The sequence below is a fragment of the Agromyces mangrovi genome, assembly GCF_030296695.1.
Classification (GTDB): domain Bacteria; phylum Actinomycetota; class Actinomycetes; order Actinomycetales; family Microbacteriaceae; genus Agromyces; species Agromyces mangrovi.
In genome coordinates, this window is record NZ_AP027737.1 from 1643159 (window position 1) to 1700829 (window position 57671).

At 69.9% G+C, this 57671-nt stretch carries 47 protein-coding genes, 3 tRNA genes and 3 pseudogenes (2 of these 53 running past the window's edge); 22 read left to right on the forward strand and 31 right to left on the reverse strand.

What is annotated here, in order from left to right:
• A pseudogene (locus QUE38_RS07815) lies at positions 1 to 156 on the forward strand (D-alanine--D-alanine ligase family protein) (it extends 806 nt beyond the left edge of the window).
• 6 nt (positions 157 to 162) lie between these two features.
• On the opposite strand, the gene QUE38_RS07820 reads toward QUE38_RS07815, so the two are convergent.
• The 9 genes and pseudogenes from QUE38_RS07820 to rpmH all read right to left on the reverse strand — a co-directional run bounded on the left by QUE38_RS07820 (position 163) and on the right by rpmH (position 8793).
• On the reverse strand, positions 163 to 1164 hold the full coding sequence (locus QUE38_RS07820; protein WP_286311346.1) for a ParB/RepB/Spo0J family partition protein: 1002 nt from the start codon (positions 1162 to 1164) through the stop codon (positions 163 to 165).
• A complete protein-coding gene (locus QUE38_RS07825; RefSeq protein WP_286311718.1) occupies positions 1165 to 2073 on the reverse strand; it encodes a ParA family protein in 909 nt (302 codons plus the stop codon).
• Between the two features lie 2970 nt (positions 2074 to 5043).
• Complete coding sequence (locus QUE38_RS07830; protein WP_286311348.1) at positions 5044 to 5763, reverse strand: tyrosine-protein phosphatase; 720 nt, start codon at positions 5761 to 5763, stop codon at positions 5044 to 5046.
• A 130-nt stretch (positions 5764 to 5893) separates the two neighbouring features.
• A pseudogene (gene rsmG, locus QUE38_RS07835) lies at positions 5894 to 6516 on the reverse strand (16S rRNA (guanine(527)-N(7))-methyltransferase RsmG).
• 18 nt (positions 6517 to 6534) lie between these two features.
• The gene (locus QUE38_RS07840) at positions 6535 to 7023 is read right to left on the reverse strand and encodes a Jag family protein (RefSeq protein ID WP_286311351.1); all 489 of its coding nucleotides are present in this window, start codon (positions 7021 to 7023) and stop codon (positions 6535 to 6537) included.
• Positions 7024 to 7027: 4 nt separating this feature from the next.
• Positions 7028 to 7993, reverse strand: coding sequence for a membrane protein insertase YidC (gene yidC / locus QUE38_RS07845; RefSeq protein ID WP_286311353.1), 966 nt, complete (start codon positions 7991 to 7993; stop codon positions 7028 to 7030).
• Between the two features lie 9 nt (positions 7994 to 8002).
• Positions 8003 to 8311: a membrane protein insertion efficiency factor YidD gene (yidD, locus tag QUE38_RS07850; protein WP_286311354.1), complete on the reverse strand. Its 309-nt coding sequence runs from the start codon at positions 8309 to 8311 to the stop codon at positions 8003 to 8005.
• Entirely contained in the window at positions 8311 to 8649 is a 339-nt protein-coding gene (rnpA, locus tag QUE38_RS07855) for a ribonuclease P protein component (RefSeq protein WP_350227607.1), read from the reverse strand. The genes yidD and rnpA overlap by 1 nt, the downstream gene beginning before the upstream one ends.
• Positions 8650 to 8655: 6 nt before the next feature.
• On the reverse strand, positions 8656 to 8793 hold the full coding sequence (gene rpmH / locus QUE38_RS07860) for a 50S ribosomal protein L34 (protein WP_281883616.1): 138 nt from the start codon (positions 8791 to 8793) through the stop codon (positions 8656 to 8658).
• Positions 8794 to 9210: 417 nt separating this feature from the next.
• Here rpmH and dnaA point away from each other — a divergent pair, with 417 nt between their 5' ends.
• The 10 genes from dnaA to QUE38_RS07910 all read left to right on the forward strand — a co-directional run bounded on the left by dnaA (position 9211) and on the right by QUE38_RS07910 (position 20405).
• Positions 9211 to 10680, forward strand: coding sequence for a chromosomal replication initiator protein DnaA (gene dnaA, locus QUE38_RS07865; RefSeq protein WP_286311356.1), 1470 nt, complete (start codon positions 9211 to 9213; stop codon positions 10678 to 10680).
• A gap of 467 nt (positions 10681 to 11147) precedes the next feature.
• Entirely contained in the window at positions 11148 to 12299 is a 1152-nt protein-coding gene (gene dnaN / locus QUE38_RS07870) for a DNA polymerase III subunit beta (RefSeq protein WP_286311357.1), read from the forward strand.
• Between the two features lie 60 nt (positions 12300 to 12359).
• Positions 12360 to 13250 (forward strand): phosphogluconate dehydrogenase (NAD(+)-dependent, decarboxylating), encoded by an 891-nt coding sequence (gnd, locus tag QUE38_RS07875; RefSeq protein WP_286311358.1) that lies wholly within the window; start codon positions 12360 to 12362, stop codon positions 13248 to 13250.
• A gap of 12 nt (positions 13251 to 13262) precedes the next feature.
• Positions 13263 to 14492: a DNA replication/repair protein RecF gene (recF, locus tag QUE38_RS07880; RefSeq protein WP_286311359.1), complete on the forward strand. Its 1230-nt coding sequence runs from the start codon at positions 13263 to 13265 to the stop codon at positions 14490 to 14492.
• Positions 14485 to 14997, forward strand: a complete 513-nt coding sequence (locus QUE38_RS07885) for a DciA family protein (protein WP_286311361.1) — start codon at positions 14485 to 14487, stop codon at positions 14995 to 14997. The genes recF and QUE38_RS07885 overlap by 8 nt, the downstream gene beginning before the upstream one ends.
• 123 nt (positions 14998 to 15120) lie before the next feature.
• The gene (gyrB, locus tag QUE38_RS07890; protein WP_286311363.1) at positions 15121 to 17121 is read left to right on the forward strand and encodes a DNA topoisomerase (ATP-hydrolyzing) subunit B; all 2001 of its coding nucleotides are present in this window, start codon (positions 15121 to 15123) and stop codon (positions 17119 to 17121) included.
• A gap of 32 nt (positions 17122 to 17153) precedes the next feature.
• The gene (gene gyrA, locus QUE38_RS07895; protein WP_286311365.1) at positions 17154 to 19766 is read left to right on the forward strand and encodes a DNA gyrase subunit A; all 2613 of its coding nucleotides are present in this window, start codon (positions 17154 to 17156) and stop codon (positions 19764 to 19766) included.
• Complete coding sequence (locus QUE38_RS07900) at positions 19759 to 20163, forward strand: DUF3566 domain-containing protein (protein ID WP_286311367.1); 405 nt, start codon at positions 19759 to 19761, stop codon at positions 20161 to 20163. The genes gyrA and QUE38_RS07900 overlap by 8 nt, the downstream gene beginning before the upstream one ends.
• Positions 20164 to 20215: 52 nt before the next feature.
• Positions 20216 to 20289, forward strand: a tRNA-Ile gene (locus tag QUE38_RS07905).
• Between the two features lie 43 nt (positions 20290 to 20332).
• A tRNA-Ala gene (locus QUE38_RS07910) sits at positions 20333 to 20405 on the forward strand.
• Between the two features lie 35 nt (positions 20406 to 20440).
• Here QUE38_RS07910 and QUE38_RS07915 read toward each other — a convergent pair.
• A complete protein-coding gene (locus tag QUE38_RS07915) occupies positions 20441 to 21148 on the reverse strand; it encodes a hypothetical protein (protein WP_286311369.1) in 708 nt (235 codons plus the stop codon).
• Positions 21149 to 21309: 161 nt separating this feature from the next.
• Here QUE38_RS07915 and QUE38_RS07920 point away from each other — a divergent pair, with 161 nt between their 5' ends.
• Complete coding sequence (locus QUE38_RS07920) at positions 21310 to 21759, forward strand: NUDIX hydrolase (RefSeq protein WP_286311372.1); 450 nt, start codon at positions 21310 to 21312, stop codon at positions 21757 to 21759.
• Between the two features lie 89 nt (positions 21760 to 21848).
• On the opposite strand, the gene QUE38_RS07925 is transcribed toward QUE38_RS07920, so the two are convergent.
• Together QUE38_RS07925 and QUE38_RS07930 are read right to left on the reverse strand one after the other, a co-directional pair.
• The gene (locus QUE38_RS07925; protein WP_286311374.1) at positions 21849 to 22088 is read right to left on the reverse strand and encodes a hypothetical protein; all 240 of its coding nucleotides are present in this window, start codon (positions 22086 to 22088) and stop codon (positions 21849 to 21851) included.
• A gap of 562 nt (positions 22089 to 22650) precedes the next feature.
• Complete coding sequence (locus QUE38_RS07930; RefSeq protein ID WP_286311376.1) at positions 22651 to 23175, reverse strand: hypothetical protein; 525 nt, start codon at positions 23173 to 23175, stop codon at positions 22651 to 22653.
• Between the two features lie 124 nt (positions 23176 to 23299).
• Here QUE38_RS07930 and QUE38_RS07935 point away from each other — a divergent pair, with 124 nt between their 5' ends.
• Positions 23300 to 23839 (forward strand): peptidylprolyl isomerase, encoded by a 540-nt coding sequence (locus tag QUE38_RS07935; RefSeq protein WP_286311378.1) that lies wholly within the window; start codon positions 23300 to 23302, stop codon positions 23837 to 23839.
• Positions 23840 to 23983: 144 nt separating this feature from the next.
• Positions 23984 to 24685 (forward strand): rhomboid family intramembrane serine protease, encoded by a 702-nt coding sequence (locus QUE38_RS07940; protein ID WP_286311380.1) that lies wholly within the window; start codon positions 23984 to 23986, stop codon positions 24683 to 24685.
• A 169-nt stretch (positions 24686 to 24854) separates the two neighbouring features.
• Here QUE38_RS07940 and QUE38_RS07945 read toward each other — a convergent pair whose 3' ends face one another.
• Positions 24855 to 25094 carry a cell division protein CrgA gene (locus QUE38_RS07945; protein ID WP_286311382.1) on the reverse strand — a complete coding sequence of 80 codons (240 nt, stop codon included), beginning with the start codon at positions 25092 to 25094 and terminating at the stop codon, positions 24855 to 24857.
• A 60-nt stretch (positions 25095 to 25154) separates the two neighbouring features.
• Between QUE38_RS07945 and QUE38_RS07950 the strand changes: the two genes are divergently transcribed.
• On the forward strand, positions 25155 to 25793 hold the full coding sequence (locus QUE38_RS07950) for an anthranilate synthase component II (protein ID WP_286311384.1): 639 nt from the start codon (positions 25155 to 25157) through the stop codon (positions 25791 to 25793).
• Here QUE38_RS07950 and pknB read toward each other — a convergent pair.
• From pknB to QUE38_RS07995, 10 genes are all read right to left on the reverse strand, one after another.
• Entirely contained in the window at positions 25687 to 27597 is a 1911-nt protein-coding gene (pknB, locus tag QUE38_RS07955) for a Stk1 family PASTA domain-containing Ser/Thr kinase (RefSeq protein ID WP_350227608.1), read from the reverse strand. The two genes, QUE38_RS07950 and pknB, sit on opposite strands and share 107 nt — an antisense overlap.
• Positions 27598 to 27618: 21 nt before the next feature.
• A complete protein-coding gene (locus tag QUE38_RS07960; RefSeq protein ID WP_286311386.1) occupies positions 27619 to 29316 on the reverse strand; it encodes a protein kinase domain-containing protein in 1698 nt (565 codons plus the stop codon).
• A complete protein-coding gene (locus tag QUE38_RS07965; protein WP_286311388.1) occupies positions 29313 to 30767 on the reverse strand; it encodes a peptidoglycan D,D-transpeptidase FtsI family protein in 1455 nt (484 codons plus the stop codon). The genes QUE38_RS07960 and QUE38_RS07965 overlap by 4 nt, the downstream gene beginning before the upstream one ends.
• Entirely contained in the window at positions 30764 to 32110 is a 1347-nt protein-coding gene (locus QUE38_RS07970; RefSeq protein WP_286311390.1) for an FtsW/RodA/SpoVE family cell cycle protein, read from the reverse strand. The genes QUE38_RS07965 and QUE38_RS07970 overlap by 4 nt, the downstream gene beginning before the upstream one ends.
• 54 nt (positions 32111 to 32164) lie before the next feature.
• Positions 32165 to 32836, reverse strand: a complete 672-nt coding sequence (locus QUE38_RS17515) for a PP2C family protein-serine/threonine phosphatase (RefSeq protein ID WP_350227609.1) — start codon at positions 32834 to 32836, stop codon at positions 32165 to 32167.
• On the reverse strand, positions 32734 to 33393 hold the full coding sequence (locus QUE38_RS17520; protein ID WP_350227610.1) for a PP2C family protein-serine/threonine phosphatase: 660 nt from the start codon (positions 33391 to 33393) through the stop codon (positions 32734 to 32736). The genes QUE38_RS17515 and QUE38_RS17520 overlap by 103 nt, the downstream gene beginning before the upstream one ends.
• A gap of 4 nt (positions 33394 to 33397) precedes the next feature.
• Complete coding sequence (locus QUE38_RS07980; RefSeq protein WP_286311392.1) at positions 33398 to 33925, reverse strand: FHA domain-containing protein FhaB/FipA; 528 nt, start codon at positions 33923 to 33925, stop codon at positions 33398 to 33400.
• Positions 33922 to 34662: an FhaA domain-containing protein gene (locus QUE38_RS07985; RefSeq protein ID WP_286311394.1), complete on the reverse strand. Its 741-nt coding sequence runs from the start codon at positions 34660 to 34662 to the stop codon at positions 33922 to 33924. The genes QUE38_RS07980 and QUE38_RS07985 overlap by 4 nt, the downstream gene beginning before the upstream one ends.
• A gap of 63 nt (positions 34663 to 34725) precedes the next feature.
• The gene (locus QUE38_RS07990; protein ID WP_286311396.1) at positions 34726 to 37236 is read right to left on the reverse strand and encodes a glycoside hydrolase family 65 protein; all 2511 of its coding nucleotides are present in this window, start codon (positions 37234 to 37236) and stop codon (positions 34726 to 34728) included.
• A complete protein-coding gene (locus tag QUE38_RS07995; protein WP_286311398.1) occupies positions 37233 to 38006 on the reverse strand; it encodes an HAD family hydrolase in 774 nt (257 codons plus the stop codon). Before QUE38_RS07995 ends, QUE38_RS07990 begins: the two co-directional genes overlap by 4 nt.
• A gap of 185 nt (positions 38007 to 38191) precedes the next feature.
• Between QUE38_RS07995 and QUE38_RS08000 the strand changes: the two genes are divergently transcribed.
• Positions 38192 to 38277: transfer RNA gene (locus QUE38_RS08000), tRNA-Leu, on the forward strand.
• Between the two features lie 132 nt (positions 38278 to 38409).
• On the opposite strand, the gene QUE38_RS08005 is transcribed toward QUE38_RS08000, so the two are convergent.
• The gene (locus QUE38_RS08005) at positions 38410 to 39798 is read right to left on the reverse strand and encodes a hypothetical protein (RefSeq protein ID WP_286311403.1); all 1389 of its coding nucleotides are present in this window, start codon (positions 39796 to 39798) and stop codon (positions 38410 to 38412) included.
• Positions 39799 to 39916: 118 nt separating this feature from the next.
• Between QUE38_RS08005 and QUE38_RS17525 the strand changes: the two are divergent.
• Positions 39917 to 40045, forward strand: a pseudogene (locus QUE38_RS17525) (TetR family transcriptional regulator); the annotation flags it as partial.
• 516 nt (positions 40046 to 40561) lie between these two features.
• On the opposite strand, the gene QUE38_RS08010 reads toward QUE38_RS17525, so the two are convergent.
• The 3 genes from QUE38_RS08010 to QUE38_RS08020 form a co-directional block, all read right to left on the reverse strand.
• Positions 40562 to 44047: an alpha-L-rhamnosidase gene (locus QUE38_RS08010; RefSeq protein ID WP_286311404.1), complete on the reverse strand. Its 3486-nt coding sequence runs from the start codon at positions 44045 to 44047 to the stop codon at positions 40562 to 40564.
• A gap of 393 nt (positions 44048 to 44440) precedes the next feature.
• Positions 44441 to 45133: a response regulator gene (locus QUE38_RS08015; protein ID WP_286311406.1), complete on the reverse strand. Its 693-nt coding sequence runs from the start codon at positions 45131 to 45133 to the stop codon at positions 44441 to 44443.
• Entirely contained in the window at positions 45130 to 45999 is an 870-nt protein-coding gene (locus QUE38_RS08020; protein ID WP_286311408.1) for a sensor histidine kinase, read from the reverse strand. The genes QUE38_RS08015 and QUE38_RS08020 overlap by 4 nt, the downstream gene beginning before the upstream one ends.
• Before the next feature lie 441 nt (positions 46000 to 46440).
• Between QUE38_RS08020 and QUE38_RS08025 the strand changes: the two genes are divergently transcribed.
• Entirely contained in the window at positions 46441 to 46833 is a 393-nt protein-coding gene (locus QUE38_RS08025) for a hypothetical protein (protein WP_286311411.1), read from the forward strand.
• Between the two features lie 529 nt (positions 46834 to 47362).
• On the opposite strand, the gene QUE38_RS08030 is transcribed toward QUE38_RS08025, so the two are convergent.
• Positions 47363 to 48217: a hypothetical protein gene (locus QUE38_RS08030; RefSeq protein ID WP_286311412.1), complete on the reverse strand. Its 855-nt coding sequence runs from the start codon at positions 48215 to 48217 to the stop codon at positions 47363 to 47365.
• Positions 48218 to 48456: 239 nt separating this feature from the next.
• Between QUE38_RS08030 and QUE38_RS08035 the strand changes: the two genes are divergently transcribed.
• Complete coding sequence (locus tag QUE38_RS08035; RefSeq protein WP_286311413.1) at positions 48457 to 49119, forward strand: DnaJ family domain-containing protein; 663 nt, start codon at positions 48457 to 48459, stop codon at positions 49117 to 49119.
• 18 nt (positions 49120 to 49137) lie between these two features.
• On the opposite strand, the gene QUE38_RS08040 is transcribed toward QUE38_RS08035, so the two are convergent.
• Together QUE38_RS08040 and QUE38_RS08045 are read right to left on the reverse strand one after the other, a co-directional pair.
• Positions 49138 to 49791: an HAD-IA family hydrolase gene (locus QUE38_RS08040; protein WP_286311416.1), complete on the reverse strand. Its 654-nt coding sequence runs from the start codon at positions 49789 to 49791 to the stop codon at positions 49138 to 49140.
• The gene (locus tag QUE38_RS08045; RefSeq protein ID WP_286311418.1) at positions 49788 to 52385 is read right to left on the reverse strand and encodes an MMPL family transporter; all 2598 of its coding nucleotides are present in this window, start codon (positions 52383 to 52385) and stop codon (positions 49788 to 49790) included. The genes QUE38_RS08040 and QUE38_RS08045 overlap by 4 nt, the downstream gene beginning before the upstream one ends.
• 79 nt (positions 52386 to 52464) lie before the next feature.
• Here QUE38_RS08045 and QUE38_RS08050 point away from each other — a divergent pair, with 79 nt between their 5' ends.
• A complete protein-coding gene (locus tag QUE38_RS08050) occupies positions 52465 to 53049 on the forward strand; it encodes a TetR/AcrR family transcriptional regulator (RefSeq protein WP_286311420.1) in 585 nt (194 codons plus the stop codon).
• On the opposite strand, the gene QUE38_RS08055 is transcribed toward QUE38_RS08050, so the two are convergent.
• Complete coding sequence (locus QUE38_RS08055) at positions 53036 to 53596, reverse strand: TetR/AcrR family transcriptional regulator (protein ID WP_286311422.1); 561 nt, start codon at positions 53594 to 53596, stop codon at positions 53036 to 53038. The two genes, QUE38_RS08050 and QUE38_RS08055, sit on opposite strands and share 14 nt — an antisense overlap.
• Positions 53597 to 53761: 165 nt before the next feature.
• Between QUE38_RS08055 and QUE38_RS08060 the strand changes: the two genes are divergently transcribed.
• Together QUE38_RS08060 and QUE38_RS08065 are read left to right on the forward strand one after the other, a co-directional pair.
• Positions 53762 to 56182, forward strand: a complete 2421-nt coding sequence (locus tag QUE38_RS08060) for a glycoside hydrolase family 2 TIM barrel-domain containing protein (RefSeq protein ID WP_286311423.1) — start codon at positions 53762 to 53764, stop codon at positions 56180 to 56182.
• 10 nt (positions 56183 to 56192) lie between these two features.
• On the forward strand, positions 56193 to 57671 hold the 5' portion of the coding sequence (locus QUE38_RS08065; RefSeq protein ID WP_286311425.1) for a hypothetical protein. It continues 609 nt past the right edge of the window; only the first 1479 of its 2088 coding nucleotides appear in the window; its start codon is at positions 56193 to 56195; the stop codon falls past the right edge of the window.

The window sequence follows — 57671 nt, forward strand, 5'->3', positions numbered from 1 at the left end:
GACGATGCGGGAACGCCGTGGTTCCTCGAGGCGAACGTGCTTCCCGGACTCACCGAGACGTCGCTGCTGCCGCAGGCGATCGAAGCCGCGGGGCTTCGTCCCGGCAACGTCTACGCCGACCTGGCGCGGACCGCCATGGGCGACGGCACCGACTGACGCCGGTCAGTTCCCCGCGCTGAATCCGTCTTCGTCACCCAGTTCCGCAAGTATGCGGTTCAGGTCATGTATCGTCGCGAAATCGATGCTGATCTGCCCTTTTCGTGACCCCAACGAGACCTTCACGCGGGTGTTCAGGCGGTCACCGAGCCGGCCGGCGACCTCGTCGAGGTAGTGCTGACGGCGGCCTGCCGCGGGCTTCACCCGTGCCGGCTTCGGGCTCGCGGATGCCGCCGCCTCCGCCGCACGCACCGAGAGGTCCTCGTTGACGATCTTCTCGGCGAGCCGTTGCATGCCCTCGGCGTCGCCCACCGAGAGGATCGCGCGGGCGTGTCCCGCCGAGAGCACTCCCGACGCCACGCGCACCTGCACCTGCTCGGGCAGCTTCAGCAGCCGCAGCGTGTTCGAGATCTGCGGGCGAGAGCGCCCGATGCGGCTCGCGAGTTCCTCCTGGGTGATGCCGAAGTCTGCGAGCAGCTGCTGGTAGGCGGATGCCTCCTCGAGCGGGTTCAGCTGCGAGCGGTGGAGGTTCTCGAGCAGCGCGTCCCGCAGCATCGCGTCGTTCGCGGTGTCCTTGACGACGGCCGGGATCGTGTCGAGTCCCGCCTCCTTGGTGGCGCGGAGACGACGCTCGCCCATGACGAGCTCGTAGGTGCCGGGCGTCTCGGGGTGCGGGCGCACCACGATCGGCTGGAGGACGCCGAACTCGCGCACGCTGTGGACGAGCTCTGCGAGGTCGTCGGGATCGAAGACGCTCCGCGGCTGGTTCGCGTTGGGGACGATGGACGCCGGGTCGAGCTGCAGGAGCCGAGCGCCGGGAACCGAGACGAGTCCGTCGGCGGCGTGATCGGAGTTGGTCGACCCGTCGCCGTCGCGCCGAGTGGCCGTCGAGACCGTCGTCTCGCCGGGGAAGAAGACGTCGACGGGCCGGTGCTCGCGGGGCGCGTCGTCTCCGGTCGGGATGAGGGCCCCGATTCCCCTGCCGAGTCCCGTTCGCTTCGTCGCCACTTACTTCGCTCCTTCGGTCAGCGGTGCACCGCGCAACGCCATCTCCGCCGCGGCTTCGCGGTACGACAGCGAGCCCGTGGACGCGTAGTCGTACGCGATGACGCTCTGCCCGTAGCTGGGCGCCTCCGAGACGCGGACCGACCGCGGGATGATCGTGTTGAGCACTTGGGTGGGGAAGTGGTCGCGCACGTCCTGCGCGACCTGCTGCGCCAGGTTGGTGCGCGAGTCGAACATCGTCAGGAGGATGGTCGAGACCCGCAGCGCCGGGTTCAGGTGGCGCTCGATCAGCTCGATGTTGCGGAGCAGCTGCGACAGTCCCTCGAGTGCGTAGTACTCGCACTGGATGGGGATGAGCACCTCGCGCGCGGCGACGAAGGCGTTGATCGTCAGCAGGCCGAGCGAGGGCGGGCAGTCGATGAAGACGTAGTCGAACGCGCGGTCCGCCTGCTCGAGGTAGGCGTCGAGCGCCCGGCGCAGGCGCTGCTCTCGCGCGACGAGGGAGACGAGTTCGATCTCAGCGCCGGCGAGATCGATCGTCGCGGGTACGCACTGGAGGTTCTCGTGCTCCGTGGTGGGCTGCACCACCTCCGAGAGCGAGGCATCGTTGACGAGCGCGTCGTACACGCTCGCCGTGCCGGGCCGGTGCTCGACGCCGAGCGCGGTCGATGCGTTGCCCTGGGGGTCGAGGTCGATGACGAGCACTCGAGCGCCGGTGCGCGCCAGGGCAGCAGCGAGGTTGACCGTTGTCGTGGTCTTCCCGACGCCGCCCTTCTGGTTCGAGATGGTGATGACGCGCGTGTGTTCGGGCTTCGGAAGCACCTGGGACTCCAATGCGGCGCGGCGCCGCGTCTCCTCCGCGAGTTGCTCGGCCAGAGGCGCACCCGCGGCCGTTCCACGTGAAACGGTCATCGACGGTTCGGCTCGCAGTGCGCCGGTGCGCTCCCGCAGGTCGTTCGTGCTGATCTCGGCTCCGGTCTCGGGCGGTCGGGCAGGGTGGTTGTCGTGCAGCGTGGGCAGCGGATCCTCGTGGAGGGCGGCTGCGGTGGCTGCGTCCCAGTCGATCACGCGGCGCACGGGCGCCTCCATCGACGGGGGAGTGGCGTCTGCGGCAGGGTGCGCTGCGCCAGCATCCGATGCTACCGGTTCCGAAGCGGCTTCCGACGCGCTCGGGGGCTCGCTGTCGGAGGTGGCCGACGCGGTTGTGGCGTCAGTGGCGTTCGACCGAGCGGAGTCGCCATCGCCGGTCTCCGCGGTCGCGTCGGAATCGGTCGAGCCAACGGGCCTGGGCGCTTCGGCCGTTGCCGTCTCCGTGTCGTCGGTCGGGTGCTCGCTCTCGGACGCAGTGTGCTCGACCGGGGTGGCTGCAGCGGATGGTGCCTCGGGTACTGACGGTTCGGTCGTCGACTCACGCGCGGGTGCCGGTGCAGGCGCTGGGGCGTACCGCGCGTAGTCCTCCTGATCGGCAGACGCGTCGCGAGTGGCCTGCGCCGGAGCCATCTGGGCGACGGCGATCGCGCCGGGAGCCAGGTGCAGATCCGGAGATGCCGCGGCCTGCGACTCTCCCTGGTGCGAATCCGCGGAGAACGACGGGGTGGGCGAGGGTGCACCGGGGACGCCTGCGGTCGTGTCGGTCGCCGGGTTGGCAGTCACGGGCGGAGTCGTGACCTGCGGTGCGGGCGGCGGTGGCACGTTCGGCGGGGCAGCATCCGCCGTCCGAGACCCGGTGTCCGGTTCGGAAGGCGTACTCTGCTTCCTTCGGAACCAACCCCGACCGGATCCCTGCGCCATTCCCACTCCTACCCCGTCTGCGGAGAGCCACGGTCGAACCGTTGCTCGGCACTCCAGAGTAACCGGGGACCCTCACGTCCGACGATCGATTTCGGTCGTCTCGCGAACTCCTGCGTGATTCCTCCTGTGGAGGCGTGCACATCCACGACACTCGAGTCGTTTCACGTGAAACATCGGCTCCTCTCCTGGTCGGGACGACGGCCGCTGGGCGGGCGGCGGAACGCGAAGCACTGTGGTTCTCCTCGCCCCCCAAGCGACCCCGGCCCACGCGCGGAACCCAAAGCTTCGGCCGCCGTGGTGACTGCCCAGCGGCGCTCCTCGCGACCTCGGCCTGCCAACGTGAATCATCGATTCCTCTCCCATATCGGGGCGGCGCCCGCCCAGGGGTCCAACCCGAAGCAGCGTGGTCCAGTCGCCCCAGGTGACACCCCCCACGCGCAGAGCGTGCGGAACCGGCCGTCCGTGGCGGGCGCCCAGCGGCGCGGGTCGAAGGCGTCCTTGCTCCCGGGTGTTCCAGTTGGGGAGCCGCACTCCGTTTCGGTGTCCCGGGACCGTCGTGCCGCGCGGAAGCACCGATGTTTCATGTGGAACATCGACGTCGCGCGCGATCCTGGCGTTCAAGCTGCCCGTGCGATCCACCACGCGACCGGGCGGACCGTGCCGCGCCTCCACACGAACGCGCCGCCGTCGCACCGTGTCGTCGATCCCGGGCGACGACCGCGCCGAGCAGCGCGCACGCCCGGGCGCGGGGAGCGACCTTCGCGAGCGTGCGCAGCTTTTGGGATTTGGTGAGGTGCTCTGCGATTGACAGCGTCCGGGTGGCCTGTGACGCGCGACGGTCGGCGTCGCCACGCAACGCGTTCACGGAAGCGATCACCACCGCGTGCGTGGAGCCCTTCGGCCACTCCCGACTCCGACGGTGCATCGGCCGAGCTCCTCAGGGGCCTCGGTTCGGCTGCCTCGGTTCGGCCACATCGGTGCAGCTCGGGTGAACACAGGCTGGGCGTCGCCGTCGGGCCAGCTGGGGCGACCACCGAGGGCCTGGCCGACAGTCGGTCAGTCGGGCCCACGCCGGCTCGAGGGATCATGCGAGCCCATACGTCCTCTATGCAGGCGCCGAGACCTGCGTGCGAGGTGAGTTCCGCACCGAGCCGAGCTCGCAACCACTGACGACGTGATCCTGTGCAGGTACCGTACGTCCGCGTCGGACACGGCGGCAGCGCGGACGTACGTTGCCTGGCGGGCACGACGCTGTCGCCTGCGAGGACCGATCGGTCGATCGGGCGAGCAACGAGCCGGGCGCGTCATTGGCGCAGGCTCGACGACGGGGCAGCTTTCGACGCGGAACACCCGTTCGGCGAGCCGCTCGGAACGCTCAGGCCGATCATCGATGTCCCCTCACGGCGTGGCGCACCCGACCTCACTCCGACCATGACGGTCCGGCACACGTGCTGGCAATGGACGAAGGAACAGCACATCAAGAATTTGCGCCTGGCCCGACGGCTGGGGGGTTCCGCCCCACCGTTTCACGTGAAACAGTGACGCCCCGCTCGTGTGGCGCACCCCCGGGGAAGCCCAGTCACGGCTCGCTGGCACGAATCCTCACCACCTCTTCCCGCCCCGGTACGCAGCGCGCACGGACGTGGCGGCGAACCGCGTCGAGTCGCACGGGTGCGCCCACCATGTGGCGAACGATCCGCGGCGGCCACCTGCGACGCCACCGCGACCGCTGGCAAAACCGCGACCGCCCCGTCGGCTCAGCGTGGCGCAACCTGGCGGACACCACGATGGAGTGAGCGCAGTTGACGGCACCGTCGTCTCGCGGGTGCACCACGGCTTCCGCACCGCTTCTCGCACGTCGGCCGCATCCGCACGAGGGACTGTCGATGCACGGTGCAATGGGGTCTTCTCGACCTGGCGGCCGCAACTCGACTGCACAGAGCCCGCCACTCCGTGAATCCTCACGATGCCGCCGGCACCGTGGACACATGCAACCCGGCTCAGCGAACCGCGCCCCTTACGGAGCGGCGCTCATGAGTGAGCGCATCGCTCCGCCTGCATTGGTTGCGCAGGCATGCGTCGACGGAATCGTCACGGGAGGAGCAGGCGTCGAAGCCGCGAACGAGCATCGTCGTCCACTCCCAACGCGGCCAGGAGCGACGGTGCGTCCTCGGCGGTCGCTCGCACGATGTCGGTTTTCCCGACCAACCAGTCCTCGAGCTCGGAGCGCGACCGCCTGGGCCCGGAGCCGTGCGCGCGGAGCGAGGTGTCCTCAGACATGACGACGACCGACTCGACGTAGTCGTCGACCACCGCGTCCGGCTCGACGCCCGCGTTGCCGAGGAGGAGGGCGGAGATCATGCCAGTGCGGTCCCGGCCGGCGCTGCAGTGCACGAGCACGCCCGGCCCGGCGGAGGCGATGGACTCGAGCGCGGCCCGCACGAGGAGCGCCTGCAGTTCCCAGTTGTGCGCCCAGTACTCCGGCGAGTCGAGGATCGGCAGGCAGCGACGGCGGAACTCCGCGTCGGACTGGTCCTCGGTCGGACGCTGGAGTGACTCGATGCCCGCCGTGATCGATTCAGGCAGATCGGGGTCCCCGTCCCGAGGCCCCGCCTCCTGTTCACTCCGCAGGTCGACGATCGCTCGGATGCCCCACGACCGGGCGTCGTCCCATCCCCGTGCGGTCAGGCGCTCACGGCGTGGACCCCGTGCCACACGCCGCAGTGCGGTGAGGCCGGTCAGCGAGGCGGACGTCGGCAGCCCGCCGAGGTCACGGCAGTTGGGATACCCATCCCAGCGGAGCACACGCATCCCGCAAATCTACGGGCCATGACGCATGGGGCTCGCGAGCAGTCATCCGAGGTGCGACCCGGGAGCCATCCCAGTGCTCGACGATGTTCCACGTGAGACATCGAGCGACTCGGTTCGATCGGCGCGAGCCTCAGCTTCGGCGTGCGCGCACCACGCGAGTGGGCTCGGAAACCACGCCCTCGCCGAGCACGAGTACCTCGACATCGGAGAGCCCGTACTTCCGGATCGGCTTGGCCGCCGCGTCGATCTCCTTCGCCGCGTTCGCGCCCTTCATCAGCACCAACTCGCCGCCGGAGCGCAGCAGGGGAGCGGTGACAGGGATCAACGTGCGCAGCGCGCTCACCGCACGCGCGGTCACCTGGTCGAGGGTTCCGTCGAGCTTCGCTTCCTCGGCACGGGCTCGGACGACCTCGACGTTCCGAAGCTCGAGCGCGTCCACCTGATCGTTGAGCCACGCCACGCGACGCTCCATCGGTTCGATCAGCACGAACTCGACGTCCGGGCGCGTCAACGCGAGCACCAAGCCGGGAAGCCCGGCTCCACTGCCGACGTCGCCGACCCGGCCGGGTCGCAGCAGCGGCGCGACGAGACCGCTGTTCACGATGTGGCGCGACCACAGGCGGGGAGTTCGAGCGGTCCGATCAGGCCGAGCTCCTCACCGCGATCGGCGAGGTTGCGGGTGAAGGCACGCACCGCATCGAGGCGGTCGCCGAAGACGACCGCAGCATCGGCGGGCTCGATCTCGAGGCTCATCGTTTCACGTGAAACGGGTCAGCCGCGGGTGATGACGGTGTGGCGGTCCTTGCCCTCGCCGCTCGACTCCGAGTGGAAGCCGCGCTCGGCGACCAGGTCGTGCACGATCTTCCGCTCGTACGACGACATGGGCGGGAGCGATGCGTCGGGGGAACCCGCCTCGATGCGCTCGACCGCACGAGAGACCAGGCGGGAGAGCTCGGCCTTCCGCTGGTCGCGGGACCCGCCGATGTCGAGGATCATGCGCGAGAACGCGCCGGTCTTCGACTGCACGGCGAGCCGTACGAGTTCCTGCAGGGCCGAGACGACCTCCGGCTTGGAGAGCACCGAGAGGTTGGACCCCTCGGTCGCCGTCACCGACACCATCGCGCGCTGATCGGTGACATCGATGTCGATGTCACCGTCGATGTCGCAGATGTCGAGGAGTTCCTCGATGTAGTCGGCCGCGATCTCGCCCTCATCCGCGAATGCGTCCGCGGTCGGCTGCTCGTGCTGAACGTCGGTCATGGTCCTACTTCCGGTTTCCGGGCTTCTTCTTGGCGCGCGCCTTGCTGATCGGCTGCTGGCGCTGCGTGGGCTTGGGTGCCTCGACCTCGGGCGCCGGGCCCGACTCCTCGTTCGCCGCGGGCAGCTTGCCTCGCCGCGCCAGTCGCGCTTCGCGGGCCTTCGCCGCCTCGCTGCCGGGCGTCGGCATGTTGCGGATGACGATGAACTGCTGGCCCATGGTCCAGAAGTTCGAGGTCAGCCAGTAGAACATCACACCGATGGGGAACGCGACACCCGACACCGCGAACACGAGGGGGAGCAGGTAGAGCAGGATGCGCTGCTGACGGAACATCGGGCTCGCCTTGGTCTCCGGCGACATGTTCTTGGAGACGATCTGGAGCTGCGTGATGAACTGCGAGGCCGTCATCAGGATGATCATGACCACCGCGATGACCATGGTCTGCCACGGACCGCCCGCGTTCACGGCCTCGATGAACGTCGAGCTGAGCGGGGCGCCGAGCAGCTCGGCCTGGTTGAGCGAGTCGGCGAGGTCCTGGTTCAGCAGGCCCACGCCCGCGGCGTCATTGCGCGCGGCGTCGTTCAGCACCGAGAAGAGGCCGAAGAAGATCGGCATCTGGAGCAGCAACGGCAGGCACGACGAGAGTGGGTTCGTACCCGTGCGCTTGTAGAGCTCCATCGTCTCGCGCGACATGGCCTCACGAGAGAACTGGTCCTTCTTGCCCTTGTACTTGTCCTGGATCTTCTTCAGGTGCGGCGCCACCTCGAGCATCCGCCGCTGGTTCTTGATCTGCCGGACGAACACCGGAATCAGTGCAGCACGTACGACGACCACCAGGCCGACGATCGAGAGCACCCAGGTGAGACCCGCGTCCCCGTCCATGCCGAAGAACGTGAACAGGCTGTGGAACCCGACCAGGATGAGCTCGATGACCCATTTGATGGGCCAGAGAATGGTGCTGATGATGTCCATGGGGGTGGATCAGTCCTTTCCAGGGGCGGCGACGACGAAACCGAATCGGGTGGTGTGGAAGCGCTGGCGCCGGGAGGCGGGCACATCGTCGATGCCGCCCTCCGCCCAGGGATGACAGCGTGCGAGACGACGGATGGTCAGGGCCGAGCCCACGACCGCGCCGTGTTCCTGCACCGCACCGAGCGAGTACGCGGAACACGAGGGGTAATACCTGCACACGTCGCCGTAGAGGGGCGAGATCACCGCGCGGTAGGCACGGAGCAGCAGGACGAGGATGTTGCGGGGGAGGAGGAGGACCCAGAGCAGGACTGCGCGCATCAACGCCTCCCTGTCTCGCCGACGGCGGCGGCCACGTCGCCGCGCAAGGCCGGCCAATCGGCGTCGGCTGCGGAGGGCAGTGCGCGGAACACGACATCGACTCCGAGCACGCCGGCATCAACGAGTTCACGGCTGGCGGCCTTCAGACGACGCCGGACCAGGTTCCGCCGAACGGCGGAGCCGACCTTCTTCGACACGATGAATCCGAACCGCGGCTGAGCATTGCCCGGGGTGCGCCGGACGTAGCTCACCGTGTGCGCCCCCACGCGCTTCGCACCCCTCCGCACCACGGACCGGTAGTCGTCGGCGCTCGTGATGCGGTGGGCGGGAGCGAGCACTGGTGCTTACGCGGAGAGTTCGGTACGACCCTTGCGGCGGCGCGCCGAGATGATCGAGCGGCCGGCGCGGGTGCGCATGCGCAGGCGGAAGCCGTGCACCTTGGCGCGGCGGCGGTTGTTGGGCTGGAAAGTGCGCTTGCTCATTCTGTGCTCCGATTGGGTGATTCGTGTCCGCAGTCACGACCCGAGGGCGTGACCGGGAAAGCAGTGGCGGCCCCTCGAGGCCTCGCGGTCAACTGATTAAAACTACGGCCTCGCAGAGCGCTGGTCAAACCAGAACGCACTGCGAACCGTCGATTATCGCCGATCACTCAGGTTACGCCATGGTGCGACACGCCGAGCCCGTCGCCGACACCGGAAATCGCATTTGTCGAGGGGAGTCCGATTGGGTACCGTAAACAACCAAGTTATCCCCAGCCTCGGACGCATGACCGCGGGAATCGCGCCGGATCTGCCCACAGGCTGTGGATGGAACTGTGAGTTGTCCACCTCGCTTCGTTCAGCATGTCGACCGGGGATCGACGAACGACGCCCGAGGCCACCGACCGATTGCGGGGAACCATGACCGAGCAGCCCATATCCGACACGTGGGCCACGGTCATGGACCGACTCGAAGCGGACGAAGCGGTCACGCCGATGCTCCAGGGCTTTCTCAACCTCGTCGAGCCGAAGGGCATCGCGGCCGGCACGTTCTACCTCGAGGTGCCGAACGACTTCACCGCGAGCATGCTCAACCAGCGGATGCGGGTCTCGCTGCTCACGGCGATGGGCGCGATCGAGACGCCGTCGGTCACGTCCTTCTACGTCGTGGTGAACCCCGAGCTGGAGCAGGACACCCCGATCACGCCGCAGCCCGTGCTGGCGGGAGCGCACCAGGCGGGCGTCGAGGCCCGTGACGTGGGCCCGACCGCCGCAGCGCCCGCCGACGGCAACGTCGTCGAACTCCCCGCGTCGCCGCAATCGGTGTTCGACACGGCCGCAGAGCGACCGCGGGATGCACGCCTCAACCCGAAGTACAGCTTCGACAACTTCGTCATCGGCCAGTCCAACCGCTTCGCCCACGCGGCGGCGGTCGCCGTCGCCGAGGCCCCCGCGAAGGCGTACAACCCGCTCTTCGTGTACGGCGAGTCGGGCCTCGGCAAGACGCACCTCCTGCACGCGATCGGCCACTACGCCCTGAGCCTGTACCCGGGCATCCGCGTGCGGTACGTGTCGAGCGAGGAGTTCACGAACGACTTCATCAACTCGATCGCGAACAACCGCGGCTCGCTGTTCCAGCAGCGCTACCGCAACATCGACATCCTGCTGATCGACGACATCCAGTTCCTCCAGGGCAAGGCGGAGACGCAGGAGGCGTTCTTCCACACGTTCAACACCCTGCACGACCACAACAAGCAGGTCGTGATCACCAGCGACGTGCCGCCGAAGCACCTCACCGGCTTCGAGGACCGCATGCGCAGCCGGTTCGAGTGGGGCCTCATCACCGACGTGCAGGCGCCAGACCTCGAGACCCGCATCGCGATCCTCCGCAAGAAGGCGCAGTCGGAGCGACTCCAGGTGCCCGACGAGATCCTGGAGTACATGGCGTCGAAGGTGTCGAGCAACATCCGCGAGCTCGAGGGCACACTCATCCGCGTCACGGCCTTCGCGAGCCTGAACCGCACCCCGGTCGACCTGCCGCTCGTGCAGACCGTGCTGAAGGACCTGATCACCGACGACGAGGACAACGTCATCGCGCCGGTCGACATCATCACGAACACCGCGGACTACTTCAAGCTCACGGTCGACGACCTGTACGGCTCGAGCCGGTCGCAGGCCGTGGCGACGGCACGGCAGATCGCGATGTACCTCTGCCGCGAGCTCACCAATCTCTCCCTGCCCAAGATCGGCCAGCTGTTCGGCAACCGCGACCACACCACCGTGATGTACGCGAACAAGAAGATCAGCGAGCTCATGAAGGAGCGTCGTTCGATCTACAACCAGGTCACCGAGCTGACCGCGCGCATCAAGCAGAACAGCCGCTACCGCTGACCCTGCGGGCCGCATGCGTACGGCCTCCTGCTCTGCTCCCGCCCGATCGGCCGCGCCGTGACGACGCCGGCGCCGGTTCGACCTCGCTTCCACGCGCACTCTGCACATGTGGATAACCTGTGGAAACCCGCCGACGGCACACCACCGGGCTGTGGACGGATCCATCACGCCTGTGGAATGAGATCGGATGCCCCTGAGCGCCGCGAGCCCCGGAATCACGCGTCTCTCACAGTCCGCCCACAAATGACACGAATGTAGTTCCGCGGAAACGAGGGCCTCCCACACGGTTATCCACAGTTTCCACACCGGTTAACGCTGTTAAGAACTCCTCTTCTCTCCGTCCACCTCCGACAACGATCGGTGCACAGGGCCGTGGAGAAGCCGATGCACCGTCGCCTCCAACGCCGCCCACGCCTCTCCCACTAGCATTGGAGCCACCAGCGAACCGACCACCGACGGGAGAGCGCGTGAAGTTCCAGGTCAACCGAGACGTCTTCAGCGAAGCCGTCTCGTTCGCGGTGAAGCTGTTGCCGCAGCGCACTACCCTCCCGATCCTCAGTGGCGTGCTCATCGAGGCCGGCGACGACGGCCTCGTCCTGTCGTCCTTCGACTACGAGGTCTCCTCGAAGACCGAGATCGCGGCCGACGTCGAGGAGGCGGGGACGGTGCTCGTCTCCGGACGACTCCTCGCGGAGATCGCCAGCCGGCTGCCGAACGCCCCCGTGCGATTCAGCACCGAGGAGGGACGCATCACGGTCAGCTGCGGTTCGGCCAGCTTCACCCTGCTGTCGATGCCGGTCGAGGAGTATCCGAGCATCCCCGAGGTCGGCGACCAGTCGGGACTCGTCCCGGCGGAGGAGTTCGCCGCAGCCGTCGCGCAGGTCGCGGTCGCCGCGTCGCGCGACGACGTGACGCCCGTGATCACCGGCGTGCAGCTCGAGGTCGCCGAGACGAGCCTCGGCCTGGTCGCGACCGACCGCTATCGCGTGGCCGTTCGCCAGGTGGAATGGGACGGCGGGTCCGTGGCGACCGGAGGCGAGTCGCTCACCGCGCTCGTACCGGCGCGCACCCTGCAGGAGGTCGGCAAGACCTTCGGCCACTCCGGCAACATCTCGGTCTCGATCACCAGCCGGGACGATCGCGAGCTCATCGCCTTCACCGCAGACAAGAAGACCGTCACTTCCTTGCTGATCAAGGGCAATTTCCCGCCCGTCCGTCGGCTCTTCCCCGACGACGTGCAGAACTACGCCGTGATGAACACGGCGGACCTCATCGAGGCGACCCGACGCGTCGCCCTCGTGCTCGAGCGCGAGGCAGCGCTGCGCTACACCTTCGGCGCCGACGGTCTCACCCTCGAGGCGATCGGCAGCGAGCAGGCGCAGGCGAGCGAGACCATCGACGCCGTGCTGACGGGCGACCCGACGGTCGTCTCGCTGAAGCCGCAGTTCCTGCTCGACGGCCTGGGCGCGGTGCACTCGGAGTTCGTCCGCATCGCCTTCACCAAGACCGACAACCCCAACAAGCCCGGGCCCGTGCTGATCACGAGCCAGACCTCCCGCGAACAGGCGGGATCCGACAGCTACCGGTACCTCCTGCAGCCGAACCTGCTGCTGCGCTGATCCGACCCGCGCGGTCGGCGAGGGGGTCACGGCGGCGTGACCAGCGATCAGGGGAACGACATGCACATCGGAATCATCGGCCTGGGCAAGATGGGCGCGAACATGCGTGAGCGCCTCCGCGAGCACGACATCGAGGTGACGGGGTTCGACACGAACCCCGACCTCTCCGACGTCGAGAGCCTGCACGACCTGGTCGAGGCGTTGCCGGCGCCGCGACTCGTCTGGGTCATGGTGCCGTCGGGTCGCATCACCGACGGCGTGGTCGCCGACCTCTCGGAGTTCCTCGACGAGGGCGACCTCGTGATCAACGGCGGCAACTCGCGGTACACCGACGACCTGCGCTACGGTCAGCGCCTCGACGTCCACGGCATCCGGTTCGTCGACGCCGGCGTCTCGGGCGGAGTCTGGGGCGACCGCTACGGGTACGGCCTCATGGTCGGCGGTGCCGACGCCGACGTCGAGCGTGCGATGCCGGTGTTCGACGCGTTGCGCCCCGAGGGTCCGCGCGAGGAGGGCTTCTCGCACGTGGGGCCCATCGGCGCCGGGCACTACGCGAAGATGGTGCACAACGGCGTCGAGTACGCGCTCATGCAGGCGTACGCCGAGGGGTACGAGCTGCTGGCGAAGCGCAGCGACCTCGTCACCGACGTCGAGGCGACCTTCGCCGGCTGGCAGCGCGGCACCGTGGTGCGGTCCTGGCTGCTCGAGTTGCTCGTACGTGCGCTCCAGGAGGACCCGGAGCTCGACGACATCCGCGGCTACGTCAACGACTCAGGCGAGGGCAGGTGGACCGTCGAGGAGGCGATCGACCAGGCCGTCCCCGTGCCGACGATCAGCGCGGCCATCTTCGCGAGGTTCGTCTCGCGCCAGCAGGACTCCCCGGCCATGCGCGCCGTGGCCTCACTCCGCAACCAGTTCGGCGGCCACGCCGTCACGCCGGCCGGGGAGTAGCACCGCCGACGCATGCACATCTCCCGACTCTCGCTCACCGACTACCGCAACTACGGCCATGCCGAGCTCCTGCTGGAGCCCGGCGCGACCGTGTTCGCGGGGCGCAACGGGCACGGCAAGACCAACCTGGTCGAGGCGATCGGCTACCTCTCGACGCTCGGTTCGCACCGGGTGTCGAGCGAGCACGCGCTGATCCGCGCGGGCGCCGACTCGGCGATCATCCGCGCGCTGCTCGCCCACGCTGGTCGCGAGGTGCTGGTCGAGGTGCAGCTCAACCGCGGTGCCGCGAACAAGGCGCAGGTCAATCGCAACGGAGTGCGCACGCGAGAGCTGCCGCGCTACACGCACTCGGTGCTGTTCGCGCCGGAGGACCTCGCGATCGTGCGGGGCGACCCCGGCGTGCGGCGCAGGTTCCTCGACGACCTGCTGGTGCAGCGGATGCCTCGCATCGCCGGCGTCCTCGCCGACTACGACCGCGTGCTGCGCCAGCGCAACTCGCTCCTCAAGTCGGCGCGCTCGAGCGGCCTGCGCAACGCGCAGCTGCCGACCCTGGAGATCTGGGACGAACGGCTCGTGGAGCTGGGCACCGAGGTCATCGACCGCCGAGCGGAACTCGTGGCCGACCTCGCCGAACCGGTGCGTTCCGCGTACCGCGGAATCGTCGACGACGACCACGCGCCGCGCCTCGAGCCCCGCCTCTCCATCGACGGGGCAGGCGAGGACGTCGAGCGGAGCGGCGCCGAATCCGCGCCCGGTGCGCCGCCCGACCGCGCCGTGCCCGTCGCATCCGATACCGCTGCCCGCTTCCGCGAGGCGCTCGCCGGGCTCCGCCCGAAGGAGCTCGAGCGCGGCGTCACGCTGGCGGGGCCGCACCGCGACGACGTGCTGCTCGAGCTGAACGGGCTGCCCGCGAAGGGGTACGCGTCGCACGGCGAATCCTGGTCGTTCGCGCTCGCGCTCAAGATCGCCTCGGCCGAGCTGCTGCGCGCCGACTCGACGACGGGCGATCCCGTGCTGATCCTCGACGACGTGTTCGCCGAGCTCGACCGCGGCCGGCGCGACCGCCTGGCCGCCTCCATCGGCGACTTCGAGCAGGTGCTGATCACGGCGGCCGTCATCGAGGACGTCCCCGAGTCGCTGGCGGGTCGCGTGGTCGGCATCGAGCGCGGCACGATCGTCGGCGGTTCGGAGGAGGATGGAGCCGAAGTCGGGTCCCGCAGCGAGGAGGTCGAGAATGCCTGAGCCGAGCGCTCGCATGCCGGCCGACGCCACGAGCGAGGCGATCCGCGTCTACCAGCACTTCCGCGAGGTCTTCGGCGGTGCGCCGACCGGATCCCGCCGACGCCGGCGCGACGAGCCCGCGCGCGGAGCGAGCGCGCCGTTCGGCATCGGTCGCGAGCCGCGCCCCCTCGGCGACACCCTCGACACCCTCACCGCGGAGCTCGGCTGGAGCTCGCCGCTCGCGCAGCAGGAGCTGCTGTCGTCGTGGTCGGAGGTGGCCGGCGAGGAGACCGCCCGGCACTCCGAGCCCGTGGGCCTGGAGCACGGTGTGCTGACCGTCCGGTGCGATTCGACGGCGTGGGCGACGCAGCTGCGCATGATGCGCACGACGATCGCCGCGCGCATCGTCGACCGGTATCCGGAGGCGGGCGTCGAGTCGATCCGATTCCAAGGCCCGGACGCCCCATCCTGGAAAAAGGGGCCCAGATCGGTTCCAGGGCGGGGTCCGCGCGATACCTACGGCTGACCAGACAAATTCGGTCACCGGTCTGTGGAAAGGCCCGCAGACGGCCACGTCGCGCCTCGGCGGCTGCCGAAGATTGATAGGCTGGAGTGTCGCCAGGACGACGGTCAGGAGCCCGATTCACACATGACAGCCGAACCGACGAAGGCCCAGCAGCTGCCGGAATACGGCGCAGACGCGATTCAGGTTCTCGAGGGCCTCGAAGCGGTTCGGAAGCGTCCCGGAATGTACATCGGGTCGACCGGTCCGCGCGGCCTCCACCACCTCGTCTACGAGATCGTCGACAACTCGGTCGACGAGGCGCTCGCGGGCTTCTGCGACGCGATCGAGGTCACCATCCTGGAGGACGGCGGGGTTCGGGTCGTCGACAACGGCCGCGGCATCCCCGTCGACCTGCACAAGACGGAGGGGCGCTCGACCGTCGAGGTCGTGCTGACGGTGCTGCACGCCGGCGGCAAGTTCGGCGGCGGCGGGTACGCGGTCTCCGGCGGCCTGCACGGCGTGGGTTCCTCGGTGGTCAACGCACTCTCGAGCCGACTCGACGTCGAGGTGCGCCGGCAGGGCTCCATCTGGACCCAGTCGTACACGACGGGTGTGCCGGATGCCCCGCTCGCGCAGGGCGACGCGAGCGACGAGACCGGCACCGCCATCACGTTCTGGCCGAGCGCCGAGATCTTCGAGACCGTCGAGTTCGACTACGAGACGCTCCGCACCCGCTTCCAGCAGATGGCGTTCCTGAACAAGGGGCTGCGCATCACGCTGACCGACCGCCGAGCCGAGCTGCAGGTCACCGAGGAGGAGGCCGACGACGTCGCAGAGCCGGCGCGCACCGACACCTTCCTCTACGAGCGCGGGCTCGTCGACTACGTCGAGTACCTGAACCACGCGAAGAAGTCCGACCTCGTCAACGACGAGATCATCTCGTTCGAGTCGGAGGACACCGACCGGCACATCGCGCTCGAGGTCGCGATGCAGTGGACCACCGCGTACAACGAGTCCGTCCACACCTACGCGAACACGATCAACACGCACGAGGGCGGCACCCACGAGGAGGGCTTCCGCGCGGCGCTGACGACGCTCGTCAACCGCTACGCCCGCGAGAAGGGCATCCTCAAGGAGAAGGACGACAACCTCTCCGGCGAGGACGTGCGCGAGGGACTCACCGCCGTCATCTCGGTGAAGCTCTCGGAGCCGCAGTTCGAGGGCCAGACCAAGACGAAGCTCGGCAACACCGAGGCGAAGTCGTTCGTGCAGCGGGTGACGGCCGAGCAGCTCGGCGACTGGTTCGACCGCAATCCGAATCAGGCACGCGACATCATCCGCAAGGCGATCCAGGCGGCGACCGCGCGCATGGCCGCCCGCAAGGCCCGCGAGGCGACCCGCCGCAAGGGCCTCTTGGAGTCGGGCGGCATGCCAGGCAAGCTGAAGGACTGCTCGTCGAAGGATGCCACGGTCTCCGAGATCTTCATCGTCGAGGGCGACTCGGCGGGCGGCTCGGCCGTGCAGGGGCGCAACCCCGAGACGCAGGCGATCCTGCCACTGCGCGGCAAGATCCTGAACGTCGAGAAGGCCCGCCTCGACCGGGCGCTCGCGAACAACGAGGTGCAGGCGATGATCACGGCGTTCGGCGCCGGCATCGGCGAGGACTTCGACCCCGAGAAGGTCAGGTACCACAAGATCGTGCTCATGGCCGACGCCGACGTCGACGGCCAGCACATCACGACCCTGCTGCTCACGCTGCTGTTCCGGTACATGCGCCCGCTCATCGACCTCGGCTACGTGTACCTCGCCCAGCCGCCGCTGTACCGACTCAAGTGGACGAACGCCGACCACGAGTACGTCTACAGCGACCGCGAGCGCGACGCCCTGCTCGCCGACGGCACGGCCGCCGGCAAGCGGATCCCGAAGGAGAACGGCATCCAGCGCTACAAGGGCCTCGGCGAGATGAACCACCAGGAGCTCTGGGACACCACGATGAACCCCGAGACCCGCACCCTGCTGCAGGTCACGATGGACGACGCGGCCGCCGCGGACGAGATCTTCTCCACGCTCATGGGCGAGGACGTCGAGTCGCGCCGGAGCTTCATCCAGAAGAACGCGAAGGACGTGCGCTTCCTCGACATCTGATCGAGCGCGACGACGAGGACTGAACGGCACACATGGCAGACGTCACCACTCCCGAGGAGAACGCGGGGCACGACCCGCACGGCCGCATCGACCAGGTCGACCTGCAGCTCGAGATGCAGCGGTCGTACCTCGACTACGCGATGAGCGTGATCGTCGGGCGAGCGCTGCCCGAGGTGCGCGACGGGCTGAAGCCCGTGCACCGGCGCGTGATCTACGCGATGTACGACGGCGGCTACCGCCCCGACAAGGCGTTCTCGAAGTGCTCGCGCGTGGTCGGCGACGTGATGGGCCAGTTCCACCCGCACGGCGACACGGCGATCTACGACGCGCTCGTCCGACTCGTCCAGCCGTGGTCGATGCGCTACCCGCTCGCGCTCGGCCAGGGCAACTTCGGCTCGCCCGGCAACGACGGCGCCGCCGCCCCGCGGTACACCGAGACCAAGATGCATCCGATCGCGCTCGAGATGGTGCGCGACATCGACGAGGACACCGTCGACTTCCAGGACAACTACGACGGCCACACGCAGGAGCCGTCGATCCTGCCGAGCCGCTTCCCGAACCTGCTGGTCAACGGCTCCGTCGGCATCGCGGTCGGCATGGCCACGAACATCCCGCCGCACAACCTCCGCGAGGTCGCGTCGGGTGCGCAGTGGTACCTCGAGCACCCGGATGCCTCGCGCGAGGAGCTCCAGGAGGCGCTGATCCAGCGCATCAAGGGGCCGGACTTCCCGACCGGGGCGCAGATCCTCGGCGTGAAGGGCATCCACGACGCGTACCGCACGGGCCGCGGCTCGATCACCATGCGCGCGGTCGTCTCGGTCGAGGAGCTGCAGGGCCGCACCTGCCTCGTGGTCACCGAGCTGCCGTACCAGGTGAACCCCGACAACCTGGCGATCAAGATCGCCGACCTCGTCAAGGAGGGGAAGATCGGCGGCATCGCCGACATCCGCGACGAGACCTCGGGCCGCACCGGCCAGCGACTCGTGATCGTGCTGAAGCGCGACGCGGTCGCGAAGGTCGTGCTGAACAACCTGTACAAGCACACCCAGTTGCAGGAGAACTTCGGCGCGAACATGCTCGCGATCGTCGACGGCGTGCCCCGCACCCTCTCGATCGACGGCTTCATCGCGCACTGGGTCGACCACCAGGTCGACGTGATCGTGCGCCGCACGAAGTTCCGCCTCGCGAAGGCCGAGGCCGACGCGCACATCCAGCGCGGCTACGTGAAGGCGCTCGACATGCTCGACGAGGTGATCGCGCTCATCCGCCGCTCACCCGACGTCGACACTGCGCGCACCGGCCTCATGGAGCTGCTCGACGTCGACCAGCTGCAGGCCGACGCCATCCTCACGATGCAGCTGCGCCGTCTCGCGGCGCTCGAGCGCCAGAAGATCATCGACCGCCTCGAGGAACTCGAGCGCGAGATCGCCGAGTACCTCGCGATCCTCGCCGACGAGTCCCGCCAGCGGGCGATCGTCAGCGACGAGCTCGCGACCATCGTCGACAAGTACGGCGACGAGCGCCGCACGCACATCATGCCCGGCTTCGACGGCGACATGAGCGTGGAGGACCTCATCCCCGAGGAGGAGATGGTCGTCACCGTCACCCGCGGCGGATACGTCAAGCGCACGCGCAGCGACAACTACCGCTCGCAGCATCGCGGCGGCAAGGGCGTGAAGGGCGCGCAGCTGCGCGCCGACGACGTGGTCGAGCACTTCTTCGTGACGACCACGCACCACTGGCTGCTGTTCTTCACGAACATGGGCCGGGTCTACCGCGCGAAGGCGTACGAGATCCTCGAGGCCGGCCGCGACGCGAAGGGCCAGCACGTCGCGAACCTGCTCGAGATGCAGCCCGACGAGCAGATCGCCGAGATCCTCGACATCCGCGACTACGAGGTGGCCAGGCACCTCGTGCTCGCCACGCGAGACGGCCTCGTCAAGAAGACTGAGCTGACGCAGTACGACACCAACCGCTCGCGCGGCATCATCGCCATCAACCTGCGCGAGGGCGACGAACTCGTCTCCGCCATGCTGGTCGACGAGGGCGACGAGCTGCTGCTCGTGTCGCGCAAGGGCATGTCGCTGCGCTTCGCCGCCACCGACGAGGCGCTCCGGCCGATGGGCCGTTCGACCTCGGGCGTCAAGGGCATCGCGTTCCGCGAGGGCGACGAGCTGCTCGAGGCATCCGTCGTGCCCCACACCGAGGGCCAGTCCGTCGTGGTCGAGGGCGATGGGCCGGATGCCGCGAAGGGGCGCCGTTCCCCGAGCGACACCTACGTGTTCGTCGTCACCGAGGGCGGCTGGGCGAAGCGCACGCCGGTCGAGGAGTACCGCATCCAGGGGCGGAGCGGACTGGGCATCAAGGTGGCCAAGCTGAACGGCGACCGCGGCGATCTGGTGGGCTCGCTCATCGTCGCCGAGGGCGACGAGGTCCTTGTGGTCCTTGCCAGCGGCAAGGTGGTACGCTCTGACGTCGCGGAGGTCCCGGCCAAGGGTCGGGACACGATGGGCGTGGTGTTCGCGAAGTTCGCGGACGACGATCGCATCATCGCGATCGCACGGAACACCGAGCGGAACCTCACCGAGCACGATGGGGAGGGCGTCGAGGGTTCGCCGGGAAAGGGAGAAGCAGCAGATGAGTAGCGTCGCGGACAAGCTCGCGAAGAAGTCCTCGCGTCGGACGCCGGCCAAGCAGGTGCGCCTGCGGCTGGTCTACATCGACTTCTGGTCGGCGCTGAAGCTGTCCTTCCTGGTCGCCGTGTGCATCGCGGTCATCAACATCGTCGCCACGTTCCTCGTCTGGACGGTGCTGAACTCGACCGATATCTTCACCATGGTCAACGACCTCGTGCAGGACATCGCCGGCACCGCGGGCGATCTCACCGCATTCCTGTCGCTCGGCAACATCATGGGATTCGCCATCATCGTGTCGCTGCTGAACCTCGTCGTGACGACCGCGCTGGGCGCGATCATCGCGGTGCTGTACAACCTCAGCGTCAAGGTGACCGGCGGCATCCTCGTTGGGTTCACGAACAACTGACTCGATTCGTGAATCCGACTCCGGTCGGGTAGTCTGTCACTCGGCCATTTTCGGGGCTATAGCTCAGGCGGTTAGAGCGCTTCGCTGATAACGAAGAGGTCCGAGGTTCAAGTCCTCGTAGCCCCACTCCACAATTGCACACCGGGTGCCGCACCTCGCGGCACCGCAGGGGGCCTTAGCTCAGTTGGTAGAGCGCCTGCTTTGCAAGCAGGATGTCAGGAGTTCGATTCTCCTAGGCTCCACAGTTCAGCCTCTGCAGCACCCGCCGGAGTGAAGATCAGAAGAGCTGCGTCCACGTGATGTCGTTGTCGACGACGGTGTTTCCTGCGCCCGGGGCCACCGGCTGTGTTCCGCTCGACGTTCCTGAGTTGTTCGCGGAGAGCCACGCTCCACCGATCGTGACGACATTGTTCACGGCATAGGCCGTGCCGGCCTGCCATGGTGTGGTGGTGCCCTGGGTCAGCATGCACTGCTTCTCGGAGGCCGAGAAGGCCGCACTCGACTGGACCGGGCTCGTCGCGTTCACCGTCGCCAAGGTCGTCTCGAAGCTGACGCCGCCGTCGATCGTGTAGGTCAGCGCGAGAGTGGCGCTCGGGTTGCTGACGGCGTTCTGCGTGAGGAGCGCGACCCGCGGGTAGGTGGTGTTCGCGGCCAGTCCGAACGGATTGTTGGAGCCGACGCAGGTCGCGAGGTTGACCGCGCGGACCGGGCCGAGGTTCTCGCCGTTTAGCGTCGCCTGGGTGACGTTGACGACGACGGGGACGTTCGAGACGTTCACCAAGCTCAGCAGGAATGCATGGCCACGGTACGTGGCGTTCGCGTTGCCCGGCAGGGTGCAGCCGAGACCGCTGACGGTGATCAACGATGGGCTGGCCGCCATGGCCGGGACCGTGGCGGCGACCGCGATCGCGGGTACGGACCACGCCATGGCCCTGGTGACGGTTCGCCGACTCAGGGTCTCGTCGCCGGACGGGAGGTTGCGCATGCTGATCGGCCTCTCTGCGATCGAACTTCGTCGGACCACCAGGTACCGCGTCGCCCGGACGGGAGACGCGAGACGCGAGACGCCGGCTACTCGCGAACATACCTCACATTCGCCGGCTCTCGCGAGGCTGCATCGGTGGGCCACAGGCTAGCCTGTTGAGCGTGGACATCCGCATCGCGGCCTACGGCGTCATCATCCGCGACGGTCAGGTGCTGCTCGCGCACTGGAACGAACACGGCAGGTCCGGCTGGACGCTCCCCGGCGGAGGCATCGAGGGGGACGAGCATCCGCACGACGCGGCCCGCCGCGAGATCTTCGAGGAGACGGGCTACCGCGCGAGGATCGACCGGCTGCTCGGCATCGACCGCATGATGATCGACGCGTCCCGACGACACAGCGACACGGCCGCCGACCTCTACGCGCTGCGCGTCGTCTACCGCGCGACCGTGACCGGTGGCACCCTCACCAACGAGGTCGACGGATCGAGCGACGAGGCGCGCTGGTTCCCGCTCGACGACGTACCCGAGCTGCACCGCGTGAGCCTGGTCGACGTCGGGTTGCGCCTCGACGCGGCCGAGCCGCCGGAGGGGATGCTCGGCACCGGGGCCTGACACGCCACGACGGCCCCTCGGTCGGGAGGGGCCGTCGTGTGCGGATGCGACGAAGTGCCTGCGGGTGCTGCCCGCGATGAGCGCGGGCGTCACAGGTACGGCCTCGAGGTGATCGCGGCCGACAGCGCCTGCAGTTCGCGTTGCTCGCGTTCGCGTGCGTTGCGGAAGGCCAGTCGGTGCGCGTCGCGGTCGATGCCGCGCCGGTGCTCGCGTCGCCGGCTCCAGGCCAGCAGTGCGATGCCGATGCTGCGAGCGATGCGCTCCGCGGCATCCTGCGGGCTGCGCAGGCTGCGTCGCGGTGGGTGGGCGGTGAGGATCTGGCTGTTCATGATCGTTCCTTGCGTGGGGTGGTGCGGTGCGGTGGTCGGAGTGCACTCCGTCGACGGCGGTCACCGCGTCGAGCGCCGACCGCGGGTTGCGTCGGGCGCGGCCGACGGTCGTCGGAGACGCCGAAGGCGGAGCATCCCGATACGGGCAGGCGCGTCACCGACGTCGAGACGACGAGCGGGTGGCGGCGTGCTCCGGAACGGGAGCGATGCGTCGGCGAAGGGAAGCCCGACGAGGGGCCGGCGACGCGGGGCGGTGGAGCCTAGTGGGAGCGGACGACGAAGGAGGTCGCCATGTTCCCGGGAATCTTCCCGAGGACGCGCTCGTATGCTCCGATGCGGTACGTGTGCGTGCAAATCATGCTGATCACTCCTTCCTGTGCTCGAGAACCACTTCTGACGGAATCACACGCTAGCGCCGCGGAGGATTCGCGCGCAAGAGGGAATCACGTGAATTCCGGGTGCACACCGAGGGCGACGTGCGCTGCGCGCACGACGACGGGCCCGAGCACGCGGTTCGCGTCGCTCGGGCCCGGGGCGCCGGTCGGTGCCGGCGCCGTGCGTCTCAGGCTTCCTTGTCGGGGCCCGGCGTCGGCTCGTCCTCGGCGACCCACAGTTCGTCGTCGGCGCGGAACGTCTGCCAGACGGCGTACGCGATCGCACCGGCGGCGACCACGGCCGCACCGATGGCGATGTAGCCGCCGACGCCCGGACCGCTCGACTTGGGCTCCTCGTACTTCGGGTTCACCCGCGCGAGGGCGGCGCGCACGCGCTTGTCCTTCGCGACGTCGCCGATCGACATGATCGTGCCGAGCGCGCTGCCCAGCACAGGCACCATGGTGCGCTCGATCGACTTGCCGGTGTCGGTCGCGAACTTGCCGACCGCATCGACCCGCGGCCCCACGTAGGTGTCGTATCCCTGGCGCACACGCGGCGTGACCTCCTCACGGGTGAGGTGGCCGAGCTGCCGGCTGGCCTCGCGCGCGACGGTGTTCGCGCGCTCCAGTACCGCCTGCTGCTCTCCCCACAGCTGCTCCGCACTTCCGCGGAGCCGCTTGAGTTCCTTCCGGCGCTTGCGTGACAGGCTCATGTCGACCCTCCATCGTCTGCTGCAGCGAACTCCTCCATCTTGCCACCAGATCGGCCCGGATCAGGGAGTGAGTGTCGAATCGGGCATACGGGTTGACAGATTGGCCTGTGCGAGAATCGTGGACATGCCACAACACACCGCAGTCGCGACGATCACGACCAACCACGGACCCATCCAGGTCGAGCTCTACGGCAACCACGCACCGAAGACGGTGGACAACTTCGTCGGCCTCGCGACCGGCGCCAAGGAGTGGACGCACCCGGCCACGGGCCAGAAGACCACCGACCCGCTGTACGACGGCGTCGTGTTCCACCGCATCATCCCCGGCTTCATGATCCAGGGCGGCGACCCGCTCGGCCAGGGCGTCGGCGGCCCCGGCTACCAGTTCGACGACGAGATCCACCCCGAGCTCGACTTCACCGAGCCGTACGTGCTGGCCATGGCCAACGCCGGCAAGCAGATGGGGCGCGGCACGAACGGCTCGCAGTTCTTCATCACCGTCGGCCCGACCACCTGGCTGCAGGGCAAGCACACCATCTTCGGCAAGGTGACGGATGCCGCGAGCCAGGGTGTCGTCGACAAGCTCGCCGCCGTCCCCACCGACGGTCGCGACCGCCCGCTCGAGGACGTCGTGATCGAGACCATCTCCGTCGAAGCGGTCTGATCCGACGTGACCGACGCCGACCCGGGGAGCCGCTGCTACCGGCACCCCGATCGCGTGAGCTATGTGCTGTGCCAGCGCTGCGGGCGAACCATCTGCGGTGAGTGCCAGACGCAGGGCGCGGTCGGGGTGACCTGTCCCGAGTGCATGCGGGACCAGCGTCAGCAGGCGCCCCGGGTGCGTTCGCGGGTGCTCAAGCGCGCCAGCTCGGGCGCGCCGGTGGTGACGTATACCCTCATCGGCATCACGGTCGCGGTGTTCGTGCTGCAGCTCATCCCGGGGCTGGGCATCACGAATCGGCTGTACTTCACGCCGCTCGCGATGAGCGAGATCGCGTTCGAGCCGTGGCGCATGATCACGACCATGTTCGTGCACTCGACCGGCCTGATCTTCCACGTGCTGCTGAACATGTACACGCTGTGGATCTTCGGCCAGTTGCTCGAGGGACTGCTCGGCCGCGGGCGCTTCCTCGCGCTCTACTTCATCTCGGGGTTCGCGGGTTCGGTCGGCGTGATCTGGCTGTCGAATCCGAACACGGCCGTCGTCGGGGCATCCGGCGCCATCTTCGGCCTGATGGGCGCGTTCCTCGTCATCCAGCGACGGCTCGGCGGGCAGGCCACGCAGCTGCTGATCCTGGTCGGCATCAACCTCGTGATCGGGTTCGTTCCCGGGTTCAACATCGCCTGGCAGGCGCACCTCGGCGGACTCGTCGGCGGCGCGCTGGTCGGCCTGATCTTCGTGGAGACGCGCGAACGCTCGCGGCGCGGCCTGCAGATCGGCTTGCTGGTCGCACTGTCGGCGCTGCTCGTACTGCTCAGCCTGCGGTACTTCTTCTTCCCGCTGATCTGAGCTTCAGACCATCCGGCCCGAGAGTTATCCACAGGGTTCTCCACATCTGGGGAGAGTTACAGGGGTGTAATTGTCGCCCTTAAGGGGGACGCGGCCGAGTCGACCGCACAAGAGCGGGGCGGATGCCCGTCGCATCCGCCCCGCTCTTCGAGTTCGTGTCTCGCGGCCGCTATCGCCAGCGCGTCGTCATGAGGAAGCCGATGAACGCGATGCCGAACCCGACGAGGATGTTCCACGAGCCGAGGTCGGGCACCGGCCACTGACCCTGGCTCACGTAGAAGACGATGATCCACGCGAGGCCGACGAGCATGAAGCCGAACATGACCGGCTTGAACCACACCGGGTTCGGGGTCTCGTCGGAGTTGGTCTGCTCGACGCGCTCGGGCTTCGAGGAGTTCGCACGTGCCATGCGCCCGATTCTACCGTGCACGCGCGTTCGGCCGGAATCGATTGGGGGTAGGGTGATCCGGTGACGCGAGTGCTGGTGATCGACAACTACGACAGCTTCGTCTACACGCTGAACGGCTACCTGCAGGAGCTCGGCGCGGAGACGGTCGTGGTGCGCAACGACGACATCCCCGTGGCGGACCTCGCCGCGCGCATGGGCGAGTTCGACGCCGTGCTGGTGTCGCCCGGTCCGGGCAAGCCCGCCGATGCCGGCGTCTCCATCCCGGCGGTCGAGGTGGCGCTCGGCACGGGCCAGCCGCTGCTCGGCGTCTGCCTCGGGCACCAGGCCATCGCCGAGGCGTTCGGCGGCGTGGTCACGAACGCCGAAGAGCTGATGCACGGCAAGACCTCGTCGATCGTGCACGACGACAGCCCGTTCTACGACGGCGTGCCGCAGCGGTTCACCGCGACGCGCTACCACTCGCTCGCCGTGGTCGACGGCACGATCCCCGACGACCTGGTCGTCACCTCGCGCACCGAGGGCGGCGTGATCATGGGACTCCGCCACGCGAGCGCCCCGATCTTCGGCGTGCAGTTCCACCCCGAGTCGGTGCTCACCGAGGGCGGCTACCGCATGCTCGGCAACTGGCTCGAGTCGGTCGGCCTCGTGGGCGCGGCCGAGCGCGCGGTGGGCATGAGTCCGCACATGAAGTCGGCCTGAGCCGGGCGCACGTCGCGTGACGGCGAGCGGATGCCCCGGGGCATCCGCTCGATCGATCAGCCGTCGTCGCCGTCGTTCCCGTTGCCGCCGCCGTCGTTCGACGCGCCCGCGCAGTAGCGGAGCGTGACGTCGGACTTCTGCGGCACGTCCCCCGGGGCAGCGACTGCTGCACCACGGGGTCGTTCGGCTGGGCCGGGCACGAGCTGTCGGGCTGCGGCACCGGGTTCAGCTGGAGCGTGCTGCCGCGCAGCAACGAGCTCGCGGTCGACAGCGGCTGGCCCGTGAGGTCGGGGAGCGTGACGAGCCCGCTCGAGACGCGGAAGTTGACCGTCGAGCCCACCGTGACCGAGCTGCCGCCCGCCGGGTCGGTCGCGAGCACGATGTCTGCCGCGACGGTGGGGGAGTTCTCTCGCGTCTCGCTCCCGGCGGTGAGGCCGCGGCTCTCGAGCGACTCCTTCGCCTGGTCGAGCGACTGGTTGCGCAGGTCGGGCACGTCGACCACCTCGCGGCCGGTCGACACGTAGACGCGCACGACCACCTGTCCGGGCTCGACGATGGTGCCGGCTGCGGGATCGGAGCGGATGACCTGGCCCTCGGGGACGGCGTCGCTGGTCTCGGTGAGTTGCGTCGCCTGCAGGTCGAGGTCCTGCAGCACGCCCGTCGCCTCCTCGTACGACATGCCCTGGAGTGCGGGGATCTCTCGCGCGCTCGAGGGGATGTCGTCGGTGGGAGTCAGGTTGAACGCCCAGTACATGACCGCGAGCACGGTGACGACGACGGCCACGACGCCGGCCCAGATCCACAGTGCCGGCGGGCGGCGCTGGGTGCGGTCCATCGTCTCGTCCTCGGTGAGCTGGCGGAGGGCCAGTTCCGAGCTGGAGAGCGAGGTCGAAGGTGCACCGAACAGCAGCTCGGTCTCGTCGGGCTGGCGATGCACCGGCACGCGGCCGGACGCGGCCACGTCGACATCGGAGCGGAAGTCGGCAGCGGTCTGGTACCGCTGCGTGCGATCCTTGCCGAGTGCGTGCAGCACGACCGTGTCGAACGCCGGGGAGACCCGCGGGTTGATGACGCTCGGCTTGACCGGCCGCTCGCTGACGTGCTGGTACGCGACCGCCACCGGAGTCTCGCCGCGGAACGGCGGACGACCCGTGAGCATCTCGAACAGCACCACGCCCGTCGAGTAGAGGTCGGTGCGGGCATCCACCGTCTCGCCCTTCGCCTGCTCGGGCGAGAAGTACGAGGCGGTGCCGAGGATGGCGGTGGTCTGGGCCACCGTCGTCGAGGAGTCGGAGATCGCCCGGGCGATGCCGAAGTCCATCACCTTCACCTGGCCGGCGGAGGTGATCATGATGTTGCCGGGCTTGATGTCGCGGTGCACGACGCCCGCGCGGTGCGAGTACTCGAGCGCCGTGAGCACTCCGTCGATGATGCGCGCGGCCTCGGTCGGCTCGAGCGGACCCTCGCGGATGATGTCGCGCAGCAGGCGGCCCTCGACCCGCTCCATCACGATGAACGGCAGCTGCACCTCGTGGCCGGAGCCGTCGAGCACGGTCTCCTCGCCGGCGTCGAAGACGCGCACGATGGTCGGGTGGGCCATGCGCGCAGCCGACTGCGCCTCCTGCCGGAAGCGGGTGCGGAACGCCGGATCGGTGGCGAGCGACGACTTCAGCAGCTTGATGGCGACGCTGCGGCCCAGGCGGGTGTCGGTACCGGCGTGCACGTCGGACATGCCGCCGCGACCGATGAGTTCGCCGACGCGGTAGCGACCGGCCAGGAGCCGGCCGTTATCGGTCACGTGCACTCGTCTCTCCTCCGCGTCCGATCAGGGGGCGGGCGTCGAGGTCGCGGCCTGCACCGTCACCTGCGCGGGCGGCGAGAACGGCGAGTCGAGCGGACCGCAGAAGTACCGGTACGTGACCTCGAAGTCGCTGGTGCCGGCCCGAACCGTGGCCGACGTGGTGCTCGCACCGACGACCGCGTTGTTCGGGATCGAGGCGTCGCCCGTGACCGCCACCTCGTAGCCGGTCAGCGTCTGGCCGGCGGGGCAGTTCTGCCCGGGCCAGCTGACCTGCACGTCCGTGTTCGGCGCGGTGGTGGCCGGGTTCACCGTCGGCGCGGACGACGGTGCCGACGGCGCGACCGGGTCGGCGTAGTAGGTGATCGTGATCTGCGCACCCTGCTCGACGGGACCGGTGGGGTTCACCGCGTAGACGGTGCCCGCGTCGGCCGGGTCGGTCGCCGCGTTGCCCTCGACCGCGTTGACCGACATGCCGAGTGCCTCGAGGCCCGCGCGGGCGTTGTCGACCGACAGGCCGAGGTAGTCGTCCTGGTTGATCTGCACCGTGGAGTCGGTGGGCGTCGGCGTGGGGGTGTCGGTGGTCGGCGGCGGCGAGCTCGGCGGTGCGCTGGTCGACGTGCTGGGCGGCGCCTGCGCCGAGCCGTTGTTCAGGGCGAGCGCGATGATCGTGCCGATGAGCACGATCGCGAGGATCGCGATGAGCACGATCAGCGGCCACGTCCACGGGCTGCGCTTCTTCTCCTCCTCGACCGGTTCCTCCTCGCCGTCGGTCGGCGTGCCGCCCGAGGCCATGAGCACGGTCGTCGCGGCGGTGTCGCCGCTGCGCGGCATCATCATCGTGGCTGCTGCGGCGGCGCCGGCGGCACCGAGGATGGCGGGCACCGACGCGGCGGCGCCCTGCACGTCGCCGCGACGCAGTGCGGTCGCTGCGCGCGAGAGGTGGGCGGCCGACTGTGGGCGGTCGGCCGGGTTCTTCGCGATGCATGCGTAGACGAGGTTGCGGACCGGCTCGGAGACCGTCGCGGGCAGGTCCGGCGGCGTCTCGTTGATCTGCGCCATGGCGATGGCCACCTGCGACTCGCCCGTGAACGGGCGGCGGCCGGCGAGGGCCTCGTAGGCGACGATGCCGAGCGAGTAGATGTCGGTGGTGGGCGACGCCGGGTGACCGGAGGCCTGCTCGGGCGAGAGGTACTGCACCGTGCCCATGACCTGGCCGGTCGCGGTGAGCGGCACCTGGTCGGCGATGCGGGCGATGCCGAAGTCGGTGATCTTGACGCGCCCGTCGGGCGTGATGAGGAGGTTGCCGGGCTTGATGTCGCGGTGCACGAGGCCGGCGGCGTGCGCAGCGTGCAGTGCCGATGCGGTCTGCGCGACGATGTCGAGCACCTTGTCGGTGGAGAGGACGTGCTCGCGCTCGAGAATCGTGGACAGCGCCTCGCCGGGCACGAGCTCCATCACGAGGAAGGCGCTGCCCTCCTCCTCGCCGTAGTCGAAGACGTTCGCGATGCCCTCGTGGTTGACGAGCGCCGCGTGCCGCGCCTCCGCGCGGAACCGCTCGAGGAATCCGGGATCGCCGAGGTACTCGTCCTTCAGGATCTTGATCGCGACCTGACGGCCGATCACGAGGTCGGTCGCCTGCCAGACCTCGCCCATGCCGCCGATGGCGATCCTGGACTGGAGTTCGTAGCGCCCACCAAAGGTGAGCCCAGCGCTCGGTCTCATTCGTTCAGCACCGCCTCTAGTACCTGCTTCGCGATGGGTGCGGCGATGAGGTTGCCGTACCCACTCTGTCCCAATCCCCCTCCGTCTTCTACCAGCACCGTGATCGCATACTGAGGGTTGTCAGCAGGGGCGAATCCGGTGAACCAGAGGGTGTACGGGTCGTCCGTGCCGTTCTGGGCTGTGCCCGTCTTCCCCGCCACGCTGACGCCGTCTATTCTTGCATTACTCGCCGCGCCGCTCTCGACGCCGGAGATCATGATGTCAGTAAGTTGGCGCGCGGTCTGCTGGCTGACCGCACGGCCGAGTTCCATCCGCTCGAACGACTCGAGCGGGCTCAGGTCGGGCGCGATGACCGCGTCGACGACGTTCGGCCGCATCACGATGCCGCCGTTCGCGATGCCCGCCGAGACCATGGCCATCTGCAGCGGCGTCGCACGCACCTCGTACTGGCCGAATGCGCTGAGCGCGGTCTGCGCGTCGTCGAGGCCGCGCGGGTAGACGCTCGCCTCCGACTCCATCGGGATGGCGTGGGTCACGTTGAACCCGAACTTCTCGGCCTGCTCGCGGATGGCGGTGTCGCCCAGCTCGATGCCGAGCTCCGCGAACGGGATGTTGCAGGAGAGCCGGATGGCGTCGGCGATCGTGACCTCGTCGCCGCCGCCGCAACGGCCGCCGCCGGCGTTGGTGACGACCGACGTCGACCCCGGCAGCGTGAACGATCCCGGGTTCGGAAGAGTGGACTCGGGCGTATACTCGCCCGACTCGAAGGCGGCCGCCGCGACCACCAGCTTGAAGACCGAGCCCGGCGGGTTCATGTCGCCGCCGATCGCGCGGTTGAACAGCGGGTCCTGCGGGTCGGCGAGCAGCGCGTCGAAGGTCTGCTGCACCTCCGCGCCGTTGTGCACGACCATCGAGTTCGGGTCGAACGACGGCTTCGAGACCATCGCGATGATCTTGCCGGTCGCGGGCTCGGTGACGATGACCGCGCCCTGCAGGTCGCCGAGCGCATCCCACGCGGCCTGCTGGGCGACCGGGTCGATCGTGACGTCGACGGATGCCCCCTGCGGGTCCTGCCCCGTGATCAGGCGGTTCACCGAGTCGAAGAACTGCGAGCTCGACTGCCCGCTCAGGAACTCGTTCATCGCGCGTTCGATGCCGGTGGCCTCGCCGTTGACCGGGATGTAGCCCGTCACCGGCGCGTAGAGCGGGCCCTCGGTGTAGACGCGCTGGAACTTGTAGTTGTCGCCCGACGGCTCCGAGTAGGCGATCGGCGCGCCGTCGACGAGGATCGGCCCGCGCTCGACCGAGTACGACTCGTACAGCGTGCGGGAGTTGCGCGGATCGGCGTTCAACGCGTCGGCCGCGAAGTACTGGATCACGGTCGTGGACACGAGCAGCGTGCCGACCATGAGCAGGGTCAGGATCGAGACCCGCTTGAGTTCCCGGTTCATCCGTCGATCACCAGCCTCGGATGGTTGCGCACCGTGTCGGAGAGCCGCAGCAGCAGCGCGACGATGATCCAGTTCGCCACGAGCGACGAACCGCCGGCCGCGAGGAACGGCGTGGTCAGGCCGGTGAGCGGGATCACCCGCGTCACGCCGCCGACCACGATGAAGACCTGGAGGGCGACGACGAACGCGAGGCCGACGCCGAGCAGCTTGCCGAAGTCGTCCTGCCCGGCGAAGCCGATGCGGAAGCCGCGCGCGACGAGCAGCGCGTACAGCATGAAGATGGCGAACAGGCCCGCGAGCCCCAGCTCCTCGCCGAGGCTGGCGATGATGTAGTCGCTCTGCGGCACGGGCGTGATGTCGGGCCGGCCCTGGCCGAGCCCGGTGCCGATGAGGCCGCCGTTGGCCAGCCCGAACAGGCCCTGCACGAGCTGGAAGCTGCCGCCGACCGAGTCGTAGATGTCCTGGTCGAACGCGTTCAGCCAGTTGTCGAAGCGCGCGTTGACGTAGCCGAGCGTCTGGCTCGCCACGATCGCGCCGGCGAAGAACAGGCCGAGGCCGAGGAGCACCCAGGACAGGCGGCTGGTGGCGACGTAGAGCATCACGAGGAAGAGGCCGAAGTACAGCAGTGCGGTACCGAGGTCGCGCTGGAAGACGATGACCGACATCGACAGCGCCCAGACCACGAGCAGCGGCCCGAGGTCGCGGGCGCGCGGGAACCGCATGCCGAGGAACTTCGTGCCCACCATCGAGAGGCTGTCGCGGTTGCGCACCAGGTACCCGGCGAAGAACACGGCCAGCGCGATCTTCGCGATCTCACCGGGCTGGAAGGTCGCGATGTCGCCGATGCCGATCCACACGCGGGCGCCGTTGATCTCGCGGCCGAGGCCGGGCACCAGCGGCAGCAGCAGGAGCAGCACCGCCACGAGGCCCGAGAGGTAGGTGTACTTGAACAGCACGCGGTGGTTGCGCACGATCAGGATGACCGCGATCGCGGCGACGATCGCGATGGCCGACCACGCGATCTGGCGCACCGCGGCGCTGTCCCACCCCGCGTCGCCGAATGCGATGTCGATGCGGTAGATCTCGGCGATGCCGATGCCGTTGAGCACCGTGGCGATCGGCAGCAGGAAGGGGTCGGCGTCGCGCGCCACGAAGCGCATGGCCACGTGCAGGCCGATCACGAGCACCGAGAGTCCGACGCCGAGCAGGATGAGCTGCGTGTCGACCGCGCCCAGCGCGCCCAGCTGCACGAGCACGATCGCGCCCGCGTTGATGCCGCACGCGACCAGCAGCAGCGCGAGCTCGATGTTCCGCAGTTTCTGCGGGAGGTGGATGCGTCGCACGCCCGACGTCGGCGGGCCGCCGGTCGGGGGACCGCTGCGGTGGTGCCTGCCCGGTTACTCAAGGGACTCCTCCAGCCGGTCGACGACGGCCTCGGCGTCCTGGAGCGAGCCGGTGCTGATGGTCTCCTCGACGCGCTGCTGGTCGTACAACCGCAGCTCCGCGACGTCGATGTCCGCCTCGCGGTACAGCTCGCTGAGCACGATCGGCCCGACGTTCTGCTGGATGCCCTGGTAGATGGCCACCCGACCGTTCGACTCGCCCACGAAGTAGCGCGTCTGCGTCCACTGGTAGGCGAGCACCGCGAGGCCGGCGACTGCGGCGACGATGAGCAGCACGCCGACCGTCCAGGTGACGATGCGGCGCCGGCGCCGGCGCGCGTCCTCCTCGATGATCTCGTCGTAGTACTCCGCCGAGTCCGGCTCGAAGTGCGTCTCCTGCACCGGGTGCACGCGGAACGGGGTGAGCAGGAGCGAGCGCTGGCGCGCCGGCTCGGGCGTGCCGAAGGCGGGCGGTGCGGCGGCCGAGCCGACGATCTGCGGCGGGGTCGAGGGCGCGGCGGGCTCGCCGATGTCGAGCACCACGACCGTGACGTTGTCGGGGGCGCCGCCGTCGAGCGACGCCTTCACGAGCCGGTCGGCGACGGGCTTCGCGCCGGCCTCCGAGAGGAGCGCCTTGCGGATGTCCTCGAACGACACGACGCCGGACAGGCCGTCGGAGCAGAGCATCCAGCGATCGCCCGGCCGGGTGTCGAGCGTGAGGGTGTCGATCTCGGGGAGGACTCGACGTCGCCGAGCACGCGCATCAGCACCGAGCGGCGCGGATGCACCATCGCCTCCTCCTCCGTGATGCGACCCGCGTCGACGAGTCGCTGCACGAAGGTGTGGTCGGTGGAGATCTGGCTGAGCTCGCCGCCGCGGAGCAGGTAGATGCGCGAGTCGCCGATGTGGGAGATGGCGACCTGGTCGCCGTGCAGCAGCACGGCGCTCACGGTCGTGCCCATGCCGGTGAGCTCCGAGTGCTCGGCGACGGTCTCGGCGAGGCGCTGGTTCGCGCCGATCAGGCTGTCGTGGAGCGCCGCCGACGCGTCCTGCACCGACGGGTAGAGCTGGTCGGCGTCGCGGATGTACCGGGTCGCGATCGCACTGGCGACGTCGCCGCCCGCGTGCCCGCCCATGCCGTCGGCGACGACGAACAGGTGGCGGCCCGCATAGCCGGAGTCCTGGTTGTTCGACCGGACCCTCCCGACGTGCGAGACCGCGGCACTGCCCTTGACCGTCGCCATAGGGCTACCGTCGCAGCTCGAACGTGGTCGCGCCCACCTTCACGGTGGCTCCGAGCGGCACCGCAGCGGGCACGGTCACGCGGGAGCCGTTCAGGAAGGTCCCGTTCGTGGAGTCGAGGTCCTGGATCATCCACTGGTTGCTCCAGAGCATGAGCCGGGCGTGGTGGTTCGAGGTGTAGTCGTCGCGGATGATGATCGACGAGTCGCTGGAGCGGCCGATCGTGATCTCGTCTCGGCCGAGCGGGAACTCGCTGCCCGCCTTCGCGCCCGAGGTGATGACGAGCCGGCCGGCGTTGTCGGTGGTCGCGATGTCGCCGGCTCCGGCGGCGGCCGCAGCGGCGGGCGGCCGGGGCGCCTCGGTGCCGCGCGGCGGGGTCGGGGGAGTCGACTGCCCCGTGGCATCCGCCGTCTGCATCTTGCGCACGCGCTGGCCGAACAGGTCGCTGCGCAGGGCCCACACGATGGAGAACACGAAGATCCACATCAGTGCGAGGAACGACAGCTGGAGGACCAGGAGGGTGAGTTCGCTCATTCAGCGGGCCCCCAGAACCCGTTCATGTCGTGGCGCCTGGTGGGAGGGGCCCCGCCGCCGCCCGTGGCCGGGGCGGCCTGGGCGAGCACGCGGAAGACGATGCGCGATCGACCGACCGTGATGACCGAGTCGGGCTCGAGGATCGCCTCGCGCACCGGGTCGCCGTTCAGCTGCGTGCCGTTGGTCGAGCCGAGGTCGCGCACGCGCGCGCGACGGCCGTCCCACTGCACCTCGACGTGCTTGCGGCTCGCGCCCGAGTCGTCGAGCGTGATGTCGGCCTCGCTGCCGCGGCCGATGACGGTGCGGCCCTTGATGATCGGATGCCGCCTGCCGCCGATGTCGAGCACGGGGGTCCAGGCGATGTCGCCCTTGACGTTGCTCGAGTCGACCTGCACCATGCCCTCCGACAGGCCCTCGTCGGGCTCGAGGGAGATCTGGATGCCGCCGGCGAACTGGAAGCCCTGGCTGGCCGCGTGCTGCTGCACCACGTCGGTGAGTTCGTCGACGAGTGCGGGGCCGAGCGTGGACATGCGCTGCAGGTCGGCACGCGACATCCGCACCCGGAAGGTGTTCGGCACGAGCACGCGGTCGCGCGACACGACTGCGGCCTTCGTGTCGAGCTCGCGCTTCAGGGCGGCCGTGATCTCGACCGGCTGCAGCCCCGAGCGGAAGGTCTTCGCGAATGCGCCGTTGACGGCGCGTTCGAGACCCTTCTCGAAGTTGTCCAGTAGGCCCACAGGTCTCCCGATCCGCTTGTTTCCTCAGTGCATGTTAGCCGCAGCGCCTGCGCGCGCCATTCGTCAGTCGAAGCCCGTTGTGGACTCGGACTCCTCGAGGTCGACCGCGATCATGGGCATGGACGCGGTGAGCAGCGTGCCGTCCGCGCGGCGTGCTCCCTCCACGTCGCGCATGTTCGGCATGCCGTAGTGGCGCGGGCCCTGGCCGTCGAGGGCGACCGTCACGGGTTCGCCGTCGCGCACCACCACCTGCTCGCCGCGCACCGAGAATTGCGCCTCGGTGCCGGCCTCGACCGTGAAGGTCATGGCGGTCGGCTCGAGCTCGACGCGCACGCGCGTCTCCCGGATGGTGAGGCGGAAGATCAGGCGATCCCAGTCGTCGGGCAGGCGCGGGTCGAACGTGAAGACGCCGTTGTGGTCGCGGAACCCGCCGAAGCCGTAGACGAGCGAGCTCCAGACGCCGCCGGTCGACGCGACGTGCACGCCGTCCTGGGCGTTGTGGTGCAGGTCGGCGAGGTCGACGAACAGCGCCGCGCGGAAGTACCGCATCGACAGCTCGTGGTACCCGACCTCCGACGCGATGATCGACTGCACCACCGCCGACAGCGTCGAGTCGCCCGTGGTCAGCGGGTCGTAGTACTCGAAGTTCGCCTGCTTCTCCTCCGTCGAGAACTGGTCGCCCTGGAGCAGCAGCGCGAGCACGACGTCGGCCTGCTTCAGCACCTGGAACCGGTAGATGACGAGCGGGTGGTAGTGCAGCAGCAGCGGGCGACGGCTCGCGGGCGTCGACTCGAGGTCCCACAGCTCCTTCTCGAGGAACGCGGAGTCCTGCGGGTGCACGCCGAGCTGCTCGTCGAACGGGATGAACATGTGGTCGGCCGCGCGCCGCCACTCGTCGGCCTCGTCGGGGTGCAGGTCGAGTCGGTCGACCGCGCGCGCGTAGGCCGCCGGGGCGCGCCGGCGCAGCTCGTCGACGGCGATGGCGGCCGCCTTCAGGTTCCCCTTGGCCATGACGTTCGTGTACAGGTTGTCGTTCACGACGGTCGTGTACTCGTCGGGCCCGGTGACGCCGTGGATGTGGAACACCTCGACCGAGTTCGAGCGCCAGAACCCGAGGTCCTCCCACATGCGCGCCGTCTCGACGAGCACGTCGATCGCGCCGCGGGCCACGAAGTCCTCGTCGCCGGTCGCCGCCACGTACTGCACGAGCGCATACGAGATGTCGGCGTCGATGTGGTACTGCGCCGTGCCCGCCGCGTAGTACGCGCTCGACTCGAGGCCGTTGATGGTGCGCCACGGGAAGAGCGCGCCGCGCTGGTTGAGCTCCGTGGCACGGGCGCGCGCCGGCTCCAGCATCCGCTGCCGGAATCGCAGCACGTTGCGCGCCGTGTTGGGTGCCGTATAGGAGAGGAACGGCATGACGTAGACCTCGGAGTCCCAGAAGTAGTGACCGCCGTAGCCCGACCCCGAGACGCCCTTCGCCGCGACGCCGCCGCCGTCGGTGCGGGCCGTGGCCTGGGCGAGCTGGAACAGGTTCCAGCGGGTCGCCTGCTGCAGGGTCGGATGCCCCGGGATCTCGACGTCCGTGTTCGTCCAGTAGTCGTCGAGCCAGGCCTCCTGCTGCCGCAGCAGTTCCTCGACGCCGACCTCTGCCGCCCGGTCGAGGGTGCGGTCGCACCGGTCGGCGAGCTCGCGCACGGGCACCGACGCGGCGGTGTGGTACGTGAACAGCTTGGTGATGCGGATCGGCTTCCCCTGCTCGGCGCGCATGCGGTAGACGTGCTTCGCGAGGTCGTCCTCGATCGTGGTCGTCTCGTCGAACGGGTTCTCGGTCTCGATGCGGTGCTCGGTGCCCGCGACCACCGTCATGCCCGAGTTCGTGCAGCGGTAACCGAGCAGGTAGCGGCCGTCGCGCTCGCGCTTCAAGCGGGGCTGCAGCACGCGCTCGGTGAACTGCTCGGCCTTGCGCGGGTCGAACGCCTCGACCGACTCCTGCACGCCCGAGCGGTACTCGTCGCGGCCGTCCTGCCGGTTCAGCATCTGGCTGGAGATGGTCACGGCGGCGTCCGCGTCGAGCAGTTCGACCTCGTACTCGATGACGCCGAGGTGGCGATCGGTGAACGACACCATGCGGCGGGAGCTGATCTGCACGCGCTTGCCCGACGGGGTGCGCCACTCGAGCGACCGGCTCAGCGTGCCGGTGCGGAAGTCGAGCCGCCGCTCGTAGCTCATGAGCTCGGCGTTGGTGAGCACGAGCGGCTCGTCGTCGACGTACAGCCGGATCGTCTTCGCGTCGGGGGCGTTCACGATGGTCTGCCCCACGCGGGCGAAGCCGAACGCCTCCTCCGCGTGCCGGATCGGCCAGGTCTCGTGGAAGCCGTTGATGAACGTGCCGTGCACGTGCCCGTCGCGACCCTCGTCGACGTTGCCGCGGAGGCCCAGGTAGCCGTTGCCCACGGCGAACATCGTCTCGGTCGTGCCGATGTCGTCGGCCGAGAACTCGGTCTCGACGAGGGCCCAGTCGTCGACGGGGAACCGGTTGCGGTTCAGCGGGTCGTGGTCGGCGAACCTCATGATCCGGCCTTTCGGTGGTGCTGGGGGAGCAGGGGGATGAGTTCGTCGAGCTCGAACACGACGAGGTCGGCGCCGAGCCGGCGCAGGTTCTCGTGGCCGGCGCCGCGGTCGACGCCCACGACGAGTCCGAAGTCGCCTGCGGCGCCCGCCTGCACGCCGGACTCGGCGTCCTCGACGACCACGCACGCGGTCGTCGGCAGGCCGAGCAGCTCGGCGCCGTACTCGTAGGTGTCGGGTGCCGGCTTGCCGGGGATGCCGTGCTCGGCGGCGACACCGCCGTGCACGACGACCTCGAAGCGGTCGGCGAGGCCCGCGGTCGCGAGCACCGAGGGGGCGTTCTTCGAGCTGGAGACGACCGCGACCTCGGCGTCGGTCGCCGCGACCGCGTCGAGGAACGCGACGCTGGCGGGGTACGCCTCCACGCCGTCCTCGGCGAGCGACTCGTTGAACGCGTCGTTCTTGCGGTTGCCCAGTCCGCACACGGTCTCGGCGGTCGGCGGGTCGTCGGGCGTGCCCTCGGGCAGCGTGATGCCGCGACTCGCGAGCAGGCTCCGCACGCCGTCGTAGCGCGGCTTGCCGTCGATGTAGGCGAAGTAGTCGGCGGTCTCGTACGGCTTCACGCCGCGCGACTCGAGGAACGGGGCGAACAACCGCGCCCACGCATGCATGTGCACCTCGGCCGTCGGCGTGAGCACGCCGTCGAGGTCGAAGAGCCAGCCGCGGATGCCCGTGAGATCGGGCCGAGCGATGGAGTCGTCCGTCGTCGCCACTGCAGATCCTCTCGATGGGGGTGGGGGTGCGAACGGCGTCGTTCCCTGTCCACTCGATGCTAGGGGGCGGATGCCGCGAGCGCATCGGTTTTCGCTCGGTGGGCGTCAGCGCCCCGAATGGCGTGGGGGCCGACGAAGTGTTAGTCTCTGTTGGCTGGTGCGCCATGTGTGCGTGCCGGTAGTGAGCGCAAGTGGCGGAATAGGCAGACGCGCACGGTTCAGGTCCGTGTGCCCGAGAGGGCGTGGGGGTTCAACTCCCCCTTGCGCACCAGATGAGAAGGCCCGGGGCGGATGCTCCGGGCCTTCGTCGTTCCCGCCCCGCGGAACCTCGAGTCGTCATGAAGTGCCGCTATCGCGTGGGCGATACCGACACTTCATGACGACTCGGCGGCAGGGGTGGGCGTCACCACTGGAAGAAGTAGAGGTGCTGCAGGGTGATCGCCAGTGCGAGCTGGATCGCCAGGGCCGGCCGCACCCAGGCGCGCGGCAGCAGGGCGGTGCCGACCAGCAGCCAGGGCACGAACGGCAGCCAGATGCGCTCGACCTCGGCCTTGCTCATCTGCGAGAGGTCGGCGATGAGCACGGTGGCGGCGGCGGCGAGGGTGAGCACCACGACGACCTCGACCGGGCGGCTCCAGGTGCGCCACGCGCGCACGCGCGCGGCGGCGAGGGCGACGGATGCTCCTGCCACGAGGCCCGCGCTGCAGGCGAGCGCGGCGAGGTCGCCCCAGATCCAGTACGACGCCGGGCGTCGGCTCGCGATGCCGTCCCAGTAGCGGTCGACGAGCACGGGGTACGCCTCCCACCATGCGAAGCCGGCGGCGGCGAAGATCAGCACGGGCATGAGTGCGGCGCCCGCCGCCCAGGGGAGCGGCTTCCAGTCGCGGCCGATCACGAGCACGGCGAGAGCGAGCAGGCCCATGAGCACGAGGCCGTACGAGAGCAGCACGCCGTAGCCGAGGAGGAGGCCCGCGCCGATCGCCCACGCGGCGGTGGCCGCGTGGCTCGCCGCCCGGGTCGCGTAGGCGAGCAGGCACAGACCCCACGCGGTGACCGCGGCGAAGAGTGCATCGCCCGAGACGCCCATCCAGATCGCCGACGGGCCGAGCACGAGGAACGGGGCGGCGCGGCGCGCGGCGACCTCGGCGCCGAAGCGGCGCATCGTGAGCATGACCGCGAGCGGGATCGTCGCGGCGAGTCCGAGCACGATCCAGCCGGCCGCCGCTCCCGAGCCGAGTCCGATGCGCACGAGGCCGACGAAGACGACCAGCGCGCCGGCGGGGTGGCCGGCGATGTGCACGGGCCAGTTGTCGGGATGGCTGCGGGGAATGCGCTCGATGAACTCCTCGAGGGTCGCCCCCAGGTCGGTCACCTCCCGCGCCGTGGGCAGGTACTCGATGTCGGCGTCGAGCACCGCGGCGATGCCGTCGAACCCGTCGACGAGCGCGAGCATCGCGAGCCACGCCGCTCCGCTGACGAACGCGGCGAGGAGCAGCCACCCCCAGCGCAGCCGCATCGCGAGCGGTGCCGCGCCGACGAGGGCGAGCACCGCGATCGCGATGGCCGGCGCGCTGCCCGGCCCGAACCGCGGATCCCAGAAGCCGTGCAGGGGCGGTCCGCCCTTGACCACGACGTCCCATCCGGTCCAGAGGGGAATGAGCACGGATGCCGCGACGAGCGCGGCGGCGGCCGCGATGCCCATCCAGGTGAGGCGGTGCGCGCGCCGGGCCGGGCCGACCAGGTCGTCCACCGGGGCATCCGCTCGCCTCGCCTCGGGCCCCGGAGTCGTCATGGCTCGACCCTACGGCCGGCGCGGCGCGGCGCGGGAGGGTCGTTCGGGTTTCGTCACATCCGTACTCGTGGCCGCCGCCGCGGTTCACGGAACGGTGCGTACCGTTACCATTCCCTGCATGGGTGAACGCGGTCCGTACGCCAAGGGCCTGGCGAAGCGCGAGGAGATCCTCGACGTCGCCATCGAGCTCTACGCGCGCACCGGGTACGACCGGCTGTCGGTGCGGGAGATCGCCCGCGAGGTCGGGCTGAGCCAGGCCGGGCTGCTGTACCACTTCGCCAACAAGGAGGAGTTGTTCCTCGAGGTGCTGCGGCGTCGAGACTCCGCCACCGCGGCGCCCGACGAGCGCGACCGGAGCCACTCCGCCGAACGACTCCGCCGCGTCGTGCGCGAGAATCCGTCCGATCCGAACCTCATGCGCCTGTTCGTGTCGATGTCGGCCGAGGCTGCGCAGACCGACAGCGAGACGCGCGGCTGGTTCACCGAACGGTACGCCCGGCTGCTCGGGCGCATCGCCGACGACATCCGCGAGCACCAGGAACGCGGCGAGATCCGCGACGACATCGACGCGGCCGACATCGCATCCTCCTCATCGCCGCGGCCGACGGCCTCCAGATCCAGTGGCTGCTCGACCCCGACAACGTCGACATGTCCGACCGGTTCGAGCGGCTCTGGGGCATGCTCTCCACCCCGTGACGACGCGTGGCCGCGGGTTCCCCCGCGGCCACGCGTGTCTAGCGTCGATCAGGTCATGCGACCCCGATCAGCGTTCGACCGGGATGCCTCCCTCCGCGCGGAGCAGCGCCTGCAGCTGCTCGGCGATCTCGGTGAGCTCCGCCTTGGCCTCGTCGGACGCCCGCTTCGCGTTCGCGTTCCCGATCTGGTTGAGGAAGGAGCGCAGCGCGCTGTCGGCCGCCTGGGCCTTGCCCTCGGCGGAGGCCTCGCGGGCCTTGCCGATGAACTTCACCAGGTTCTCCGCGAGCTGCTCCGACAGGTCGCCCGAGGCGAGCTGCGCCTCGACGGCCGCCTCGAGAGCCGCGTAGCCCTCGGCCGCTGCCACGAACGTGAACCGGCCGGCGCCCACGGAGTACACCGCGAACTCGCCGTCGATGCGCTCGAAGGTCGCACGGTTCGGGGTCAGCACGGCCTGGTCGCCGTCGGTCGGCACCCAGACCTCGGCCGTGGTGTTGGCGGGCACCTCGACGGTGAGGGTGAACGCCTCGTCCGTCGTGTCCCAACGGCTCGCGGCGAGGCCGCGCGGCGTCTCGAAGCTGCCCTCGACCCAGGTCAGGTCGCCGGCGGGCTGGGGCTTGAAGACCAGCTCGTCGTACGCGACCGAACCCGGTGCGCGGTCGATGCCGACGAGGCCCGTCTGGAACCACTCCACGATCTGCGCGAGGATCATGTGGTTCTTCGAGCTCCCACGGTTCCAGCGCTCGCCGATGGTGGTGAACCCGTCGGGGTTCGCCGTCGTCGACTCCATGAAGTAGCCGTAGCCCGGCTCGGTGTCGGTGTGGACCGCGTCGAAGAGCACCTCGCCGTTGCCCGAGTCCGTCAGCTGACGCACCACGGCGGCCAGGCCGATCGTGCCCGCGCTGAAGTGCGGGCCGTCGTCCGGCCCGAACGCCTTCACGTTCTCGACCAGCGCCTCGGTCACCGACTCGCGGTACTCGTCCGGCACGATGCCGGCGTCGAGCGCGATGGCCTGCGCCGTCTGCGTGGCACCCGACAGGTCGGACGGGTCCGACATGCCGTTCGACGTGTAGTAGCCGACATCCGTGTTCAGGAAGTTGGCGTTGAACGCCGCCTCGATGTCCTCGGCCAGCTGCGCGTACTCGACGGCGTCCTCCGGGTGACCCGTGAGCTCCGCCATCATGGCCATCTTGGTCATCATGACGTAGTAGCCCCAGGTGCCCGAGATCTTCCCGTCGGTCTGCTCGACCGACACCCAGTCGGAGAGTGCGGCGTCGACGACATGCTGCTCGTCGCCGGTGCCGACCTTCTCGCGGCGGATGTAGTCGACGAAGTCGACCATCCGGTCGTAGTACCGCGTCATCGTCTCGGTGTCGCCGTAGTACTCGTACAGGAAGGCCGGGACCAGGATGATGCCGTTGCCCCAGTTGATCTCGTCGCCGAAGCGCCCGGTGTAGCCCCAGTCGTGGACCGGGGTCTTGAGCGCGACGTTGCCGAACATCGAGGTGTCCGCGATGGACTGGCCCTCCACCAGGTGGTGCTCGGTGGTGCGCATGTAGGCGTCGAAGTCGAACAGGCGGTGGAAGCCGTCCATCGGCATGGTGTAGTCGGCCGGGTAGGACTGCTTCTCACGCCCGGGGCAGTCGGTGAACGTCGACATGACCTGGGTGGCCATCGAGTAGTACACCATCTTGTCGATGCGGTTGATCCGCTCGCTCGACGAGTCGAACGATCCGACGTCGGGCGTGCCCGCCTGGAGGCGCACCGCGGTCACGATGTCCTCGTCGGGCGTGAAGTCCTCCGGGAGGCCCTCGATCTGCACCCACTGCTGCCCGAAGTAGTTGAACTTCGGCGCGTGCTGCTCGCCACCGTCGAGACCGGCGGTGATGTAGCTGTTGAAGATGTCACGACCACGGCCGCCGACACCCAACGAGCCCTGGTTGACGGTGCCGTCCTCGTTGAGGCTCTCCGCGGGCTTGACCTTGACGATCGTGCCCTCCGGGAGCTCCGGCAGGTTCAGCTCGGGCCATCCGGCGTGGTTCTGTCCGAAGTCGAACACCCAGGTTCCCGGTGCCGGGTTGGTGATCTCCTGCGGGGTGAACCGCTCGGCCTCGTAGATGCCCTCGCCGGCACGCGCGACGAGCTTCGTCGCGAGGTTCGGCGGCGGCGCGATGCCGGCCGACGCCCAGTTCACGTTCGCACCGTTACGACGCGTCGCCGCGTCGGTCAGGTCGGCGCCCGGCTCGTTCCAGCCCGGCTGCACGCGACGTGCGTCGAAGTCCTCGCCGGCGAACCAGGCGTCGGTCACGAGCGCACCGGATGCGGCTCGCCAGTCGCGGTCCGTCACGATGACGTCGCTCGTGCCATCCGTGTACGACACCTCGATGCGGCCGATCAGTCGCGGCGTCACCGCCGCACCGGCACTGGGGTCGGATGCCGCGATGTTGTTGCCCGAGGCCGTCACGAGCGCGCCGGTGTCGTGCGCCGCGTCGAGCCCGGGCTCGAACGAGATGCCGGTGCCGTCCGCTCCCGCGGTGCCGATCTCCGTGATCACGCGCGACTCGAGGCGGTCGCCGCCGTCGCCGGTGTCGATGTTGATCGTGCCGCCGACGTGGTAGTTGGACACGCTGTTCAGGAGCACGGTGGTGGCGCCTGCCTCGACGCCGGCCACGAGCTCGCCGCTGCCCTTGATCTGGCTCTGCCACCAGGCGTAGGGCGAGGTGCGGCCGACCTCCTCGTTGTGGATCGAGCGCCGGACGTAGGCGGTGCCGTTGCCCAGCTCGACGCCGACGGCGTTCGCGCCGGTCTCGAGTTCCGAGGTGATGTCGTACGCGCGGTACTCGGTCGACAACTGGTAGTTCGTGTTGCCGGGGGCCATGTGCTCGTCGGTGACGGGCTCGCCGTTGACCGTCGCGTAGTGCATGCCCGCGCCGGAGAGGTAGAACACGGCCTGTGCGACGTCCTTGCCCTCATCGAGCTCGAACTGCCGCGCGAAGATCGGGAGCGGGTCCTCGGGAGCGCGCCCGGCCTGCTCGATCCAGCGGGCGGCACCCCAGTCGGACTGCTCGAGGAGCCCGATCTGGAAGGTCGACGGGTCGCTCCACTCGGAGGGGTTGCCGAAGGCGTCCCAGACCCGCACGCGCCAGGCGACCGTGTCGCGGGACTCGAGCGACTCGGGCGCGCCGTAGAACTGACGCTGGTCGTCGGAGACGACCTTGTCGGAGTCCCAGAGCAGGTCGCCGGCTTCGAGGCCCGCCACGGAGTGGGCCGCCTGCACCTGGTAGGCGGTCTGGGTGTCGAGTGCGCAGCCGCCCGACACCGAACCGTCGAAGCAGGGATTGCCGGCCTCGTCCTCGGCCGTCATCTTCCAGCTGAAGGTCGGTCGCGGGCTGCCGAGGTCGATCGGCTGGTCCGACCGGCCGTCGACGCTCAGGCCCTCGACCGAGACGGGGAACTTGGACGGGCCTTCCGCGGCGACCGCGGCGACGGCGCCCAGCGGGGCGCAGAGCCCGACGACCGCGGCCGCGACGAGCGACGCCTTCATCGACTTCCTCATCGCTCGATCACCGCCCCGCAGCTTCGCCGTTCGGCTGTTCGTGCACACGCGGTGCGTGTGGCGGCGAGTGGTGGCAGGAACATGTCTGGCACTCCTTCGTGGCGGACGGATGAGGGTGGTTGAACACCGACTGAATGGATTCAAGTGCGGCAGGCGCCACGCTGTCACAGAAGCCGGGGGCGTCAATACCTGTTAATGAGTGGAATTGAAATTCCATGAAACGCATGCGTCGCAGTCGCGGCGAGTGAGCGATGTCGTGGTTGGACCGATGGGAGGCGAGGCCCTCGCACGGCGCACGCAGTCGCGCCGCGGGCCTGAACGCGTTCACCCGGGCCTGAACGCGTTCATGAGATCGCTCCCACCCGCACGCCGCCGCGGATGACGCTCGGCGTGTCAGGCGCCCCGGCCGAGGCCGGCCTCGCGGGCGGCGACGATCGCCTGGGCGCGGTCGGATACGCGCAGCTTGGCGAAGATGTTCGAGATGTGGTTGCTCACGGTCTTCGTCGAGACCTGCAGCCGATGGGCGATGCCGGCGTTGTCGCGGCCCTCGGCGATGAGGTCGAGCACCTCCCGCTCGCGGTCGGTGAGCTCGGGGAACGCCGTGACGGTCGGCCCCGTGGCATCCGCGTGCCGGAAGAAGGCGGTGAGCTGCTGCGCGACCGCCGGCCCGAAGAGCGCCTCGCCGCGGGCGGCGGCCCGCACCGTGCGGAGGACGTCGCCGGTGTCGGCGCCCTTGAGCACGTAGCCCCGCGCGCCCGCGCACATGGCGGCGAACAGCGAGTCGTCGTCCTCGAGCATGGTGAGCATCACGACCGCCGTGTCGGCGTGGTCGGCGGTGATGCGCCGGGTCGCCTCGATGCCGTTCATGTCGGGCATCATGATGTCCATCAGCACCACGTCGGGGTGCAGCTCCTCGACCCGCGCGATCGCCTCGGCGCCGGTCTCCGCGCTGCCGACGACCTCCGTGTCGTCGGCGCGGCCGATGAGCGCGGTCAGTCCCTCGCGGAAGAGGCGGTGGTCGTCGACGACGAGCACGCGCACGGCGGGCGATGCGCTCAGCGGGGCATCCGTTCGCGAATCGGTCATGCGGTCGCTCCGGGTGCGGTGCGCGCCGACTCGGGCTCGGCGGGTACGACACGGGCGGATGCCACGGGCGCACCGCGCACCGGTAGGACGGCGACGACCTCGACGCCGGGGCCGTCGCGCAGCTCGAAGCTGCCGCCGAGCTCCTCGGCGCGCTCGCGCATGGTGCGCAGGCCGAGGCCCGGCTCGCCGCCCGACGGTTCGCCGGCGGCAAGGCCCCTGCCGTCGTCGACCACCGCGAGTACCAGCTCGTCCCCGCCGGCCGCGAGCGTGACCGTGCATTGCGTCGCGTGCGCGTGCCGGATGGCGTTCGTGATCGCCTCGCGGGCGATGTGGTAGCCGGCGACCTCGACGGCGGCGGGCACCGGCGGCAGGGGATCGGGGGTCGCCGTGACGCGCACCCGGATGCGACCCGAGCCGTCGAGCTGTGCCGCATGGGCACGGAGCGCACCGGCCAGGCCGAGCTCGTCGAGTGTGGGCGGGCGCAGCGCATGCACGAGGCGGCGCACGTCGGCGACCAGCTCGCGGTTGTGCGCCTTGAGCGCTGCGACGACCTCGGCCGCACCCTCGGGATCGCTGCCGACGCGGTCGAGGATCTCGTCGAGCTGGAACGTCTGCGCCGCGAGCGACGGGCCGAGGCCGTCGTGGAGGTCGCGGCGGATGCGGCGGCGCTCCTCCTCGCGGGCGAGCACGAGCCGTTCGCGCGACGCGCGCAGGTCGGCCGTGAGTCGCACGGTGCGGGCGACGGATGCCGCGGGGCCGGCGACGTCCGCGAGCAGCGCGAGGTCTCCATCGGAGAGTGGTTCGCGTGCCGACCGCGGTGCCGCGAGCAGCCGGCCGACGAGCTCGCCCCGGTCGCGCAGGGGCACGGACGCGCCCGTGCCGGGCCGAGGGGAGTGCCGTGCGCGGCCTGCACCGACCAGGCGCCGTCGTGCTCGAGTTCGATCGCGACTCCCGGCAGCTTGAGCGACTCCGCGACCGTGTCGACGAGGGTCTGCAGCGTCTCCTCGGGTGTGCCCGCCTCCGAGAGCAGGCGGCCGAGCTCGGCCATCACGGCGTACGGGTCGTCCCGGCGGCCGAACATCACCCGGTTGACCGCGCGCTGGAGGGCGTCGCGCAGCGGGGCCACGCCGATCGCGACGAGCACGGTCGCGGCGAGGGCGAGCGTCGGTTGCTCGAGCGGCACGAGTGCGCCGACGCCGACGACCAGCACGACGTAGACCGCGGTGATCGCGAGCGTGAGCGTGCCGTAGACCACGGTGCGGTTGACGACGAGGTCGATCGCGTGCAGGCGGAAGCGCAGCACCGCGATGCCCCACGCGACGGCGAGGCCGACCAGCGCGACCGCGCCGACGACGTCGAGCGCCGGGGCGATGCCGAGGTCGACGCCGAAGACGTTGAACGCCACCGAGTCGAGCACCTCGTTGGCGAACACGGCGAGCAGCACGAGCGCGAACGCGAACACCACCCAGGCGAGCTGCTGCCGGGTCTCACGGCGGTCGGCGCGGCGCCAGCGGGCGACCAGGCTGCCGAACGACACGACGACGGTCGCGGCGACCAGCAGCAGCCAGGGGAGCCCGATCGTGATCTCGATGACCTCGGCCGGGAGCACGATGACCCCGAGCGGGTTGGCCGGCGGATCGACGAGCGCGAACATGAGGTTCTCGCTCGGACGCGCGACGAACGCGAACCAGGCGATGTAAGCGAGCCAGCCGACCGCCACGGCCGCGACGGCGCGGCCCCAGCCGGGCGAGGGCGCCGTGCCGTCGGGGAAGAGGGACGGCAGCAGCAGGCCGCCGAGCAGGAACGTGATCGGGAAGAGATCCTGCACCCACACGGCCGCAGCCGCGAACGGCAGGTCGCCGGGCACCGCGAGGAGCGCGTAGTACCCGGCCGCGGTCACGACGGTGGCGCTCGCGCCGTACGCGAGCATGAGCCACCCGTATCGGATGGGGCCACCTCGGAGTACGACGAGCACCCCGACGGTCGCCAGCGTGAGGGCGAACAGCGACCCGGCGGCATCCGTCAGCGCGAACTGACCCTGGAGCAGGCTGTCGGGACCCGCCATCGCGAACAGGACCCACGCGGTCAGCCAGGCCGCGACGGCCAGCAGCCACACCGCGGCAGCGGCGACGGTGGCGGGCGTCGAACCCCGGCGCAGCGCGGAACCCGGCTGCGTCATCGAGCTCGTCTCGGCCACCGTCGCCTCCGGCGATTGGACTGCTGCTGCCATTATGCCGTTGCGCGTTCGTGCGCGGTGCGGCGCACGACCAGGACCGCGAAACCCGCCGCCCACGCGATGGCGAGCACGGCCCAGACGGTGCCGAGGCCCGATGCGGCGCCCGCGAAGGCGAGCGAGTGCGCCGCGAAGAGCGCGGTGCCGCCGACGGCGATCCACGCCGGGAGCTTCCAGCCGTCGGCGCGCGAGGCGCCGATGACCGCGGCTGCGATGAGCGTGATGCCCATGAGCGCGGCGGTCGCCCAGTGCTCGGGCAGGACGTGCGGGTCGCCGGCGGATGCCGTGAGCTGGCGCACCGAGTTCACGACCGCGTAGACGGCCCACGGCACGCCCGCGACGACGGCGCCGATCGCCATCGACCCGTCGAACCCGGTCGGCCCCAGCAGGTCGCGCGCCCTGGGGTGGAACACGGCGAGCAGCGCGATCGGCACGACCAGCAGGCCCTCCTCGACGACCCACTCGGTGAGCGTGCCCGAGAAGGCGTAGACGACGGCCGAGCCGAGGGCGATCGCGATGAGCAACTGCATCGAACCGACGCGCCGCTCGGGCCGGCGCCACTGCGCGAAGGCCGGGAGCACCGCCGCCCACGACATCACGCCGATGGCCATGTAGTGAGATCGGTGCGCCTCGAACGCGGCGACGTCGTCGGGGGTCGCGTCGGGATCCTCCTCGCCGACCACGCCGGCGATCACCTCCGGCGGCAGCCACATGAGTGCGACCTCCATGAGGCCGAAGACGTTGCGGGCCAGGAGCCAGAGCGGCACCAGGATCACGAGCACCAGGAACGTGATGCGCCGTGGCCTCGACTGCTGCGGCGCGGGGCGTGTTGCGGGGCTCTGCGTGTGCATGATGCACGTCCTCTCGTCGGTGTGGTGCGAACGTACGGCCGCGGTGTTCCCGGGCGCATGGGTGCGCGCTCCCAGCGAGCCGGGATTCCCGCGGAGCGCACCCGGATGCGGAGACCGCGGGCGACATGCCGCGCGTCGGGAGCGGCACGCCGGGCGGGGGCGGAGATCTCCGCACTCGGGCGCACAGCGGGGTTCGGTATCGTCGCGGGCACGGCCGAGGGAGCGGATCGGGGGTCGGGATGGTCGGGGACGCACGACGTGACGCGTGGCGCTACCGGGTCGATCGGGCAGCCGAGGAGTTCCTGCGCGAGCGCGACGGCGCCGGCGTCGAGGAGCAGGGCGGGTCGGATGCCACAGGGCCGACCGCCGACTCGAGCGCCGCGCGTGCATCCGACGAGTCCGCGCGCGTGCCGACGGCGACCGAGCGAGCGGCCTACGTCGAGACCGCGATCCAGCAGGCGATGCGGCGCGGCGAGTTCGACGACCTGCCCGGTTCGGGCAAGCCGCTCGAGGGGCTCGACGGACGGCACGACCCCGACTGGTGGATCCGGCGGAAGATCGAGCGCGAGCAGCTCGGTGGCCTCGGGCCGCCCGCGCTCACCTTGCGTGTGGAGGACGAGCAGCTCGTCGACCGTCTCGACGGCATGCAGCGGGAGCACGCCGTGCGCGAGGCGCTCGAGGACTTCAACCGGCGCGTGATCGAGGCCCGGCGGCAGCTGCTCGGTGGGCCGCCGGTGGTGACCCCGACCCGCGACGTCGACGCGGAGGTGGCGGCGTGGCGCGCGCGGCGTGAGGAGCGTCGGCGCGCGGTCGAGGCGGCCGAGCAGGCACGGCGCGCGGAAGAGGCCGAGGAACGTCGACGTTCGGCGATGTTCCGGAGGTGGCTGCGGCCGAGGGACTGACGGTCGCCGGGCGGTGCGTCAGGGCAGGTGCGCGATGAGCGCCGCATCCGTGTGCTCGACGCGGAGCGCGGTGTAGTCGGGGATGCGGGGGAGGCCGAGCCGGTCGGCGGTCTCGCTCGGCGCGTCGCCGATCACCACGACCTGTGCGCCAGAGGCGACGCCCGCGCGGATGCCCGCCTCGGCGTCCTCGAAGACGAGGCAGTCGGATGCCGCGACGCCGAGCTGCTCCGCCGCGCGGAGGTAGGGCTCGGGGTCGGGCTTGCCCTGCGAGACCGACTCGGCGGTGACGATCACCGCGGGAATCGGGAGGCCGACGCCGGCCATGCGCTTCTCGGTCAGGGGCCGGGCCGCGCTCGTGACCAGGGCCCAGCGGCCGTGCGGCAGCGAGTCCAGCAGGTCGCGCGCGCCGGCGATCGCCGTGACGCCCTCGGTGTCGTCGTACTCGATCCTGCTCAGGTCGGCGACGACCTCGTCGATGTCGGTGCCGTGCGGCGCGTACTTCCGTGCGGTCTCCACCATGCGGATGCCGTGCGAGGTCGCGAGGATCTCGGCGACGTCGAGGTCGAACCGCCGGGCGAACTCGGCCCAGATGCGCTCGACGACCGGATGCGAGTCGACGAGCGTGCCGTCCATGTCGAACAGGATCGCGCGGGCGGAGATGGTGCGTGTCACCCCTCCATGTTCGCAGGCGAGCCGTCGGCGTGGTGACGGCGCTCGAGCGCGGCGCCCTCGACGTCGACGTTCGGGATGATGCGGTCGAGCCACTTCGGCAGCCACCACGCCGAGCGGCCGAGCAGGTGCATGACCGCGGGCATGAGCAGCATGCGCACGACGAACGCGTCGAGCAGGATGCCGATCGCGAGGCCGAAGCCGATCGAGCGGATCATGACCGACTCGGCGAAGATGAACCCGCCGAACACCGAGATCATGATGAGGCCCGCCGCGGTCACGACCGAGCGGCCGGCGCGGAAGCCCTTCATCACCGCGAGGCGCGCCAGCGTGCCGTGCACGTACGACTCGCGCATGCCCGAGGCGAGGAACAGCTGGTAGTCCATCGCGAGCCCGAACAGGATGCCGACGAGGATCACCGGCAGGAAGCTCAGGATCGGGCCGGTCGAGTGCAGGCCGATGAGCTCGGCGCCCCAGCCCCACTGGAACACCGCCACGGTCGCGCCGTAGGTGGCGAACAGCGAGAGGATGAACCCGCCCGTCGCGATGAGCGGCACGAGCAGCGACCGGAACACCACGATCATGATCAGCAGCGAGAGCCCGACGACCACCGTGAGGTAGAGCGGCAGCACGTCGTTCAGGTTCTCGGAGATGTCGATGTTGATCGCGGCCTGGCCGGCGACGCCGAGCGTGTACTCGCCGTCGATCGGCGGCAACTCGCGCAGGTCGCGCACGAGCTGGTCGGTCGACACCGAGTTCGGACCCTCCTCGGGCACGACCTGGAACGCGGCGAGCGTGCCGTCGTCGGAGATCGCGATCGGGGCGACGGCGACGACCGCGTCCTGCTCGGCGATCGCGGTCGCGATGTCGAGCTGCGCCTGCAGCTGCTCGGCGTCGTCCTGCCCGCCCGGCAGCTCGGCCGTGACCAGCAGCGGGCCGTTCGCACCCTCGCCGAACGCCTCGGCGGTCAGCACGTGTGCGATGTAGCCGGGCGTCTCCTCGGGCTCGCTCGAGCCGTCGGGCAGGCCCACGCGCATCGACAGTGCCGGGATCGCCACGACGAGCAGCGCCACGATGGTGCCCAGCATGGTGAGCACCGCGCGCCAGTTGCCCATGGGCTTCGCCGTCGTGTCCTCGTGGTGCACCGTGCCGACCGCCGCGCGGGCCTTGCGGCTCAGCACGCGCATGCCGATCAGTCCGAGCAGGGCCGGGATGAGCGAGGTCGCGATGAGCACCGCGATGAGCACCGCGAACGCGCCGACCGTGCCCATCAGGCCGAGGAAGGGGATGCCCGTGACGTTCAGCGCGAGCAGGGCGACGATGACCGTCGAACCTGCGAACACGACCGCGTTGCCGGCGGTGCCGTTCGCGAGGCCGATCGACTCGTGCAGGTCGGCGCCCTCGAGCAGCTGCCTGCGGTGCCGGTTCACGATGAACAGCGCGTAGTCGATGCCCACCGCGAGGCCCAGCATGATGCCGAGCACCGGGGTGACCGACGACATGTCGACGACGCCCGAGAAGGCGAGCGATGCGAGCACCGCGATGCCGACGCCGACGAGGGCCGTGATGATGGGCAGGGATGCCGCGATGGCGGTGCCGAGCATGACGAGCAGCACGATCGCCGCGATGATGAGGCCGACGATCTCGCCGATGCCGACCAGCGACGGCACCGACTGCGAGATGGTCGTCGACAGGCCCATCTCAGTGCCCTCGACGGGTGACGCCTCGAAGTACTCGGCGGTCGCCGTCTTCGAGTCCGCCTCGAGCTCGAGCAGGGGCACGTCGTAGGCGATGTTGACGAGGGCGGTCGAGCCGTCCTCCGAGACGACGCCGATGCCGTCGGAGAGGGCGAGCAGCTCGGCACCCTGCTCGAGCAGGTCGGCCTGCTCCTCGAGCTCGATGCGGCCGTCGTCGATCTGCTGCTGCTGGTCGGCGATCTCGTCGCGACCGGCGTCGAGCTGCGCCTGCTGGGCGTCGAGCTCGGCCTGCTGGGCGTCGAGCTGCGCCTGCTGCGCGTCGAGCGCCGCGAGCTGCTGCGGCGGGGCGCCGGCCGCCTCGGCCTGCGCGCGGGCGGCGTCGAGCTGGGCCTGTCCCTCGTCGAGCTGCGCCTGGCCGGCGTCGAGCTGGGCCTGCCCCGCTTCGAGCTCCTCGAGTGCGGCGTCGAGCTGGGCCTGCCCGTCGTCGAGCTGGGTGCGGGCGTCCTCGATCTGGTCGCGGCCGTCGACGATCTCCTGCTGGGCGTCGTCCAGCTCCTGCTGCGCCTCGAACGGGTCGATCACATCGGCGACCTCGGGGAGGTCGGTCGCGCCGGCGGCGAGTTCCGAGATCTGCTCGCGCTCGGCGTCGGTGAAGGGCTCGCCGTCGGTGGTCGCGTAGACGACGGTGCCGGACGCGCCGGCGTAGTCGGGGAGCTCCTCGGCGAGGGCATCCGTCACCTCGCCGGAGGCCGTGCCGGGCACGTCGAAGCTGGTGGCGAGGCCCTTGAAGCCGACCGCGAAGCCGACGCCGGCCGCACCGAGCACGAGGGCCCAGGTGAGGATCACCACCCACGCGCGGCGCGCGCTGAACTTGCCGAGGCGGTAGAGCAGTTCGGCCATGCCGAGACCTCCCGTTGTCGTAGGTGCGGGGTAAGAATACGCAACGGTGCGTCTCGTTGACTGAGTATAGGGTGAGTGCATGAACGAGCGACGCCGCGGAGCCGCTCGCAGCGAGGCCGCGCACCGCTCGATCCTCGAGGCGACGGCCGCCCTCTTCGCCGAGAAGGGCTACGACCACCTGACCATCGAGGGCATCGCCGCGCGCGCTCACGTGGGCAAGCAGACGATCTACCGCTGGTGGCCGTCGAAGGCCGAGGTCGTCGCCGAGTGCCTGCTCGAGGGCGTGCTGCTGCCCGACCAGTTCACGCCGCCGACGGGCGGGCGCATCCGCGACGACATGGTCGTCTGGCTGGAGGCGCTGATGGCGTTCGTGACCGGCGAGGAGCACGCCGGGCTGTTCCGCTCGCTGGTCGCCGCCGCCATGGACAACGCCGAGATCGGTCGGATGCTCCGAGCGAAGCTCGGCGACGAGTCGGTGATGGTCGTCCGCCTGCAGGAGGCCGTCGACGCGGGGGAGCTCGCACACGGGACGCCGCTCCGCGACGTGTCCGAGGCGTTCGCCGGCATGCTCGCGCTGCGAGTGCTCAGCCGCGCGCCCGCAGAGGTCGACGCGGCCGAGCGGATGGTGGACGCGGTGCTCGGGCCGTATCTCAGTCGCGCGTGAGGAACCGCGCGGCGAAGTGATCCCACACTGCGAGGAAGTCGACTGACGGGTCGAGCACCCACTCGCGCTCGAGTCCGGTCCAGAACGCCATGAGCTCGCGCCCGGCGAGTTCGGGATCGGACTTCCACTCGAGCATCCGCGCGAAGTCGGCGCGGGTGCGGCGCTCGCGCGCCACGATGTAGTCGTGCGCGGGGTGCTGCGGGTCGCTCGCCTCGACGCTGAGCACGGCGTAGAGCCGCACCAGTTCCGGCATCTCGAGGTTGCGGGCGACGATGCGGCGAAGCAGCGCGCGGATCTCGTCGGGGTGGCCGACGATCGACTCGTCGGGGAGGTCCGGCGGGGTCGTCAGCTCGTCGCGGTACGCGAGCACGGCCGCCAGCAGGTCGTGCATCGACGGGAAGTGGTGCAGGACAGAGGGCTTCCGGATGCCGCACGCGTCGGCGATGTCGGCCAGGGACACCGCGTTGAACCCCGCGACGGAGATCAGCTTCGTCGCCTCCTCGAGGATCTGCCGACGACGCGCCTCGGGCGCCATCCGCGTCTGCACCCGTTTCGGCACCGTACCGGTCGCTGTTGACATCGTCGCCTCCGGGGCATCCGTTGGTCCTGTGCTTGACAACCTACCATTCGATAGGTGTAATCTACCGATCGATAGGCAAACCTACCGATCGGTAGTCAACGATCGGGAACGACCGAGAGAGGCCGCTCGACGATGAGTGCGACACCCACGCTGCAGGACCGCGACCTCAACGACGGGTGGACCCTCTCGCACGTCGACGGGCGCGTCGAGACCGTCGACCTGCCCCACGACGCGATGTTGGGCGAACCGCGCTCGGCCGAGGTCCGGAACGGCACCCGCACCGGCTGGTTCCCCGGCGGCCGCTACCAGTACGCGCGAGACATCGAGATCGCGGAGCACGAGCTCGGCGCATACGTCGCGGTGCGGTTCGAGGGCGTCTACCATCGCTCGGTGGTCTCGGTGAACGGCCGCGAGCTCGCCCGGCACGCGTACGGGTACGACGAGTTCGAGGTCGACCTGTCGGAGGTCGTCGTGGTCGGTCGCAACCGGATCGAGGTCGCGGTCGACACCTCCCGCGAGCCGAACTCGCGCTGGTACACGGGCTCGGGCATCTATCGGCCCGTGACGCTCGTCGTGCGCGACCGCCGACGCATCACGGACCTGCGGGTGACCACGCGATCGCTCACCCCGCCGACCGTCGCAGTCGAGGCATCCGCCCCCGACGACGCCACGGTGCACATCTTCGACGGAGCGGAACTGCTCGCCGAGGGACCGCTCGGCGAGTTCACCCTCGACGGTGCGGGGCTCTGGAGCGCGGAGTCGCCCCGGCTCTACCGGGCGGAGGTGCACACGTCCGCCGACCGGGTCGAGACGAGTTTCGGCATCCGTACGATCGACGTGTCGGGCAGCGGCGGCTTCCGCGTCAACGGCGTCGAGACGAAGCTCCGCGGCGCCTGCATCCACCATGACAACGGCATCCTCGGCGCGCGCGCGTACGCCGACGCCGAGGCCCGCAAGGTGCGGATCCTGAAGGAGTCCGGGTACAACGCCATCCGCTCCGCGCACAACCCGTGCTCGCGTGCGCTGCTGGACGCCTGCGATCGGTACGGCATGTACGTGATCGACGAGGCGTTCGACGGCTGGTACACGCCCAAGAGCCACCACGACTTCTCCCGCGAGTTCCGGGACGAGCACGTCGGCGTGCTCGAGTCGCTGGTCGCGAAGGACCGCAACCACCCCTCGGTCGTCATGTACTCCATCGGCAACGAGGTGACCGAGCCGGCGGAACCCGACGGCGTGGCGCTCGCAGGGGAGATGGCGGACCGGGTGCGCGCTCTCGACCCGACCCGACCCGTCACCTGCGGCGTGAACCTCATGCTGATCGGGTTCGACATGGGCGCGAAGGAGGACGGTCCCTACGATCCGGACGGGCACGCCACCGGGAAGGACCCGCACGACCAGTCGGCGGGCCTCGAGAAGGCGTCGGGTTCGACCCTGTACAACCTGCTCGTCGGCCGGATCGGGACGATCATGAGCCTCGCCGTGAAGGGCCGGCGCATGGGGCGCAAGATCGAGGGGCTCGCCGCCCACCTCGACGTGGTGGGCTACAACTACGCCGAGGCGCGCTACGACGCGGACGCGAAGCGCTACCCCGAGCGCGTGGTCGTCGGATCGGAGACCATGGCCGCCCGGCTCCCGTTCAACTGGGCTCGGGTGCAGCGCCACACCCAGGTCATCGGCGACTTCGTCTGGACCGGGTGGGACTACCTCGGCGAGATCGGCCTCGGCTACTGGCGGTACCCGTCCGAGTCGGGACTCCAGGTCGCCTATGGCGGGGGCACCATCGACCTGATCGGCAACCGCGACGCCCAGAACCACTACCAGCAGGTCGTCTGGGGCATCCGGACCGAACCGTGGATCGGGGTGCGCCCGCTCACCCACGCAGGCGAACGGGTCGTGCGGAGCCCCTGGCGGATGACCGACGCCGTCGGGTCCTGGACCTGGCCGGGGTGCGAGGGGGCGCGGGCCGAGATGGAGGTCTACGCAGACGCGCGCGTCGTGCGCCTGGAACTCGACGGCCGCCCGATCGGCCGGTCGCGGGTGCGCAACCGCATCGCCCGCTTCCGCACCGCGTACCGCCCCGGCAGGCTCGAGGCGATCGCCGAGGACCGGCGCGGCCGCGTGGTCGGGCGCACGACGCTGTCCACCGCGGGGGAGGCACGGCTGCACGCGCGGCCCGACACCATCGCCCTCCGCCCGAACGGCCAGGACCTGAGCTTCGTCGAGATCGCGCTCGCCGACGACGCGGGAACGGTCCACGCCGCCGGCGACCGCGAGGTGACCGTCGAGATCGAGGGCGATGCCGTGGCCCTGGCCGCGGTCGGGTCCGCGAACCCGCGCCCCGCGACGCTCTACGGCGGTCCCGCCACGACCACCTGGTACGGGCGCGCGCTCGCCGTCCTGCGCGCCGGTCACCGCCCCGGTGAGGCCACGGTCACCGTGCGCGCCGAGGGCCTGGATGACGTGTCGTTCCGGGTCACCGTCGAGCCCGTGGGCGAGCCCGCCCCTGCAGCATCCGTCGTCCCTGCGCCCGCCGCACGGTTCGCAGGCTGAGGAGCGGATGATGCGCACCGATGCCACGCCAATCGACCGCCGCGCCGTGGTCGACCGCCACGCGATCGAACTGACCGCCGCACATCCGGAGCACGTGCTGTCCGTCGGCAACGGCGACTTCGCGTTCACCGCCGACGTGACGGGCATGCAGACGTTCACCGACTTCCACAGCCCCGCACTCGCGGTGCGGCGCGGGGAGACCGCGGTGAACACCTGCACGATGAGCTCCTGGGGCTGGCACGAGATGCCGAACCCGGAGGGGTTCGTCCTCGACGACGCGATGTCCACCTACGAGACCGCCCGCGGCCCGGTCTCGTATCCCGACCGGTACGACATGCAGGCGGCGATGCAGGGGCAGCTGACCGACGAGATGCGTCCGGGCGCGTGGCTGCACGCCAACCCGCAGCGCATGGACCTCGGCCGGATCGGCCTCGAGCTGCGCCAGACGTCGGATGCCGCGGCAGAGGCGGACCCGTCGGTGCTCCGCGACATCCGCCAGGTCCAGGACCTGTGGACGGGCGAGATCCGCAGCTCCTTCACCTACGCCGGGTCCCGCGTCGACGTGGTCACCGTTGCAGACCCGGATGCCTCGACGGTCGCGTTCCGCATCCGCAGCGCGCTGCTGGCCGACGGGCGGGCGCGGGTCGGGCTGCGCTTCCCGTATCCGAGCGACGGGTTCTTCCAGACGGACGACTGGGATGCCGGCGAACGGCACGAGTCGACGCTTCGATCCCGCACGGGCGGCGCCGTCGTCGAGCGGATCGTCGACGCTGCGCGGTACTCCGTGGCGCTGGACGTGACCGGCGGCCGCATGGCCCGCGGCGACGCGCCGCACGCATTCCACGTCGACGCCTCCGGGGACGAGCTCGAACTGGTCGCCGCCTTCCGGCCGGACGACGACGCATCCGCACCCGCGACCTCGTTCGCCGAGGTGCGCGAGCGTTCGGCGGCGTGGTGGGCCCGGTTCTGGGAATCCGGTGCGGCGGTCGACCTCGCGGCCAGCTCCGACCCCCGAGCGCCGGAGCTGGAGCGTCGGGTCGTGCTGTCGCAGGCCCTGACCGCCGTGCACTGCTCCGGTCACCTGCCGCCCGCCGAGACCGGCCTGGTCACCAACTCCTGGCAGGGGAAGTTCCACCTCGAGATGCACTGGTGGCACGCCGCGCACTTCGCGATGTGGGGGCGGCCCGAGCTGCTCGAGCGCAGCCTCGACTGGTACCTGACCGTGCTCGACTCCGCGCGCGACACCGCGGCGCGGCAGGGGTACCCCGGCGCACGCTGGCCGAAGCAGGCCGGGCCCGACGGGCGCGAGAGCCCCGACCCTATCGGCTCGCTCATCGCCTGGCAGCAGCCGCACGTGCTGTACCTGCTCGACCTCGTCTGGCGCGCGACCCCCGAGGCCGGCCGCGCCGCGCTCGTGGCCCGGTTCGGCGAACTGGTCGAGGAGACCGCCGCGTTCATGGCCGCGTTCCCGGAGGAGCGGGACGGCGAG

Bases quoted from the DNA above. Each gene is read 5' to 3' on its own strand.
- gnd (WP_286311358.1), top strand. From the start codon at position 12,360: ATGCACATCGGAATCATCGGCCTGGGCAAGATGGGCGCGAACATGCGT.
- QUE38_RS08030 (WP_286311412.1), bottom strand. From the start codon at position 48,217: ATGCACACGCAGAGCCCCGCAACACGCCCCGCGCCGCAGCAGTCGAGG.
- recF (WP_286311359.1), top strand. From the start codon at position 13,263: ATGCACATCTCCCGACTCTCGCTCACCGACTACCGCAACTACGGCCAT.
- QUE38_RS08035 (WP_286311413.1), top strand. From the start codon at position 48,457: ATGGTCGGGGACGCACGACGTGACGCGTGGCGCTACCGGGTCGATCGG.
- QUE38_RS07900 (WP_286311367.1), top strand. From the start codon at position 19,759: ATGAGTAGCGTCGCGGACAAGCTCGCGAAGAAGTCCTCGCGTCGGACG.
- rpmH (WP_281883616.1), bottom strand. From the start codon at position 8,793: ATGAGCAAGCGCACTTTCCAGCCCAACAACCGCCGCCGCGCCAAGGTG.
- QUE38_RS07885 (WP_286311361.1), top strand. From the start codon at position 14,485: ATGCCTGAGCCGAGCGCTCGCATGCCGGCCGACGCCACGAGCGAGGCG.
- QUE38_RS07930 (WP_286311376.1), bottom strand. From the start codon at position 23,175: ATGAGCCTGTCACGCAAGCGCCGGAAGGAACTCAAGCGGCTCCGCGGA.
- QUE38_RS08005 (WP_286311403.1), bottom strand. From the start codon at position 39,798: ATGACGACTCCGGGGCCCGAGGCGAGGCGAGCGGATGCCCCGGTGGAC.
- QUE38_RS07940 (WP_286311380.1), top strand. From the start codon at position 23,984: ATGCGGGACCAGCGTCAGCAGGCGCCCCGGGTGCGTTCGCGGGTGCTC.
- QUE38_RS07960 (WP_286311386.1), bottom strand. From the start codon at position 29,316: ATGAGACCGAGCGCTGGGCTCACCTTTGGTGGGCGCTACGAACTCCAG.
- QUE38_RS07825 (WP_286311718.1), bottom strand. From the start codon at position 2,073: ATGACCGTTTCACGTGGAACGGCCGCGGGTGCGCCTCTGGCCGAGCAA.
- QUE38_RS07935 (WP_286311378.1), top strand. From the start codon at position 23,300: ATGCCACAACACACCGCAGTCGCGACGATCACGACCAACCACGGACCC.
- yidC (WP_286311353.1), bottom strand. From the start codon at position 7,993: ATGGACATCATCAGCACCATTCTCTGGCCCATCAAATGGGTCATCGAG.
- QUE38_RS17520 (WP_350227610.1), bottom strand. From the start codon at position 33,393: ATGGCGACGGTCAAGGGCAGTGCCGCGGTCTCGCACGTCGGGAGGGTC.
- QUE38_RS07915 (WP_286311369.1), bottom strand. From the start codon at position 21,148: ATGCGCAACCTCCCGTCCGGCGACGAGACCCTGAGTCGGCGAACCGTC.
- QUE38_RS08010 (WP_286311404.1), bottom strand. From the start codon at position 44,047: ATGAGGAAGTCGATGAAGGCGTCGCTCGTCGCGGCCGCGGTCGTCGGG.
- gyrB (WP_286311363.1), top strand. From the start codon at position 15,121: ATGACAGCCGAACCGACGAAGGCCCAGCAGCTGCCGGAATACGGCGCA.
- QUE38_RS08050 (WP_286311420.1), top strand. From the start codon at position 52,465: ATGAACGAGCGACGCCGCGGAGCCGCTCGCAGCGAGGCCGCGCACCGC.
- QUE38_RS07990 (WP_286311396.1), bottom strand. From the start codon at position 37,236: ATGAGGTTCGCCGACCACGACCCGCTGAACCGCAACCGGTTCCCCGTC.
- dnaA (WP_286311356.1), top strand. From the start codon at position 9,211: ATGACCGAGCAGCCCATATCCGACACGTGGGCCACGGTCATGGACCGA.
- QUE38_RS07925 (WP_286311374.1), bottom strand. From the start codon at position 22,088: ATGAACAGCCAGATCCTCACCGCCCACCCACCGCGACGCAGCCTGCGC.
- QUE38_RS07980 (WP_286311392.1), bottom strand. From the start codon at position 33,925: ATGAGCGAACTCACCCTCCTGGTCCTCCAGCTGTCGTTCCTCGCACTG.
- QUE38_RS08045 (WP_286311418.1), bottom strand. From the start codon at position 52,385: ATGGCCGAACTGCTCTACCGCCTCGGCAAGTTCAGCGCGCGCCGCGCG.
- QUE38_RS08060 (WP_286311423.1), top strand. From the start codon at position 53,762: ATGAGTGCGACACCCACGCTGCAGGACCGCGACCTCAACGACGGGTGG.
- QUE38_RS07945 (WP_286311382.1), bottom strand. From the start codon at position 25,094: ATGGCACGTGCGAACTCCTCGAAGCCCGAGCGCGTCGAGCAGACCAAC.
- yidD (WP_286311354.1), bottom strand. From the start codon at position 8,311: ATGCGCGCAGTCCTGCTCTGGGTCCTCCTCCTCCCCCGCAACATCCTC.
- gyrA (WP_286311365.1), top strand. From the start codon at position 17,154: ATGGCAGACGTCACCACTCCCGAGGAGAACGCGGGGCACGACCCGCAC.
- QUE38_RS07840 (WP_286311351.1), bottom strand. From the start codon at position 7,023: ATGACCGACGTTCAGCACGAGCAGCCGACCGCGGACGCATTCGCGGAT.
- QUE38_RS08025 (WP_286311411.1), top strand. From the start codon at position 46,441: ATGCCCCACGCGACGGCGAGGCCGACCAGCGCGACCGCGCCGACGACG.
- QUE38_RS07830 (WP_286311348.1), bottom strand. From the start codon at position 5,763: ATGCGTGTGCTCCGCTGGGATGGGTATCCCAACTGCCGTGACCTCGGC.
- QUE38_RS08015 (WP_286311406.1), bottom strand. From the start codon at position 45,133: ATGACCGATTCGCGAACGGATGCCCCGCTGAGCGCATCGCCCGCCGTG.
- QUE38_RS07965 (WP_286311388.1), bottom strand. From the start codon at position 30,767: ATGAACCGGGAACTCAAGCGGGTCTCGATCCTGACCCTGCTCATGGTC.
- QUE38_RS17515 (WP_350227609.1), bottom strand. From the start codon at position 32,836: ATGCTCTGCTCCGACGGCCTGTCCGGCGTCGTGTCGTTCGAGGACATC.